The organism is Flavobacterium sp. ARAG 55.4 (assembly GCF_051846875.1).
GTDB classification, from domain to species: domain Bacteria; phylum Bacteroidota; class Bacteroidia; order Flavobacteriales; family Flavobacteriaceae; genus Flavobacterium; species Flavobacterium plantiphilum.
Genome location: NZ_JBPYCT010000004.1, coordinates 115,344 through 173,014 on the forward strand (window position 1 = coordinate 115,344; position 57,671 = coordinate 173,014).

Here is a 57,671-nt window from a genome sequence, read left to right on the forward strand (position 1 = left end):
TTATCTTCAATAACTTTCAATTCTTTGCCCGATTTGACTTCATTCAAAGTATAAGTGGTAGGCTGATTCACGCTGGAAAAAGTACGGATATAATAATCAAAATTTGGGCTGAATGTAGCTTCATTAGTCCCGTTTTCATCAGATAATGCTATTTTACTTTTCCCATTCAAAGCAATCTTATAAACACCCCGGTTTATCGAACCGTTTTCGGTTGACTGATAAAACGCCGTATTGTTTTTCTCATCAATCCCGTAAAAGCTTGTAATTTCCCAATTCCCTTTAGTCACCTGATTTTTCAGTTTTCCTGTTTTATCATAATAATAAATATGATTAAAACCGTCTTTTTCGCTGGTCCAGATAAAACTATTGTCTTTTAGAAAAGTAAGATTATCGGTAACATCAATATAAGCTTTGTCTTTTTCGTTTAAAACCACTTTTTTAGCAGCTGAATTTCCATCAATAAAAAACAGGTCTAAATTATCCTGATGTCTGTTTAAAACCTGAGCAGATAAAACATTTGCATCATTAGTCCATTGAAGTCTGGCAATATAAAAATCGGAGTAATCACTCAGATTGACTTTTTGCGTTTGCTGGGAATTAATATCACAAATATGAAGAGAAACTTCGGAGTTTTTTTCTCCTGCCTTTGGATACTTAAAAGTCATCATCTGTGGATACAAACTTTCTCCATAAACCGGCATAGAAACTTCCGGAACCTGAGATTCATCAAATCGGATGTAAGCAATTTTCCTGCTGTCTTTGGACCAGTCAAAAGCTCTCACAAATGAAAACTCCTCCTCATAAACCCAGTCACAAATTCCGTTAATAATTGCATTTTTTTTACCGTCGGCTGTAATTTGTGTTGTCGTTGTTGCTGCTATATCATAAACATATAAATTATTTTCTCTGGCAAAAGCAATTTTCTTTCCATCAGGAGAAAAAGTGGGTTCCTGAATTTGGAAATCAAATAATCGTGTTATTTCTTTTTTCGAAATATCATATAAATAATAATCTGCAGTAAATGAATGGCGGTAAACAGCTGTAGAATTACAGGCCAACAATAGTTTTTTCTCTTCCGAATCAAAAGTGTAGGCATCAATAGCCGGTATTTTTTCTGATTTAGAATCTACAATTGTTGCCGTTTTTTGTAAACTGGAAAAATCATACAAGTCAATTTGTGTAGACTGTGTTGCCTGATCATAATTCAAAACCGTGTATTGATTGGATTTTTTTAACGAATGTAATTCGTCCATATCCTGAGTGCGATACGTTCCTCGATAAATAGATTCGACAGTTATTTTTTGTTGTCCAAAAACAACCATACTCAACAAAAACAAAACGAAGGAAAGCAGCTTGTGATTCATATTTTAAATTATCTGTATAGAAAACCCCAATTTTAGTAAAAAAAAGATACATATCAGCTATTTTATTGATTAAAATTCAGCCAATAAAAAACAATAATCTTATTTATTGATGCTAATTTAATGAAAAATAAAAAGGCTAAAACGTATCTTTGCCGCTCATTATATTTTAATTAACTGAAAATGAATAAAACCGTAGCAGGATTCTCAAAACTATCAAAAGAAGAAAAAATAAACTGGATTGCCTCCGCTTACTTTTCAAATCCGGAAAATGCCGTTTTATTATTAAAAAAATACTGGAATTCTGATGAAAAACTTCAAAAACTGCATGATGAATTTATAGAAAACACCATTAGTAATTTCTATATTCCGCTGGGTGTGGCTCCTAATTTTTTAATTAATGATAAATATTTTACTATCCCAATGGCAATTGAAGAAAGCTCTGTAGTTGCTGCAGCTTCTAAATCGGCTAAATTCTGGGCTAGCCGCGGTGGTTTTAAAACTACAATTCTCAATACGGAAAAAATAGGTCAGGTTCATTTTTTATACCGAGGAGATATTTCTAAACTGGAACTGTTTTTTGCCCGGACAAAAGCTAAATTTTTCTCAGAAACAGAAAGTCTTACTAAAAACATGCAACAGCGTGGTGGTGGAATTCTGGACATCCGACTGGAAGACAAAACCCAGTTATTAGACGATTATTTTCAGCTTCATGCTACTTTTGAAACCATCGACAGCATGGGGGCTAATTTTATCAACTCCTGTTTGGAACAATTTGCTAAGATTTTAAAAACCGAAGCACAGGCTTACGAACTTTTTACTGAAGAAGAAAAAAACATCGAAGTGGTGATGAGCATTCTTTCTAATTATGTGCCAAATTGCATAGTTAGAGCCGAAGTTTCCTGCCCAGTAGAACAATTAGCAGAGAAACACATTCCGAATCCTGAAATTTTTGCACAGCGTTTTGTTCAGGCCGTGCAAATTGCCGAAGTAGAACCTTTTAGAGCCGTAACGCACAATAAAGGAATTATGAACGGAATTGACGCCGTAATCCTGGCTACAGGTAATGATTTCAGAGCTGTAGAAGCAGGTATTCATGCTTATGCTGCCAGACAAGGTCGATACAGCAGTTTATCTCATGCTAAAGTTGAAAACGGAATATTTAGTTTCTCGCTGGAAGTGCCATTAGCCTTAGGAACTGTAGGCGGATTAACGAGTTTACACCCCTTAGTAAAGCTTTCGCTGGAAATGCTCGAAAACCCATCTGCAAAAGAATTAATGGAAATTGTTGCTGTGGCCGGACTAGCTCAAAACTTTGCCGCTTTACGCTCCTTAACCACAACAGGAATTCAGGACGGACATATGAAAATGCATCTGAATAACATTCTGAACCAACTTGAAGCTACTAAAAACGAACGTGATGCTGTACAAAAACATTTTAAAGACCATGTGGTTTCGCATAGCGGAGTCGTTAATTTTATTGACAGTTTAAGAACAAAACAATAGCAGCTATTTTAATTTAATTTGGAAATGGATACAAAAAAAACATTTTACAGCAACGGAAAATTATTAATCACTGCTGAATATCTGGTATTGGACGGAGCTAAAGCATTGGCATTGCCTACCAAATTTGGTCAAAACTTAATTATTGAAGAAAGTAAAAATGCGGAGATTAACTGGAAAAGTTTTGATGCTGATGGTTCCACTTGGTTTGAAGACAGCATTACTTTCTCAGAAATAAAAAATCCTGTTTCAGCAAAAGAAGAATCAGTAAAAACCACTTTAATAAAAATTCTGCACGAAGCTTATCTTTTAAATCCAGATTTTCTGAATCAGGAAAAAGGATTTCAAATCACCACCGAATTAACATTTCCAAAAAAATGGGGCTTAGGAACTTCTTCCACACTTATCAACAACATAGCACAATGGTTAAATATTGATGCTTTTGAGTTGCTGAATAAGAGCTTTGGAGGTAGTGGTTATGATATTGCCTGTGCGCAAAACAATACCCCGGTACTTTATCAATTAAAGCACGGAAAAGCGAAAGTAGAGCCGGTTCAATTTTATCCGAACTTTACAGAGAATATTTATTTTGTGTATTTAAATAAAAAACAAAGCAGCAAAACAGCGATAGCCAATTATCAGAAAAATAAAACTACTGATATTGAAAAATACATTTCTAAAACAGATAAAATAACTCATGAAATCCTCCATGCAAAAAACTGCACGATAATGGCCGCTGCAATTGCCAGACATGAAACGATTATGAGTACCATCTTAGAAACAGCTGCTGTAAAAGAAAATTTATTTTCAGATTTTATAGGTGAAATTAAAAGTTTAGGTGCCTGGGGAGGTGACTTTATTATGGTTATTTCTGATGTAAATCCTGTCACTTATTTTAAGTCTAAAGGTTACAAAACAATAATTTCTTATCAGGATATGATATTAAAATAAACAAAAAAGACATAAAAAAAACGTCTCGTTTTAGCGAGACGTTTTTTTATGAAATTAATTATACTAAAATCTAGTAATTAAATTGTTTTCTGTTGTCTTTAATATCAGCGATATCTTTAAGAGCCGGTAACACTCTGCCAACATCTCCTGCTGATTGAGCTTTTACTTTTTCAACATAAGGAGCAACATCTTTCAAAGCCGGAGCTTTAACAATACTTGTCGTTTTCACAACATACACTCCTGTATTTCCTTCGATAGGAGCAGACATTTTATTAGCTGCTAAAGCAAATGCATTTCCTACAACTCTTGGTTCCTGACCTACTCCTCCGTTTAAAACCGGGTTATCCAGAGTTACATCAACAGCCTGCTCCACTTTACTTCCTGTAGCTTTAGCGATTGCTTCAAGAGAACCGGCAGTCATTTTTGCTTTTAGCATTTCTGCTTTTTTAGTTTTCTTCAGTTTTGTTTCGATAAAAGGTCTTACCTGATCAATTGGAGCAAATCCGGAATCATCAATATTTTTAACCGTAGCAATTACGTGACCTAAATTAGCTACTTCAAAACGTTTAACAGATCCTACTTTAGTATTCTCACCAAATGCCCATCTCACGATCGCTCTTTGATTTCCTAAAGGACCAAAACTTTCGTCCATAGCTTTTACAGAAATTGCAGGTGTTACTGTTAATTTCATTTGTTTAGCCACTTTGATAAAATCACCATCAGCAGCAGCCATTTCAAACTGAGTTGCTTCTGTAAAAATCTTATCAGAAGTAGCTTCAGAAGCTTCTAATTTTTGTGCTACAGTAGCCAAACGAATACCATCCTGCTTATCTGTTATTTTGATAATGTGGAATCCAAAAGGAGTTTCAACTAAACCAATTTTTCCAATACCGTTATTGAAAACAAAATCATTGAAATCTTTCACCATCTGACCAGGTCCAAAATACCCCAAATCACCACCTTGCTGAGCTGATGAATCATCAGAATACTGGAAAGCAAGCATCATAAAACTATCCGGATTAGCATTCACCTGCGCTAATACTTCTTCTGCTTTTGCTTTTGCTTCTTCTTTTGTTCTTTTTTCTCTTTGGTTTGGAACCTGAGCACCTTCATAACTAATTAAGATATGACTTGCTTTAGCATTTACCCCTGATTTTTTTCCTAAAGATTTAGAAATACAATAGTAATTTCCAAAAACATAAGGTCCGTAAACTTCTCCGGGAGCCAAATTAAATAATTGATCTGCATCTACAGCCGGTAAATCTTTCTTAGCTACATACGTAGAATCATAAGGAATATCCGAATTTGAGTTTACAAACTCAATAACATTATTAGTAGTTCTGAATCCTGCTACAGTATCGTTTTTACCAGTCGCCTGATTGTACACTACACTTCCTGACAACAAACTGCTGATTCTTGATTTCACTTCAGCCTCATCTGCTGCAGAAGCTTTATCTTCAATCAATACATATTCTATTCCTCTTGATTCCTCAGCTTTATATTGTTTTTTATTTTCTTTCATATAGGCTAAAATCTCAGCGTCAGTCACTTTTACATCACTATCTTTAATAGAAGAATATAAAGCGCCCACATATGAAAAATTAGCTTTATTAGCTTCCATTTCATATTTCAATTTACCTTCAGCCTGAGTAGTGTAAAAAGCTGCCTTTATTAAAGTGCTGTAGATTTGGTATTTTGCATTTAACTCAGCATCTTTTTCTCTTTGTTTCAAATATTCTGCCTGTGCAGGATTAGATTTAAAATACTCTTTAAATTTAGTCAGATCAAACATCCCCGCAGCATTTAAAAACATTGGATTTTGTCCAATATTCTGATCTGCTTTTAAGATTTCAATGATATGTTTTTCACCAACTCTTAATCCTAATTTATCAAATTCGTCAGTTAATAAAGCAACCGAAACTTCCTGTTCCCAAACTCTGTTAGCAGCAGCTGTAGAAGTGATTCCCTGACCACTTTTTTCAACATTGCTTACTTTAAGTCTAAAATCCTCAAATGAAATATCTTTTCCATTGATGCTTCCTACATCTTTTGAGGTACTGCTAAAACTTCCGCTTTTGAATAAATCACCAATGATAAATGCAAATAAAGCCAATGCAATAACTGCAATCATTAAAGCGGAACGCTGTCTAATTTTTGATAAAACTGCCATTTTTATTGTTGTTAATTTTATATTCAGTTTGCGAAAATACAATTATCTAGTTAATAATAATACAAGTAACGTTTTATTTTAAAAGATTTTTTGTTTTTCTAAAAAAATCACTCTTTTACGGTCATTTTTACTAATTCAATTTTTTTATTTGTGGCTTCTTCTATCACAAAATGGTAATTACCAATAGTGATTACATCGCCCATTTGAGGAATTTCTTTAGTAAAATCTACAATAAAACCGCCTAAAGTTCCATAAGAATCACTTTCGGGAATTTGTAATTTATAGGTCTGATTTAGGTATTCCACATCAAAACGCGCCGAAAAAAGATAGGTATCCTCTTCCAGTTCTTTTTCTATTAATTCCTCATCAGAATCATGCTCGTCTTCAATTTCACCAAATAATTCTTCGACAATATCTTCTACAGTAATGATTCCCGAAGTCCCTCCATACTCATCTAAAATTACTGCTACACTTTTTCGTTTTTTAATCAGCAAATCCATAACATCTTTGATGTAAATGGTTTCCGGAACAAATTCGACCGGAATAACTACTGATTTAATATTTTTAGGTTTTTTAAACAAATCAAACGAATGTACATAACCCACAATCTCATCTAATGAATTTTCATAGACTACAATTTTAGAATACCCCGTTTCTACAAACAAATCTTTTAACTCATCAACAGAATCGTATAAATCGACTGCTACAATTTCAGTACGTGGCGTCATAATATCTCTGGCTTTTACTCCTGAAAATTCCAGAGCATTCTGAAAAATCTGAATTTCAGAATCCACTTCTTCATCATCTTCTATTGTACTCATTTGTTCAGTGATATAATTCCCGAGTTCTACTTTAGAAAAATACAACTGAATCTGATCTCCTTCTGTTCTGAAAAAACGTTTTAAAATAAAATCGGAAACCCAAATTAAAAATGTGGAAATAAAATAAAACAGCAAATAGAACATGTAAGCCGGAACAGCAAAAAACTTAATTAACACATTTGAATAAATCTGAAAAAAGACTTTTGGAAAAAATTCAGCTGTTATCAGAACCACTATTGTAGACAATACGGTCTGGATTAATAAATTCAACAAATCAGAAAAATGATAACTCAGCGAATGAATCCAGCTCATCAGTAAGTCACCCATAAAAAAACCATAAACCACTAATGCTATATTGTTACCAATAAGCATAGCGGCTATAAATTTAGAAGGTTTCTCTGTAAGTCTTGTTAGTATTTTAGAGATAAAGCTATCTTGTTTTTTTTCTATTTCAAGATAAATTTTATTAGACGAGACAAATGCAATTTCCATCCCTGAAAAAAAAGCAGACAGTATTAAACATAGTATAATAATACTAATTTCCATAAATTATGATTTACGGTTGCGATCTTCCATTTTTTTCGCAAATCTTCTTCTAAAGAAGAACATAAAAACACCCAAAGCAGCTATTAAAAGACTTAAAAGAGGCGTTTTAGACGGGTCATTCCATTTTATGATGGCATCATAAACAAAAAATAAAGCAAAAAGAATATAAATGTAAGGGGTATATTTTAAATAACGCATAGTATGTGTAAATTATATTATTCGGCGGTTAGTACTTCACCGGTTATTCTTTGAGAATTAACAACTTTAAAATCTTTACTAAAATCAATTCCCTGACCGTTAGAAACACCTTTTAAATCTGTAAATTTAAACTTTTTCTCCGTAAAAAACCATTCGTTTTTCTGATCATAATACAATTGCTCCGTTTCCAGCATTTGTCCGTTTTGTGAAACAATCTTTACTTTTCCCTGCAAATCAATGATTCCTGTTTGTTTATACGAAATAGCATAATTAGAAGTAACATGGGTTTCTTTAGCCTTGTTATCATATAATGTCAAATCAATTCCTTTAGGAAATTCAGTAAAAGGAAAATCAACTGTAGCATAATCCAGCATCTTAGAACTGACCAATACTGCTTTTATAAAACCGGAATCAGTATATTTTAAATTCACTTTATCGGCATCACCACTGGGAGCAAATTCAGTAAAATTATTTTGCTGTACTTTCTTAAAATTACTTTCGCACCCAAAAAACAGAGTCACAGCTATTGCCATGACTACCGGAAATATATTATATGTTTTAAATACACGCATAATGCAATTTAGAAAAAGTACTGTTTAAAATTCTTAAGCAGTTATTAATCAAACTTTCTCTTCACAAACCATCGGTCGTTCAACGAAAGTCCTACGCTGAACTTAGCATAATTTTCCTGAATTAAACCTGCCGAAGTTGTTCCTCGTTTTCCATATTCAAATCCAAAATTAATATTAGAAAAAGTCCCTGAAACCGGTAATCCCAATCCAAGACTAAAACCGGCATCTTTTATTGACTCAGCGTTCACAACCAATCCCGTTTCTTCATATTTAACACCAGCTCTAAAAACAATTCGTTTAAAATAACTGGTAAAAGAATTATAGTTAGGAATAAAATAACCTCCCAGACTATATTTCATTGCTTTTTCATAGGAGACATTAGGCATCGTATTGTAAGTATTAGCCAAATCACCTTTACTGGCTGAAGTAAACTGAGCACCTACAAGCCATTTTCTGGATTCGCCAATTCCAACACCTATTTTTAATTCGCTAGGTAACGTTAAATCTCTTGAAAAAGTCTCCTCATCAGAAGATTCTACTTCAGAATACTCAAAATCAGAATTATAATTTACAGAAGAAATAACTCTGGAATTAGAAGACCCCAGATTCCCTTCCAGTTTATAACTCAAACTGCTGAAAAAATTTAATTTTTCATTTAGTTTTGCCTGATACATGGCTCCGAAATTAAAATTAACCCCGGACAAATCAGCTTCATTTAATTCCAGACTCCCTAAAGCTACTCCATTAACATACTGCATATCAGTAGTTTCAATATGTCCGAAATTATATTCTACATTAGCTCCCAAACTAAAATTGGGTGCAACTTTATAAGAAAGCGCAAAAAAAGCTTTGTTTAATCCTCCGCTACCAAAATCACGACTGTTTGCACCATTTACTTCGTTAGAAATAACCGCTATCTTGTAACCTACAGAAGAATAAGGAAGTAAACCAAAACCAACCCCTAATTTACCCATAGGCAATCCTACCGCCAGGTAATCAAAAGTAGTTCTTTTTGCTTTTTCAGAACTGGACTCATTTTTTAAAGTCGTCAAATTATAAGTACCTCCAACAGTAAAAGTGGTCAATTTCAGGTTAGAAAAACCCGCCGGATTATCTAAATTAATATGGATACTATCCTGTTCCACCTGAACACCTGCCATGGAACGACTTTCTACAGTCCCCTTAAACCGTACATCTCCGATTCCGTAAAAAGAATAGGGAGATGAAGTTCCTTCTTGTGCAAAAGATGCCAGGGATAAAAGCAAGCAAAGGCTTGATATAATTTTTCTAATCATTTTTGATTTTATATTGAAATGTTTGATTCAAACTCTCCAAAAGGAAATTTGAATTGGCAAATATGGTATTTTTTAATCGTTTAGCCAAAAATTCTGCATCACCACCCGTTAAAATTATGATAATTTTTGAACAGCCCGTTTTATATTCCTCTATAAAACCATCAATTTCATAGACCAATCCGTTTACCACACCCGAGTGTATGGATTCTGAAGTTGATTTCCCCACATAAGATTCCGGACTTTGCAATTTTAATAACGGAAGTTTTGCTGTAAACGCATGCAGAGATTCATATCTTAACCGCAATCCCGGCGCAATAGCACCACCCTGATACACATTATTTTCATCTACAAAATCATAGGTCACACAGGTCCCTGCATCAATTACCAGTCGGTTTTGGTTTGGATATAACAAAGCAGCACCAGCAGCCAGCACCATCCTATCAATTCCTAAAGTTTTTGGGGTTCCGTAATTATTGATAAACGGAAAAGCATCTTCATGTGAAACAAAATGAACCTGAACCCACTTTTCAAATACTAAAAAGGCCTGTTTTTCAACATCTGCTACCGAAGAAACTACTAAACTATTTATCGTCTGAAATTCTTTTAAAATTTTTTTAATCTCATTTTCCAGCACTGTTTTATCAAAAACAAAGTTTTTCAAATTAGTATTTCCCTCAAAAACAGCTGCTTTAATTCGGGTATTCCCCACATCAACAGTTACTATCATATTTTGGTTTTTGCTTGGGCGAAGGTACGAATAGATTTTTTCATAAAAATGTTTTGGATATATTAAAAATGGTTCTATATTTGCACCCGCAACAAGCACGGTACCTTAGCTCAGTTGGTAGAGCAATGGACTGAAAATCCATGTGTCCCTGGTTCGAACCCTGGAGGTACCACAAAACCCGAATAGCAATATTCGGGTTTTTTGTTTTTTATAAACTTTTAAAAATGCATTACTTATATATTCTTTTTTAGTTCAGCAGATAAACTGGTTTTTAAATTCCTGTCAGCGTTATATGTATTGAAAATAAATATAACAAAAAAACCTCCCGTTTTTCAGGAGGCTTCTTCACTACAAATTAAAATACTATTCTAAATTATTTCATCAAACGCACTTCATAAATACCGGCAATAGACGAATTCGGTTTCGCCTGAAATTTCACTTCCAGTAATTTTGCATTCGATTTTAAAACCTCAGCCAGAATTTCGATTGTTTTATCCACAAACTGATTGCCTTCTGTCCCATCCAATGTAATCGAGGCAATTAAAACCGAGTTCATATAAATATCAAAGTTTTTATTTTTATCAGAACCAAAATAAGTGAATCTTAATTTACGGGCTTCGAGTTTGGGGTTTTTCAATTCATAACTAAAGAATCCCGTTCCGTTTCTATAATGTCGTTCTTTATAAATTCCGGTATCGGTTTTTTCTCCTTTAAAATTGTGATCATTTTCCGGCTGTTGCTCACCCGCTGTAATCATATCAACGGTTTGTGCTTCTAATTTCATTTTAGCATCTTCCCTTTCTTTCATAGCAGCCTGCAATTCCGGTAATTTTTCTTTTGTGGTATAAGGCCAGTACAACATATATCTTGCGTCGTGAATTTGGAAAAAAGGCACCAATTGCAAATCCTTAAATTGATCCTGATAGGTAATATCTGAAATCGAATATGTAAAAGGTTTGTTTTTTACTGCTATTATTGATTGTGCTAAATCAGTCGAATTTGAAACCAGCATTGGCGCTTCTTCAATAGGATAAATGGGTCCACTGGCAATATGTCCCATTCGGCTTCCATCGGCTGTTAATCCTGTCAAATCAGAAGTATCGGTAACAGCCGCTAAAACTACTGGTCCACGTAAAAATGAAACCCAGGCTGATTGATCCGGAAGTTGTTCGGCAGTATTGTGCATGGGTAAAACAACTGCAATTACATCTCCAGATTTCCATTTTCGATTAATGGTTACATACGAATTCGCATCTTTTTCAATTGCTACTTCTTTTCCATTCACCTTAATTTTCATTTCTCCATTAGTAATCCACGAAGGATATCTGAACTTGACAGCAAACTTTTGTGCTCTTTTCAAATCCAATGTAAAAGTGGATTGTTCTTCGAAAGGAAACTTGGTATTTTGCGTAAGTTTTAATCCTTTTTCTTTCCAATCTAAAGTAGACGGAATAAAAAGATTTACGTACAAATCATTCGCATTATGAGCATAAATCATTTCGCCATATTTTCCATGATTTTCTAAACCAGAACCCACACAACACCAAAAAGATTCCTGCGGTTCTGAATACACACGATAATGACGCGGACGAATAGGTGTAAAATACACAAATCCCCCATCAGGATGCTGCGATGACAAAATATGATTGTAAGTAGTACGCTCGTAATAATCCATGTATTTCGATTCCGGATGTGCCAGGAATAAATGCTTACTCAATTTAAGCATGTTGTAGCTGTTGCAGGTTTCTGGACCTTCTCTGGATTCTAGCATCGACGAAAAATCATCCGTAGGATTAAAATGCTCTCTGACACTGTTTCCTCCTATAGAAATGGTTCTGTTATCAACAACAGTATTCCAAAAAAAGTTAGCTGCATCTGCCCATTTAGCATCTCCGCCCACCTCAGCAACACGCATAAAACCAATCACTTTAGGAATTTGTGTATTGGCATGCAATCCATTTAATTTGTCATGATTTTCCAACAATGGATTCAAAATTGTTTTATGCGAAAATTTTTCAGCCAATGCTAAATATTTTTTATCTCCGGTAATAGCGGCTACATCGGCAAAAACTTCGTTCATACCGCCGTGTTCGCTTTTTAACATCAGTTGGATTTGCTCATCAGAAAGATTGTCCACTAATTTCAAACACCAATCCGATAAACGAACCAGCATTTTTTTAGCTTTTTCATTATACGTTAAGGTATAAGCATCAACCAAACCGGCATAAACCTTATGAATATTATACCAAGGCACCCATTTCCCATTCAGTGAAAAACCTCCCGCATCAATCTTCCCTTTAGCAATATCAGCCCACAGTTGTTTACTTCCCGGAACTCCGCCTATATAACCATCTCCATTTTTTAACTGGCACTTTTCCAGATTATCCAGCATATAATCCAATCGTTCTTTTATTTGCAGATTCCCTGTAGCAGCATACATCTCTGATAAGGCCGAAAAGTAATGTCCTCCAATATGACCATCGAGTCCTGTGTTTTCCCAATTGCCATAATTGTCTTTTAAAGGCATTAGTCCGGCTTCTTTTAGATAAGGCGCCAGCAATCTATCGGCATCAAGTTCTAAAATGTATTTCATATCAGTTTGCTGTGCTTTTTGAAAAGGACTTTCTAACAAGCGAACAGATGATAAAGAAAAAGATTGCAATTGTTCCGATTGTCCGTAAACTGAGGTACCAAGAGCAAACAATGCAATTGCACAAAACTTGTTTGTAAAATGTTTTACTACCATAATTTTAATTGAATTTTTTATTCTGAAAACACATGCTCCCTCACCTATTTTCAGAATAGATTTTGTTTTTATTTTGTTTTTATTCGAATAAGCGTAAATGAATAAGCCGGCATTTCAGTTGAAAAATTTTCATCAATAGCAATGGCATCCGTTTTCGGCAAAGCTGTTTTACTATCCGGTGTTCCCGTTAACAAGATACGAGTGGCTTGTGAAGCCGCAATTCCCAGATTTTTTAAATCCAATTGGGTATTTACTGCAACAGGAAGCATATTGACTAATTTTAAAATTAAATCATTGCTTTTGCTATCACGAACTACTGAAACTCCAATGCGTTTTTGAACAGCTTCATTCCCATCAGAAAGCGTAATGCTATTGGGCAAATAAACATCTCCGGCATTATTCCCGTACATTTTCTGAACCTGATAACCTACTGTTGGTTTCACTTCCGAATTATTAAAATAGATAATATCCGGATTCCATTGGGTGTGTCCTTCTTTGGCAAGCATTGGCGCAATAGATGCCATACTTACCACATCGCCGTTGCGCTCAATTGAAGTTAAATATAAGGCTTCCGCCAAAGCCGTTTCGATATTATTAGGACGTCCCGGTAAAAAAGCGGCATATTCTCCTAAATAAACTTTAGCCTTAGAACGATCGTATTTATCATAAAAATTCTGATTATTGATAAACCAACCCACCGATTCGTAATAATGTTCATCTACCATTGGAATATTTAATTTATCGGCAAGTGCCCAGCCTTCATTATAATCTGTTCCTTCATAAAATGGACCAACGGTTCCAATCACGGTAATTTCAGGATGTTTTGCTTTTACAGCATTAAAAATCATGGTAAAACGTTCTTCAAAAATATCTGTAATTAAATCTTCATTTCCTATTCCTACATATTTAAGATTAAAAGGCTTTGGATGTCCCGCTTCGGCTCTTTTCCTTCCCCATTTGGTATTCACATCCCCATTAGCATATTCGATCAAATCCAAAACATCCTGAACATATTCGTCCATTTCATCCATAGGAATTCCGCCTTGTTGTCCCGCTCCGCCAGTTCCTGAATTCTGACAAGGAACACCCGCTGCAACTACCGGCAAAGGCGCTGCTCCCATATCTTCGCAAAACTGAAAATATTCAAAATAACCCAATCCCATCGATTGATGATAGCCCCAAAGATTGCGTTGTGGTTTTCTGGATTCTAATGGACCGATGGTATTTTTCCAATGGTAAATATTATCAACTCCGTCACCATGAGCGACACATCCGCCGGGAAAGCGCATGAATTTTGGCTGAATATCAGTAATGGTCTGAGCCAAATCGGCACGCAGACCATTTTTACGCCCTTTAAAAGTTTTTTGAGGAAACAGCGAAATCATATCCAGAGCAATACTTCCCTGATTTTGAGGCAGAATTTCTAATTTAGCATCAGTCGCTGTTTTATTCGAAACCAAAACAGCGTTGTATTTTTTCCAATTTACACTGTTCGAATTAATCGAAGTTTCGGCATATTTTTCTCCATTTTTCCCTGTCAAACGAACAATTATTTTTGTTTTGGCTGCAGCCAAATTTCGACAAAACAATGAAAAATCATACTTATTTCCTGCTTTTAAAGCAATCCCGTCAAAACCTTCATTAGATAATCCTTTACCAATTTCTGTTGTTTTCAAAACAGCATAATGCTTATTGTTTTCATGAATTGGCGCAAGCGAATCTATTGTAAATGTATTTTGATTTCCTTCGATAGTCCAGGATTTAGAACTATTCCATGATTTATCACGCCCTTCCTTGTCACTCAAAGCATATTCAAAATCACGATTCTGAATCAGCTCTGCATATAATCCGCCATCGGCAGCGTAATTAATATCTTCAAAAAATACACCTGTAAGCATATTGCTTATTTTTTTACTTCCCGAACCGTCAACTGTAATAGTAGCATTTACCGGTTTCAGTGATGCAAAACGAACAGGATCAGTTTTTGAAGATTCCTCTTTTAACTGATTATTATAAGTCGTTAATTGTTCATTTTTTATCAGATTATTTACTAAATCCCAGGAGACTTTATGTACTGTCCCGTTTTGAAGAATTCCGGAAATTGTGATCGATTCTCTTAAATCGGAACGTTTGGAATCCTGAATTGTTTTTGTTTCAGAATAATTTACGAAATTGCTAGTAGTTACAGCAAACAATCCATTTGTCCCATTTGCCGAACTCTTCCATGATATGGTAAAAACTCCATTATTTTGAGAAACTATAGGTTTCAGACAATTGTTATTTTGCATGACTTCTGGATACGATTGACGTCCCCAGTTAATCAAATCCTTAGAAGCAGCGTGTGCAAACGAACCGTCTTTATCATTCAGACTCCATACACAATGGTATACTCCGCCTGCATCCTGAAAAAGATAAGGTGACTTCATTTTTTTCTGAGATCCCCATCTTCCGTAATCTGAAAGTAAAAAATTATGATTCTGCCCTACTGAATGCCAATTTTCCTTATCAACACTCCATGCAAATTGCAGCCCCGTTCTACCGGATAAATTCTCAGGTGTATAAGCAAATAAATAGACTGAGCCAGGATGTACTGCTTTATTGTTATTTGCAAAAATGGGCATCACCATTAGAAGAGATAATGCTAGAGCAATGCATTTGCATTTAATAATATTTTTCATTGGTTTAATTCATTATAATTTTGGCTGGAATTAACAAATGTAAATAAAACATTTATTAATTCTGTTATAATTTTATGAAATCAAACTCACTTAATTAAAAAAAGAAAGTTGGAATCATTTAAAACCAAAAAAAAAATCTCACAGCGAATTTATATCGCTCTGAGATTTTTTTATAATAATCCGAATTTGTAATTATTAATTTAAATAACCCGGATGCTGCGTTAAATTGGGATTATCAATAAGTGGATGACCCGCAGATTTATTGGCAAAAGGAAGCAATTCTGAACGGTTTTGCTGAAATCCGTAATACAATCCGTCACTTCCGTCGGGAGCCTGAATCCAGTTTGGATACTGACCGCCGTTTTCGGCCGAACCTGTTGGTTTAGTATAAATAATATTTCCTATTTGAAGTGTATTAAAACCTCCTGTAAACCCAACTGTTTTTCGGGAATTTCCATTATAAGCGCTGGTATATGCCTGAAACATATTCACCGGATACCATTTATCTTCACTTGTAACTGTAAAGCCATGAGCCTGTGCAATACCTGAAGTCGTAGCAAGGAAATTAGCATACTGAGCAGTATTAGTAGGTATGGTTTGGATTAGTGCAATCTCAGCAGGATCCGTTAAATCAATGTACTCAACTCCCAAAAACGGATCACCATATGTTTGTGCATCCAGATGAAATTTATATAAACGATAAACAGGAGTATTAGCGTATGCATTTTTCCTATCTGAAAGGTCTTTCATATCTTGTTTAGTCGCTGCTAATTCAGTTGCCAGACGATTCATTCGAATTAAATCAGTACGAAGGTTAAATTCACCTGCAAATTCCCATTTGCGCTCCTGAACAATAGCGTCTTCAAATCCCTGTTTGTCAGACGGTATAGGAAGAGATCCAATACCTGCACGGTTTCTTACTTCCTGCAAAGCATTTTTAGCTGCTATTGTTGGATTATTGTTCAGATAATTTTGAGTTTCTGCATACATTAATAATACATCTGCATAACGCAAGACAGGAATATTAACATTTCTTTCTGCTGCACCCTGTGGCTCAACACACCATGAGATTCGGAATTTCCCCGGCATAATACAAGATAATGTTGTTCCTACATCAACCCACTTATCAGTTGTAGCATTACCGTTGTTTAGAAAATAAATACTATAAGCAGTACAGGAAACATCACGTCGGGTATCATTTGGATTAAATGACAAATAATAAGTTGGCAACATAAATTGTAACGCTTTTCGTGAGCCGAATACACCTCCTCGGGTTCCAGGATGAGCATATACCCCAAAATTAGAGTTTGTATTCTGTCCTAAATTAGCCACTTCCCAAAGCATCTCACTTCTGGTAGCAGAAAAGTTTCTTTGACAGAAATTATACCACAAATATTCAAAACCACTTTTATTACCTTGCGCCTGAACCAAGCTGTTTTCATTTCTGGAAATAACGGCTTCACAGGCATCATTAGCAATCTGATAAAGCTCCTGAGCACGGCCTACATCAGCACGTCTGGACATCATTAAAGTTCCGGGATCGTTTGTTTCCAGATTCCAGCGTAATGAATACCCTCCCGCATGTAAAGCAACACGCGCTAATAAAGCATAAGCACCTTGCTTTGTAATACGCTCATAAGTCGCATAACCACTTTGCGAAAACCAGGGAATATCCTGTACAGCCGATTGCAAATCAGTCACAATGCGGTCATAAATTTCATCACGAGGAGCACGTTTTGGATAAAATGTATTTTCATCGTCCGGATTTAATTCTTCAAGTGGCTGCCAAACAGCAGGGACATCACCATAAACACGAATTAAATTATAGTAACAAAAAGCCCTGATTGCTTTTGCTTCGCCTAATAATGCTTTAGTTTTAGCTGTTTCAGGCATTTTACTCATTCGGCTGATAGCGATATTTGTAGCTTCAATTATACGATACTGTTCTTTAAAAATAGTTGTAACAGTATATGGTGTTGTGGCATCATAAAAATAGTTACAAATATTATATTTCGAGTTATTAGTTGTTCCATCCTCTGAAGAGTGAGTAACTGTCTCTCCCGCTCCCAACTGATAAAACAATTCAGAATGAATGATACCACGATAACAGCCCTGAACAAACATATCAGCTGTTAATTCGTCAGAAAATACCGTTTCAGTATCAACAGCATTGTAAGACGGCATATCCAGATAGTCCTGGCAAGAAGTCATATTTAAAGAAACAACAAGAAGCGAAATTATTAATGCCTTTTTTTTCTCAAACAATTTTATAGATATTTTTTTCATGATGTATATTTTGCATTAAAATGTTAAGTTTAACCCTAGAACGAAGCTTCTGGAACGAGGATAAGCAGAACTGTCATATCCCGGAGTTACTGCTACTAAATCATTATCTCCGGCTGAAACTTCGGGATCAAAACCTGAGTAACCCGTAATAGTTAAAATATTATTAGCTGTAAAATAAAAACGAGCGTTAGTAATTCCAGCTTTTTCTGACCATGCTTTTGGCAGGGTATAACCCAGTGTTATTTGTGCAAGACGCAGATAAGAACCATCTTCAATATAAGATGAAGAAGGATAAGTGATATAGCTTGAGTTCAAAAGATTCAAAGCGGAGGTACGGGAAGCTTCATCAGGATTTAATTCCTGTAAACGCGTAAGCGAAGTTGCTTTTTGTCCTGTCAAAGGATCGATTAAACGGTAGTAACTATTACCAAACTCTGTAGGTACATTTTGAAAAAGAGCATAAGGACTTGTACTGTGTTTAGTGGCATTATAAATATCATTACCAATACTGAATTTCATAAATGTATTCAGATCAAAACCTTTATAGCGAAATGTATTAGTGATACCTCCAATACAATCAGGAGTACCGTTCCCTATTTTAACTAACTGACGTGTAAATTGATCCCCTGCTTCATTATCGGCAGCAAATTTAACATCACCCGGACTTGCTGTACCGTTAGAGGGTTTTACAACACCAGGATTTAAAACATAAGTTCCATCAGGATTTTGTGTAAAATCATCTGTTGTGTAAAGCCCTTCATATACATATCCATACATATCCCCCAGCTGATCGCCCACAGTAGCATAATATGTTACTGAACCAGACCTGTTACCTCCTACATTAAATGTTTTTTGTGTTTGATCTTTCTCTAAAGAAAGCACTTTAGACTTATTAAACGCTAAATTTAAATTTGTCGTCCAGCTAAAATTATCAGTTCTTACATTTGTTGTACCTACTGTAAATTCCCAACCACGATTGCGCATTGTTCCTACATTCTGGTATTGATTTGCGTATCCTGTTGAAGAAGGAATAATACTCTTTAATAACATATCACTAATCTGGTTGTTATACCATTCTGCTGTGATATCAATTCTTCTGTTAAATAAAGAAATATCCAACCCAAAATTGGTAGCATGTAATGTTTCCCACTGTAAACCTTGATTCCCTAATGTTGAACTAGGTACATAAGCCGGATTCCCCGGAGTATTATTAACCGGATAATCTGTTTGACTTACCGTAGTAAGATATAAGTTGTTACCAATTCCGTTATTACCGGTGATACCATAACCTGCACGTAATTTAAAATTATTAATAACATCTCCAATTTTATTATTTCTCCAGAAGTTTTCTTCTGAAATTCTCCATGCCCCGGAAACAGATGGAAATACACCCCATTTATTCCCTTCGGCAAATTTTGAGGAACCATCATAACGCAATGTCCCGGCTAAAAGATAACGGTTATCATAAGTATAATTTACACGACCAAAGAATGAAGCTAAACCATTACGGGAATGTTTTGTCTCCTTATCTGAAACAGTTGCATTTGAAATATCGTCTAATCCAAAATTTGGTCTTGGAAATTGACGAAGAGTTATACTATTACTTTCAGATTCGCTATAAGTAACCTCTTGTCCTAACAACACAGAAACATCATGTCTGTCAGCAAAAGTTTTCTTAAAATTTAAAGTATTTGTGATTTGATAACTAAAAGATTCTCCATTATCAATTTTCCCGTTTATACCTGTATTAACAGGATCTGTCAGTGCTGCTCTTGAATTTTCATCTGAAAAATTAGTTCCCTTACTGCTCGACCAGGAATACTGACCGGAAGTACGCCAAGTGAAATTTTTAAGAAAATCAAACTCTACACCAGTATTAACAAGAAATACACGAGAACGTTTATTAGATTGGGATGCCTGGTTTTCTACTAAAGGGTTTTCAGTGTCATAAGCCGAATCCAATCCTGATAAGTCTCCAAAAGTCTGTGTATTAAGCAACTGATCCTGATTAAATAATGTTCCCCCATTAATTGGCTGCAAAAGAACATCTTTCAAACCACTATAAGCACCACCTCCATCAGTTGAAGTATTACTAAACATGGTATTAAGATCTAAACGCAAACCTTTATACAATTCTGAATTAATCTTTGCACGGAAGGTATTTCTCGTATCATTATGATTTGCTATAATTCCTTCCTGATTATTATAATTATAACTTAAAAACGCCTGTGTTTTCTCATTACCTGTTGATACAGTAACATTTTGGTTTTGGGTAAACCCAGTTCCTCCAAACATCTTTTTCTGCCAGTCAGTAGCATAATCAGATGCATAACGGTTATTAATACGCTCAAAAGCTCCTGTATAAAAATTAGGAGTATCTGTTGCTAAACTATTATCAAAAACATTACTCCATTGTGCCGGTTTCCCTTGTAATACAGCCATTTCGTATTGGTATTTTACAAAATCTTCTGCATTAGACATCATATCCATTTTTTTAGAAAGTTCATCAACGGAAATAAAAGAGTTATAAGAAACTGTTGTTTGCCCTTTTTTACCTGATTTTGTCGTAATTACAATAATACCATTTGACCCTCTCGCTCCATAAATAGCAGTTGAGGAAGCATCTTTTAAGATTTCAATACTTTTAATATCATTAGGATTGATAACATTTAGTGCATCATCCATTTGAAAACCATCCACAATATAAAGTGGTTTAGTGCTTTGAGTAATGGAAGTTCCACCACGAATCGTAATATTAGTTCCTGCTCCGGGTGCTCCACTAGTGGTAACAATATTTAAACCAGCAGCTCTTCCCTGTAAAGCCTGGGCTGCGGTCATTGCAGGAACTGTTGCTAATTCTTCTCCGGAAACAGATGATATAGCACCTGTTAAATCGCTTTTTCTTTGCGTTCCATAACCTACAACTACAACTTCCTCTAAACTTTGGGACGATTCTTTAAGCGTAATTCTAAAATCCGTCTTGCCTTCTATCGGCATTTCTACCGTATCAAAACCTATATAGGAAATCACCAGTATTTTTGCTGCATCATCTACTCTGATGGTAAACTTTCCGTCGATATCAGTAGAGACACTATTCTTTGTTCCTTTTACTAAAACACTTGCTCCCGGAAGCGAAAGTCCTCCAGCATCTACAACTACTCCACTAAGTATTTTTTGCTGTTGTGCTAGCGATCTCATAACACTTTCGTTTTCTTTAGCACTTTTATTAGTATCTTTTTGTAAAATAATTTGATTGCTAACTACCGTATATTTAATATTCAGTGGCTGTAATATTCTGGAAAGTACCGCTGACAAAACCTCATTAGTCGCTTTAACAGTAACTTTTTGATCAAAAGCTACCATTCTTGAATTATATGAAAACTTTACATCGGCTGTTTTTCCCAGTTCTGTTAAAGCATTATTTAAATTCATATCAGTTATCGATATGGTCACTTTTGTGTCTAACTTTCCCTGCCCATTGAGGCTATTTGCCATGGTAACAGTCGAAAAGACAACCGCTAATACAAATTGATACAATGTCATCTTCATGAGTCGGATTAGTAATCGTTGTTTTACTTGGTTTTTTTTCATAATTTTGGTTTGTTTTGATTAATACTATTTGAGCGTATTTAAGAAACATTTTCAAACTCACTTTGCAGAGTGAGAATGAGTACAGGCGTCGTGATGTTGCAGCATTTCGACGCTTTTTTTATGCAGGTTTTATTTAATTACATCCTTTAGATAAAATGGTGATCTGATTTCCGTTCATCGTATAACTGGAATTATTCCCAATACTTTTACAGATAATCTTTAATTTTTCCGGTAAAGGCTGATCATTCAGAGAAGTAGTCAAATGGCATTTTTCCAATTCTTCTTTCGGATAATCTATTTCTACCGAGTAAGCCTGTTCTATTGTTTTAAAAATCTGACTAACAGGAATATCTGTAAAATCAAAACTTAACTGTTCAATACTCCTCACAGAATTATGAATAGACTGATCTGAGGTAATATCAGTTATTTTTTTAAAAGTCTGATTCCTGCGTTCAAAACGAAGTGCCTGATTAGGCAATAACACAATTTCTTTCTGATTTGATGTATTATTATCATTTTTTTCAGAATTCACTTTTACTTTTCCTGTTCGTACTAAAACCTCTACATCAGAATCATTATTATAAGCTTTAATTCGGAAACTGGTACCTACTACCTTTGTTACAATTTCATTAGCATGAACAAAAAAAGGTTTTCCCGGATTTTTACTGATTTCAAAAAAAGCTTCTCCTGACAGATATACTTTTCGCTCATTACCCATAAAAACTTTAGGATAACTCAGTTTACTTTTAGGCTGTAACAATACTGAGCTCCCATCAGATAAATTTATTATTTGTGGTTTGTTAGAATTATTTATTTGTTCCAATAAGCCTTCTTCATCGGTATGTGCAAGAATTTGTTCATTATAAAAATCAGTGCTTGCAGCAGTAAAATAATTGGTATACACGTAAAATGACAGCAAACTAAAAATTAGTATAGCAGCAATATTTCTAAACCAGCCTGTGTTCCATAATTGAACTAATTTATGTTCCATTTTACGGTTCTGTTCTTTGTGTTCAATTTTGAGCCAGGTGTTTTGTAGCGCATTATCCAGTTGCTCCTGAGACAAATTATTTTCCGGAACTTTCATAGCAAGCAACCACAAACGGGCTTCTTCGACTAATTTAGCCCGATTAGGATGGTCTAATGTCCAGTCTTCCCAGCCTGCTACATCATTTTTTGACTTCATCCACAACCGGAATGATTCATCAGCCAAAAAATCTTCTATTTCTTTATATTTATTTCTTTTTTTCATTTTCAAAGTCTTTCTTCAATCATAAAGGACAAACACTCTTTTACATACTCACTATTCGTTATTTTTCTTACTACTTCTAACCCCAGCACATCATCAAAGTTATCAGTAACAATACATTTACCTTCCATTCCTTACGAATATTTACCAGCGCCCTGTGCAATAAATTACTTGCCGATTGATAATTAACATTCAAAATAGCTGCTATTTCATCTATATTTAAGCCATGATGGTATTTTAAAAATAAAGCTTCTTTTTGACGGGAAGGCAACAGATTGAGCACCTTATTAAGATGCACCACTTTGCCGGCAGTCAGCTCATCGGAAATTAATTGTTGTTCTACCGAAAAATCGAATAAAAAAGTTATAGCATCCATAGAAGTTGCCTTATTAAAAACCTTATCCCGTTGTTGCAAACGTACAATACGTTTACGCACACAGGATAACAAATAAGCTTTAACAACCACAGTGTCGCTAAGACTATTGCGATAAATCCATATATCAGTAAAAACATCCTGAACACAATCCTGAATTTTCTCTGTATATGGAGAAAAGGAATTTCCATACTGGATTAAATAACCATAATATCTTTTAAAAAGTGTTGAAAATGCTTTTTCATCACCTTCTCTAAGACGCATCCACAGCATATTATCATCAACAATTCCGGTATGTAAAATTTGATTTTTCAAACTCAAAATTTATTTATTTTTTAATTATCACCTTCTTTGGGTATTGTTAATTTTAGAAAGAAGAGTTGCTATCTAAATAACAACTCTCTTATCACCACTAACTAATTATGACTAACCAAAATCACATATACAAAAAGAATCTTTTATACATAAAGAACACTTTTTTTATTATATACTCATTAAATTAAAACTTTTTTTTTATTTACTATAAAAATAACAGCAAATCATTATCGCAACAACCAAAACGTAAGCATATCCTTTCTTTAAATTCTACAAACAAAACCTTAAAAAGCTTTCTCATATAAAAATAATTGCTAATTTAGTATATTTATGCAAAATTCATATACATGGAAATAATCAGTTGTCCCAAATGCCAAAATACCAAAATCGTTAAAAGCGGTATTATTAATGAAAAACAAAGGTATTTATGTAAAAATTGCAACTATTTTTTTACCGTAAATAAGGTTGGAAAAAAAATTGATGATTACTATGTAACTAAAGCATTACAACTCTACCTGGAAGGTTTGAGCTATAGAGAAATTGAGAGAATCATAGGCGTATCCCATGTAAGTATTAGCAACTGGATAAAATCCTTTAATATTAAAAAACCCATCAATTCTAATTACCACCCCACTTACAAAATATTAAATCACTCAGAACTAATTGAATACATAAAAAACAAAGAAACACTCTCAGGAGCAGGAATGATTATTACTGAATTAGGAGACAAATTCATGCTTATAAAATGGGAGCGTTTTAAAAAATAACTATAGAATTAACACATATATATATCTTATTTTTTTTTACAATTAAAAAAACTGAATTTGGTATCCTATTTTAACCTTAATTAACCTTAATTTTTTTAAACCACAATGGAACAAATTTTTAAAGACACCACAGCTAATCCGGCACCATTAGGCCTTTTTGGCTTTGGAATGACAACAATGTTATTGAATATCCACAATGCAGGATTCTTTGAACTTAATTCGATGATTATGGGAATGGGAATCTTTTTTGGAGGAATGCAACAAGTTATTGCAGGAATTATGGAATGGAAAAAAGGAAACGGCTTTGCTATGGCAGCTTTTACTTCTTATGGATTCTTCTGGATATCACTTGTTGCGTTGTGGCTGCTTCCTTTAATAGGAGTAACAAAACCTGATGGGGCTTCAATGGGATGTTATTTAGGAATATGGGGCGTTTTTACACTTGCTTTTTTCATTGGAACACTGAACGGAAACACTATAGGAAAACTTATTTTTGGCACACTGGTTATTTTGTTCGCACTATTAGCTGCAGCCAGTTTTACCGGAAACCAGAATATTCATACCATTGCAGGCTATGAAGGAATATTATGTGGCTTTTTTGCTTTTTATGAAGCAGCCGCAATTGTAATAAATGAAAAACTAGGCAGACAGGTACTGCCTTTATAAAAAAAGATTATACAAAAAACAGAACACAATAGTCTTTTTAAAAGTAAGACTATTGTGTGTTTCATTTCTATGAAAAAAAGACATGAACAAAAACTAATTATTCTTTCAATGCTGATGATTTTAGCATTGAACATTCCGCTTATCCTTTTATTTGACAGTTCTAAACCCGTATTTGGTTTTCCTGTTATTTACATCTATCTCTTTTCGGCCTGGTTATTTTCTATTGGCACAACCTACTTAATCATTAAAAAATATTATGAGTAGTCTTGGGCTTTTGACCATATTAGCCGTCTATGTGGTAATACTTTTTTATATTGCACACTGGTCTGAAAAAAGAAGCCATTCTAAATGGACCAATAATCCTTATATCTATTCTTTCTCTTTAGCCGTTTACTGTACAGCGTGGACTTATTATGGAAGTATCGGTTTAGCAGCAAAATCAGGATTAGATTATTTACCTATTTATCTGGGACCCATAATTATCATTCCTACCTGGATTATTATTCTGAAAAGAATTATCCGGATTTCCAGAATCAACAAAATAACAAGCATCGCCGATTTTATTTCGTTGCGATATGGTAACAGTCGTTCGCTGGGAGCTGCTGTAACATTAATATCTATTTTTGGAATTGTACCTTATATCGCTTTACAACTCAAAGCTATTTCAGATACTTTTCATATTGTAACTAAAACGCAGACAAGTTCTAATATTTTTAGTGACAACACCACTTATATTTGTGTGGCTCTGGCATTATTTGCCTCATATTACGGCAATAAATATGTAGATGCTTCTGAAAAAAGACGCGGAATTGTAACCGCTATTGCCATTGAATCCATATTAAAATTAGTTTTCTTTTTAATCATTGGTGTGTATGTAACCTATTTTGTTTTTGATGGTTTTGATGATATTTATACAAAAGCTTCTGTCTTAGAAAATTTCGATAAAAAAAACACTATCGGACCATTGAGTAATGGTATTAATTGGTTTTTCCTGTGTCTTATTTCAATGTTTGCTATTTTTATTCTTCCCAGACAGTTTCATACTGCTATTGTAGAAAACAATCAGGAAAAACACATCCGGACAGCTATTTGGCTGCTTCCGCTCTATTTACTGCTGTTTAACATTTTTGTATTTCCTATAGCCTGGGGAGGAAATATTCTTTTTGGAACGCAAAGTCTTAATTCAGACACCTATTCTTTATTAATACCACAATATTACAATAATAATTTTCTAACAACTTTAGTTTTTCTGGGAGGATTTTCGGCTGCTATTTCAATGATTATCGTTTCTTCAATAGCACTGGCCACCATGCTGAGTAACAATCTTTTAATCCCTTATGGATTTATTGGATCATTAGAAAATACTTCTCAGGAAAAGAATACAAAACGAATTGTGCTTAGCCGTAAAATAGGTATTTTTTCGCTTATTATTTTAGCTTATATCATTTATCGTGTCTTTGTATTAGACTATACTTTAGTTTCTATCGGATTGGTCTCTTTTGTAATAATAGCGCAGCTTGCACCTGCTTTTTTTGGTGCTTTATTTTGGAAACGAGGCTCTAAAAAAGGGGCTTTAACCGGTATTATTCTGGGATTTTTAATTTGTTTTTACACCTTATTAATTCCGTATGCCATTGGCACAACAAAGTCAGCAAGTACATTTGTACAGGAAGGTCCGTGGGGAATTGCATTATTAAAACCTTTTCAGCTTTTCGGATTAGATTACTTAGATCCCATTCCGCAAGCTGTTTTCTGGAGTTTACTAGTCAATTTTTTAAGCTACATAGCTGTTTCTGTAAGCTTTAGCGGAAACTACAGAGAACGTAATTATGCTGAAATGTTTGTCGATATCGACCGCTATATAACGAATCACGAAAATGCTTATGTCTGGAAAGGAACAGCTAACATTTCGGATATTGAAAAAATACTGGAACGTTTTCTGGGCATCGAAAGAACCAAACGCGCACTGACCATTTTTAATCTAAAATATAATATTGACAAAGACAATAAAATTGCCGACGCCCGATTTATAAAATTTGCCGAAAATCTGTTAACCGGCCACATTGGTACAGCTTCCGCCAAAATAGTGATTTCCAGTGTTGCAAAAGAGGACAAAATAAGCCTGCCCGAAGTTTTACGTATTCTGGAAGAATCTAAGGAAAACATCATTATCAACAAGAAGCTCACTGAAAGTTCCAATGAATTAAAAAAAATTTCCGAACAACTTCAGATTGCAAATCAGGAACTCATTAACAAAGACATTCAAAAAGATGAATTCCTTGATACGGTAACTCATGAATTAAGAACTCCCATAACCGCCATCAGGGCAGCAACTGAAATCCTTCATGATGATGAAAATATCCCAACAGAAGTGCGTCAAAAATTTCTGCAAAATATTATTTCCGAATCAGACCGGCTTAACCGTTTAATTGACAAATTACTGGATTTAGAAAAATTTGAAACCGGAAAACAAAAAATATATCTTTCTAAAAACGATATTAATAAAACCATTCAAAGCACACTGGAATCATTGCAACAATTGATTACAAACAAAAGCATACACCTAAAATTTGACACTAAAAAGCAACCAATAAAAGCATTTTATGATGAAGAACGCATTATTCAGGTGCTGCATAATTTACTTTCAAATGCTATAAAATTTTGTGCGGATACCGAAGGAGAAATCAGTATCCAGGTTGCTGATGACTCAGATTTTATCACTATCAGTATACATAACAATGGTAAAGAAATAAAACAGGAAGATTTAGAAGCTGTTTTTGATAAATTTTATCAATCCAGAAATCAAAACATAAAAAAGCCAATAGGAAGCGGCTTAGGATTAGCTATTTGCAAAAAAATAATCGAACACCATAAAGGAAAAATATGGGCAAAAAGTTCTATTGATAACGGAACAACTATTATTTTTACATTACCCAATTACAACACTACTGAAAAATGAAGAAAATATTAATCGTTGACGATGAACCTAATATAGTGATGTCACTGGAATACACTTTTAAGAAAAACAACTTTGAAGTATTTATTGCCCGAGACGGACAGGAGGCATTGGATATTTTAAAAAAACAACTCCCTGACATCATCATTCTGGATGTGATGATGCCTATGGTTGACGGCTACACTACATTAGAACAAATAAAACAGGAACCGCGATTAGAAAATTGTAAAGTGATTTTTCTTTCGGCAAAAAATAAAGAAACAGACATAAAAAAAGGACTTTCGCTCGGTGCTAATTTATATATCACCAAACCGTTTTCTCTCAAAAAACTTGTTGAACAGACACAGGAATTATTAAACTAACAAAAACTAAATATAAACAAAATTATGAGTCGTTACAAAATAAGCAACTTCGAAGAATATTTTAAAGAATACAAAAAATCGATAAAAGACCCCAAAAAATTCTGGGATAAAATCGCTTCTGAAAATTTCACCTGGTATCAGGAATGGGACAAAGTTGTCGATTTTAATATGGCTGAGGCCGAAATAAAATGGTTTGCAGATGCAAAGGTAAACATTACTAAAAACTGTATTGATCGTCATCTTGCAAAAAAGGGAGATAAAACAGCTATTATTTTTGAACCTAACAATCCTGATGAGGATTCCCAATCTATTACCTACAATGAATTACACCAACAGGTAAGTAAAATGGCTAATGTTTTATTGAGTCAGGGCATTAAAAAAGGAGATCGAGTATGCATTTATTTACCAATGATTCCTGAATTAGCCATTACTACTCTTGCCTGTGCCCGTATCGGAGCTATTCACTCGGTAGTTTTTGCCGGTTTTTCGGCATCAGCAGTAGCCAGCAGAATTAATGATAGTGAATGTAAAATGGTAATTACCTCAGACGGTGGATACCGCGGAAATAAAACTATTGATTTAAAAGGAATTATTGATGAGGCTTTAACTAATTGTCCTTCGGTAGAAAATGTGTTAGTAGTAAACCGTATCAACTCTTCCGTACAAATGAAAAAAGGACGCGATCACTGGTTAGCACCACTATTAGAAAAAGCTTCAGACAACAACACTGCTGAAATTATGGATGCCGAAGATCCTTTGTTTATTCTTTACACTTCGGGTTCTACAGGAAAACCGAAAGGAATGGTGCATACTACAGCAGGTTATATGGTCTATACTGCTTATACCTTTCAAAATGTTTTTAATTACGAAGAAAACGATATTTTCTGGTGTACTGCTGATATTGGCTGGATTACCGGACACTCTTATATTTTATACGGACCACTATTGAATGGAGCTACAACCGTTATTTTTGAAGGCGTTCCATCGTATCCTGATTTTAGCCGTTTTTGGGAAGTGATTGAAAAACATAAAGTAAATCAATTTTATACCGCACCTACTGCTATCAGAGCTTTGGCTAAAGAAAGTTTAGATTATATTCAAAAATATCCTTTAAGCACACTGAAAGTTATTGGCTCAGTGGGAGAACCTATCAACGAAGAAGCCTGGCACTGGTACAATGACCATGTGGGCGGAAAACGCTGTCCGATAGTAGATACCTGGTGGCAAACAGAAACAGGAGGAATTCTTATCTCTCCGCTTCCGTTTATTACACCTACAAAACCCACTTATGCCACTTTACCACTTCCGGGAATTCAGGCGGTTTTAATGGATGAAAAACGCAATGAAATTGAAGACAATCAGGTAGTGGGAAGTTTGTGTATCAAATATCCATGGCCGGGGATTGCCAGAACCATCTGGGGCGATCATCAACGTTATAAAGACACTTATTTCTCTGCCTTTCCAGGCAAATATTTTAGTGGTGACGGAGCTTTACGTGATGAAGTAGGTTATTACAGAATCACCGGACGTGTAGATGATGTGGTAATTGTTTCCGGACACAATCTGGGAACTGCCCCTATTGAAGATGCCATCAACGAGCATCTGGCTGTAGCTGAAAGTGCCATTGTAGGATTCCCTCACGACATTAAAGGAAATGCTCTTTATGGTTTTGTAATCCTAAAAGAAACTGGTGAAAAACGTGATAAAGAAAACTTAGCAAAAGAAATCAACCAGCATATTTCAGCTCACATAGGTCCAATCGCTAAATTAGATAAAATCCAGTTTGTATCCGGATTACCAAAAACACGTTCCGGTAAAATCATGCGTAGAATTCTCCGCAAGATTGCTGAAGGGGATTATTCTAATTTTGGAGATACAACTACTTTATTAAATCCAGAAATTGTAGAAGAAATTAAAAATGGTAAAATCTAAATTTTATTAAATAACTGAAAAACCTGAAGCTGCTCATCAACCGGGCAGCTTTCGTTTTTTATAAGAATTATTTAAACTCCATCCATTCCTGAATAGTTTTATTTTTAGTACATTCGTTTAAAATCAGTTGTTCGTCAGCTTCTATTTCATGAATAGCCAATTAAATTCCAAAATCTAAGCTTTGTTTATGCTACTGCTCTAATTTTCTATTTTATGAATACTGAATTACGTCCATTAATACAAAGAATAGAGCCTCCTTTTTGGTTTTCAGGAATGCACAATCCCGAAATTCAGATTCTTTTTTACGGAAATAATATTGCACAATGCCAAATTACAATTCCTAACAGCAATGCTATTACCAATGTAAAACGTACCGAAAACTCTAATTTTATTTTTGTAACCATCGATACCCGAAAGATAACCGAAAATGAAATTGATTTTATATTTAAACAAAAAGACAAAACCACTTTTATTCAAAAATATGAGTTAAGAGCAAGAAGAAAAAACGCATCTCTTCGTAAAAGCTTTGATTCCTCGGATACTATTTATCTTTTAATGCCTGACCGTTTTGCTAACGGAAATAAAAATAATGACAACGATAAATATACGATTGAAAAATACAACCGGGATTTACCCGGAGGAAGACATGGTGGCGATATCGAAGGAATCATTCAACATCTGGATTACATTCAATCATTAGGTATAACAACCATTTGGAGTACTCCACTATGTGAAGACAACGATCCTGAATATTCTTATCACGGCTACGGACAATCGGATGTTTATAAAATTGACCCGCGTTTCGGAACGAATGAAGATTACATTCGTTTAGCAAATGAAATTCATCAACGGGATATGAAATTAGTCATGGATTATGTCACCAACCACTGGGGACTACAACACTGGATGGTACAAGATTTACCTACCGCTGACTGGATTCATCAATTTGAAAATTATACTCAAACCAACCATAAAAGAAGTACCATAAGCGACCCTAACGCATCTGAAATTGACCGCAATACCTGTATCAACGGGTGGTTTGTCCCTTCGATGCCAGATTTAAATATCGTAAATCCGCTGGTTTTTAATTATTTGATTCAAAATGCGATTTGGTGGATTGAATATGCCAATTTAGACGGGCTCCGAATCGATACTTATAACTATTCAGAACCTGAATATATTGCTAAATGGACCAAAGCCATTACAAATGAATACCCTGAATTTAATCTTGTGGGCGAAATAACCATGCGTAATCAGGGTCTTTTGTCCTATTGGCAAAAAGACAGCCCGATAGGAAAGATTCAGAATTTCAATTCTAATTTACCCAGTGTGATGGATTTTGCACTTTTAGATGCTTTCCAGATTATTTTTGACGAAGACGATGGCAGCTGGGACAGAGGAATTACCAGAGTATATGATATTATTGCCCGGGATTTTTTGTTTCCAAATGCGAATAATCTGTTGATTTTTGCCGAAAATCATGACAGCAAACGCTTCAATCAGATTTATAATAATGATATTCGAAAATACAAAATGGCAATGTGTATGCTCGCTACTTTACGCGGAATTCCACAATTATATTACGGCTCCGAAATTGGTATGTCCGGAGATCAAAATTTAGGTGATGCCGATATTAGAAGAGATTTTCCCGGTGGCTGGGATAGTGACGAAAACAATGCCTTCAATCCCGAAACTCGCTCCGAATGCCAGAATGCTTATTTTGATTTTACTTCCAAATTATTTCATTGGCGAAAGACCAATGACGCTGTTCATTTTGGAAAAACAACGCATTATATCCCGGAACACAACGTATATGTTTATTTTAGATACAATCTGTTAAAAAGTGTCATGGTAATCATCAATAACAATCCGGAGAATCAGGAAATCAACACACTGCGATTTAAAGAAAATATTGGAGAATATAAAACTGCAAAAGACGTTTTAACAGATGAAACATACCAGTTGGAAAACACTATTTTTATCGAAGGTAAATCGGCTTTAATTTTAGAATTAGAATGATACTCAGACTGCATTAACTATCTTTGCAAAAATTACCATTTATGCTTAAAATAGGTCATCGGGGAGCCAAAGGATACGAACCTGAAAATACTTTAAAAAGTTTTCAGAAAGCAATCGATTTACATGTTGACCGCATTGAACTCGATGTTCATTTAAGTTCAGATAATGAAATAATAGTCATTCATGATGAAACAGTGGACCGGGTTACTGATCATACAGGCTTTGTAAAAAATTTTTCATTACCTCAATTAAAACGTTTTTTAATTGATAAAAAATACCACATCCCTACTTTATCCCAGGTTTTAAATCTTATTAATCAAAGGTGTGAGGTCAATATTGAAATAAAAAGCTATGATGCCACTGAAAAAGTAGTGGATTTAATTGAAAAATATGTTGAGGAAAAGAAATGGAATTACAATCAGTTTATCATCTCCAGTTTTGACTGGACTGCTTTACAACAGGTTTCTTTTTTAAACTCTAATATCAGGATTGGTGTTTTAACCGAAAATGATCTGGATTTGGCTTTCGCTTTCGCAAAAACCATCCAGGCAAGGTCAGTACATCCTTATTTTCATTTATTAACTGCCGAAAAAACTGTCGAAATGCAAAATGCAGGATTTGAAGTCTATCCGTGGACTGTTAATGAAATTGAAGATATAAAAGAGATGAAATCATTTAACGTAAACGGAATTATTTCCGACTTTCCAGACCGAATATGAACCAGAATTTTGACATTATAATTGTTGGCGGTGGCGCAGCAGGTTTTTTTACAGCGATTAATATTGTAGAGAAAAAACCAACATTAAAAGTAGCTATTTTAGAACGTGCTGCCGAAGTATTGCAAAAAGTACGCATTTCCGGCGGTGGTCGTTGTAATGTAACTCACGCCTGTTTTGAACCTAACGAATTAGTTAAATTTTATCCGCGCGGTGAAAAAGAATTAAGAGGTCCTTTTCATCAATTTTGTTCCGGAGATACCATCGAATGGTTTGAAAAACATGGTGTGGAACTTAAACTCGAAGAAGACGGAAGAATGTTTCCTGTTTCTAATTCCTCGCAAACCATCATTGACTGTTTCCTGAATACCACTAAAAAACTGGGGATTTCAGTATTGACAGGACAGCGGGTGCAATCTATTTTTAATCCTGAAATTTCGGGAGAAAATCTCTGGAAGATAGAAACACAAAACGAAAGCTATCTGACAGAAAAATTAATCATGGCTACAGGAAGTAATCCAAAAATCTGGGATTTACTACAAACTTATGGTCATGCAATTATAAATCCTGTTCCTTCATTATTTACCTTCAATATTAAAGACTCAAGAATCAAAGAATTACCCGGAGTTTCAGCACAGGTTTCTGTAAAAGTAAAAGATACAAAATTGACTTCAACGGGTCCATTGTTGATTACTCATTGGGGATTGAGCGGTCCGGCAATATTGAAATTATCAGCTTGGGGAGCGCGAATTTTACATGATAAAAACTATCAGTTTAGCATTTTTGTCAATTGGCTGAATGATGTTGACACAAAAGAAGCTGAACAGTTATTAAAAGACCTGAAACAGGAGCAGGCTAAAAAATTAGTGGCTAAAAAATCGCCTTTCGAACTAACTAACAGGCTTTGGGAAAGTTTAGTGCTTGCTTCCGGGATTTCCATAGAAACCAAATGGGCGGATTTGTCTAAAGTTCAGATTCAAAACCTGGCCGGACAACTCACGAATGCCAGTTTTCAGGTTAATGGAAAAAGTACTTTTAAAGATGAATTTGTTACTGCAGGCGGAATTGATTTAAAAGAAATCAATTTTAAAACTATGGAAAGTAAATTACACAGAAATCTCTATTTTGCTGGTGAAATAGTCAATATTGACGCCATCACAGGAGGATTTAATTTCCAGAACGCCTGGACCAGCGGATTTATTCTGGCCAATGCGATTTAACAAAAATTTACGCTGAATATCCGAAATACTTTCAATAAAAAAAGTAATTTTACTTACAAATTAATTTACCATGAAAGTAAAGTTACTTCTGATTCTGTTCGCCTTTATTAGTCAAGTCACGTATTCCCAAGTCCACAAGCTCCTTAGAGGAAAAGTGATGTCTGATAATTTCTTACTTCAAAATGTTGATGTAATCAATAAAAACACACAAACGGGCACGAGAACTAATGAAAAAGGAGAGTTTATACTATCAGCAAGTGTAAATGACAGTATTCTTTTTTACGTAAAAGACTATACATTAAAAGGAATAAAACTAGGTGTACAGGATTTAGAAACCAATAATATCATTGTCAGAATTGAGAAAACTCCCGAAGAACTTAAAGAAGTTATTATTCATCGGGTAGATATTGATTGGGGATTAGATAAAAAATGGGAACAACAAAAAAGTGAAGAAACAGGAGTCCGCAAAAGAGCAAATGCTTTAAAAACTCCTGGCGTAAATGATGGCTCTATTGAAAACGGGATGGATTTTGTAAAAATCGGACAAAAACTGGCTCGCTTATTTAAAGGAAAAGATGAAAAAGAAATTCCTGAAAAAGAATTTAAAGAACTGGCCACAAACAGTTTTGATGAAAAATTCTATACTGAAACTTTACAATTAAAAAAGGAAGAAATAGATGCTTTTCTTACTTTCTGCAATTTTGATCCTGAATCTAAAAAGACTTTATCTGAAAATTCAAATGATCTTGTACTAATGGATTTTCTCTATAAAAAAAGTATCGAATTCAGAAAAATACACGCTGAATAAGTTAGATTATTATTTTAAACAATGGAAAAGCCTTTAGTTAATAAGGAATACTTACTTGAAAAATTCCCTGGAAAAGGTGGCTGGACGTATGCTGTTATACCTGAAATAGCACAAGACAAAAGAGCTCCTTTTGGCTGGGTAAGCGTTTGCGGAAGTGTTGATAATTATGAATTAAAGAATTACAAACTAATGCCCATGGGAAATGGGAAACTGTTTCTTCCGTTAAAAGCTGCTGTTAGAAAAAAGATAAAAAAAGAAGCCGGAGATTATGTTAAAGTCATTTTGCACAAAGATAATTCAGCTATTGAAATCCCGGATGAATTAGCACTTTGTTTAAAAGACGAGCCGAGAGCTTATGAAATTTTCACCAACTTAACCCAAGGAACTCAAAAAGCCTATATTGACTGGATTTATGCAGCAAAAAAAGATCAAACAAAAGTAGACCGGATAGCCACCACAATTACACAAATCATCAAAGGAGAAAATTGAAATTTTATTTACAAGAATAAATTAACAAGACTTTACATATTTAGTAAGTTTTCATTAAGAAGAATCTAATAATTTTACTTTCAAGCTATTAGACCAACTTATGAAAATAAAACTACTCAGCACTTTAGTTCTTTTGTCTTCTCAAATTAGTTTCTCACAAACAATAAAAGGAAAAATTGTATTTAATAATTACGCAATTTCAAAAGTAGATATTATCAATGCAAGCACAAAAGACATTAGTATTTCTGATGCTAATGGCTACTTTTCAATTGATGCAAAAATGAATGACACCTTGGTTTTTATAGCCAAAAACTATGATATTAAAAAAATCATTGTCAATCCTTTAATTACAAATGACAAGAATTTAATCATTGAATTAACATTAAAAGCGGAAGAATTAAAAGAAGTAGTCATCACTAAAATACCTTCTATAAAGTTAAATTCGGGTTCAAAGTATGCAGTAGATAAGCTAGATGAATACGGTTTAGAAAAATCAGCATACACACCAAAAGTTATTGGTGTTAATATGGGAACCATTGAAAACGGAATAGATTTCATACGTATTGGCGGAATGATTACAGGATTATTTAAAAAAGAAAAAGAAACCGTAAAAAAAGAGAAACCCATAATTCCTTTTAAAGACTTAGCAAGAACAAGTTGTGATCAAAACTATTTCTTTGAAACCTTGAAATTAAAACCAGATGAAATCGAATTATTTCTTGAATTTTGTGATGTTGATTCTAACTCAAAAAACATCGCAACATCAAATAATATTCTGGTAACGATGGATTTTTTATTCAAAAAAAATTTGGAATTCAAAAAGTTACACACTCCAGAATAAATTATTGCTACTTACTGAATTTGATTTTTGAAATTGTACATTTTATCGATTCAACCACCAGATACTTATATTCAAAACCGCAGCAAAACTTACCCACGCCAAATAAGGAATAAATAAATAGCCTGCAATTTTATTGATTTTAGAAAATTGCAAATAGGTTTCATAAATAAACAGCCAAAGCACAATTATTTCTAAACCGGCCAACATAGGGTTGTGTAAACCAAAAAACAAATACGACCACAGTGCATTTAAAGCTAATTGAATTGCAAAAAGAATCAGGGCTTTTTTAACCAGTTCTTTTTCAAAATCGATTCGGTTCCAAACCAGTCCCGCTGCCACTCCCATCATAATGTACAACATACTCCACACCGGTGCAAAAACCCAATTTGGCGGGTTAAAAACTGGTTTTTCTAAAGTTGGATACCAATCTGTAATAGCAGAACGGGTCACCATGCCGGAAAAATAACCTATAGCCAGACAAGTAACGACGACAATGAGTATTTTGGTAATCTTATTCATTTCTTTCTTTTTTTCAAAAATAATCAAAAACTTTATACTGATTGAACAAATAAAGAAATGTATGAATAAATCAAAAAAAGTATCTTTGCGAAAATTTTATCGTTCATGTTTACAGCAAAGGATTTTATTCCAACTTCATATTCTCAAACTTTAGAAAGCGGTCAGTTTCAATGGAGCGCTCCCAGCAACATTGCCTTAGTGAAATACTGGGGAAAAAAAGCAGATCAAATTCCGGCTAATCCATCAGTGAGTTTTACTTTAAACAACTGCAAAACGATTACCAAATTGGCATTCGAGAAAAAAAACAACACTGATAAGTTCTCTTTCGATTTGTTGTTTGAAGGAAAACCCAAAGAAGATTTCAAACCCAAAATTCAAAAATTTTTCGAAAGAATCGAAATCTATTTGCCTTTTTTGAAAGATTATCATTTTACAATTGATACTCAAAATACATTTCCGCATAGTTCAGGAATTGCTTCTTCAGCATCCGGAATGGCAGCTTTAGCAATGAACATGATGAGTCTCGAAAGAGCTTTAAATCCGGAAATGACCGAAGATTATTTTTATCAAAAAGCTTCACTTTTAGCGCGATTGGGTTCAGGAAGTGCTTGTCGAAGTGTAAAAGGGCAAGTTGTAGTATGGGGGAACCAGGCTAATATTGAAGGGAGTTCGGATTTATTTGGAGTTGAGTTCCCTTATACGATTCATGAAAATTTCAAAAATTATCAAGATACTATATTGCTTGTTGACAAAGGTGAAAAACAAGTTTCGAGTACTGTAGGACACGACTTGATGCACAATCATCCTTTTGCCGAAAGGCGATTTGAACAGGCACATGAAAACCTGAATAAACTAATTGGAATTTTTGAAAATGGAAATCTGGAAGAGTTCATTAAAATAGTAGAAAGCGAAGCACTGACTCTGCATGCTATGATGATGACTTCTATGCCTTATTTTATCCTGATGAAACCAAATACACTGGAAATTATTAACAAAATTTGGAAATTCAGAGCCGAATCTCTAATTCCGGTTTGTTTTACACTGGATGCCGGTGCCAATGTGCATGTTTTATACCCAAACACACACAAAGAGACTGTATTGCAATTTATTAAGGACGAATTAGTTGTCTTTTGTCAAAATGGACAGTACCTTTGTGACGAAATTGGAAATGGAAGTCAATTGATAATTAATAATGGATAATTCTATGGAAAAGAAAAACATAATTAAAGAAAAGTCTTTTTCTTTTGCAATAGAAATTATTATACTTTATAAGCTTTTATTCGATAAAAAAGAATTTATTTTATCAAAACAAATGCTACGTGCCGGGACTTCTACAGGAGCTAATATTAGAGAAGCGGAATATGCACAAAGTAAAGCTGATTTATTCACAAATTATCCATATCTTTAAAAGAAGTAAATGAAACAGAATATTGGTTAGATTTATTATATGAAACCAATTATTTAACCGAAACAGAATTTCAAAATATTAAATATAAAATTGTCGAAATATTAAAATTACTCATCAGTATAATTAATACTTCTAAAAATAAATAATTATCAATTACTAATTGTCAATTATCAACTCGTATGAAAGGACCTCTATTTTACTCAAAAATATTACTCTTTGGAGAATATGGAATTATTCGTGATTCTAAAGGATTGTCCATTCCTTATAATTTCTATAACGGAGCCTTAAAAAAAGAAGATAATCCTTCAGCAGAAGCCATTGCTTCTAATACCAGTTTAAAACGTTTTGCTGATTATTTAGAAAAACTAGAAAATGAACAGGCAAACTTAGTTTCTTTTGATTTAAAGTCTTTAAAAAACGATATTGATACCGGAATGTATTTTGACTCCAGTATTCCGCAAGGTTACGGTGTAGGGAGCAGCGGGGCACTGGTAGCGGCAATTTATGATAAATATGCTCAAAACAAAATCACAGTTCTTGAAAATCTTACCCGTGACAAATTATTACAACTAAAAAATATTTTTTCCCAAATGGAGAGTTTTTTCCACGGGAAAAGTTCCGGATTAGACCCTCTAAACAGCTATTTGAGTATTCCTATTTTAATTAATTCAAAAGACAATATTGAAGCAACCGGAATTCCTACTCAAAGTTTTGATGGCAAAGCTGCTGTTTTTTTATTAGACTCCGGAATTATTGGAGAAACAGCTCCTATGATTAATATTTTCATGGAAAACCTTAAAGACAAAGGTTTCCGTACCATGTTGAAAAATCAATTTGTAAAATACACAGATGCCTGTGTAGAGAATTTCCTTGGCGGTGACATGAAATCCTTATTTACCAATACTAAAAAATTGTCCAGAGTAGTTTTAAGTCATTTTAAGCCAATGATTCCGGAACAATTTCATGAAATCTGGCAAAAAGGAATTGAGACAAATGATTATTATTTAAAACTATGCGGCTCCGGTGGCGGCGGTTATATTTTGGGTTTTACAGAAGATTTAGAACGGGCAAAAGCTTCTTTGAAAGACTATAAACTTGAAGTAGTTTATCAATTTTAATTCCTGTTTAATAGTTCACATTTATAAAAAGTAACCAGAATAATTGTTTATTCTGGTTTTTTTATGCAAAAAAAGCAATTACTTTTTAATAAAGCACTGAAAACAAAACTATAAATCATTTTTATTCTACTAGAAAATTAAACAAAATCTTACTTTTATAACGTAAAAATACTGTATCTTTAGTTTATGTTTTTTTTATTAATAATTTAAAAAAACAATATGCTTAAAACTACTTTTTTTAAAAAAATTAAGCTCCGTAATTCTCTTACTCCTCTGCTCATAGTAGCTATATCATGTACTTTGTTAATTGTCACCAATTTTTTTACCATAAAAATATTATCATCATCGAGAGCTTATATAAATGGAGAATCTCTTTATTCGAAAGGACAAAAAGATGCTACACGTCATTTACTCACCTACCTTTTTACTAAGGAGAATAGTGAATGGCAATTATTCAATAAGGAATTAGCTGTCCCAAAAGGAGACAAAATGGCCCGGATAGGACTCCTTAACGATATTCCAATTGAAAATATCGAACAAAGTCTTAGGGCGGGAAGAAATAGCCCGGAGGATTTTGATGATCTAATATGGCTTTTTAAAAACTTTAGAAAGGTTTCTTTTTTTGCAAAAGCCATAAAAGAATGGGAAGAAGCAGATAAACTAGTCGAAGAATTAGAACAAATTGGCAATACTGTCAACCAAAAAATTATCAGCAGTAATTTAAGTAATCAGGACAAGGAAGTCATCTTAATAAAAATAAAGGGAATTAGTTCCAAACTCACTTTAAAAGAACGTCTTTTTTCGGAAACATTAAGTTCCGGAAGTCGTATTATTAAAAATATCTTATTGCTAATTAACTTTTTTCTTATCTTAATTATAATAGGAAGTGCCAGTATTTATTATATGTTAATGATTAATAAACTAAGACGTTCTAAACAGGAAATTGAAGAAATTAATAAAAACTTAACCATTGCCAACAAAGAGTTAGATAAATTTGTGTACAGTGCATCACACGATTTAAGATCTCCTCTTTTATCTTTAAAAGGATTAATAGAAATCATGAATGCTGAAAATGACATGACTCAAATAAGATACTATTTAGAACTCATGCAAGAAAGCCTTGACAAACAGGATCAGTTTATAAAAGACATTATTGATTACTCCAGAAATAAAAAAACAACAATGACGTTCACTAAAGTGAATCTGAGTCAGATTATTGAAGAAGCAATTGTTCAAAATCAATACCGTCAGGAATTCAAACGCATACATATTAGCAAAGAATTAAATATTGACAGCATTATTAGTGATGAATTAAAACTAAAAATCATCATCAACAACATCTTGACAAATGCTATCAAATATTCAGATATACAAAAAGAATCTCCATTTATAGCCATAAAAACCTATCAGGATAAAGATAATATCTATATTTCAATTGAGGATAATGGAATTGGGGTAAAACAAGAATATCAAAACAAAATATTTGATATGTTTTTTGTTACTACCAACGATAATAAGGGGTCGGGTTTAGGTTTGTATTTAGTAAAAGATACTATTGAAAATTTAAACGGAACCATTGAAATCACCTCTGAAATTAATTTAGGCACCCGGTTTACTGTAAAAATACCAAAAAAGCACGAAGCTGTTGCCTGATTCTTCTAATCTAAAAAATAAAATACTAAACCACTTCTTTTTTAGTTCTTTTTAAATAAATCAAGCTCGTTTTAAAAACAAACCATTAAATTTGATAAAAAATAATCACGGTTTTAGAACGAATACTATTAAGAGAAGTAAAAACATGTTAAGTAGAAAAAACAAACTTTTAGCGTTAAAAATTATTAGTTTGTTCTCTGTTGTCAGGGGCTATAACATTCCAATTATCATTTTAGCACAATACCTGTCAGCCATATTTATCCTTGCCCCGGAAATTCGGGCTTTAGATATCCTTCTGGATTTTAATTTATTTTTAATTGTATTTGCTTCTTCTGTTACTATCGCCTCAGGTTATATTATCAATAATTTTTACGACAGCCGGAAAGATTTAATCAATCGTCCCAACAAGTCCATGTTAGACCGGCTGATAAGTCAAAGCACAAAATTAAAGGTTTATTTTGCTTTAAACTTTATTGTGGCTTTAATAGCCTTATTTATTTCATGGCGTGCTTTTTTATTCTTTTCAGTTTATATTTTCCTCATTTGGTTTTACTCTCATAAAATAAAAAAACAGCCCTGGATAGGCAATCTTATGGCAGCACTTTTAGCAGTTCTTCCTTTCTTTGCTATCTTGTTATATTATTACACCCGATTGCCTCTATATGAAATAGAGACCTATAAAAGACAGTTTGCTGTAATTTCTGCACATGCCGCTTTTTTGTTTCTGTTATTACTTATTCGGGAAATGATTAAGGACTTAGAAAATATAAAAGGCGATTTAACTGATAATTACAAAACCATTCCTATTATTTACGGAGAACGATTTTCTAAAAAAGTGATTAGTTTATTGAGTCTTCTTACACTCTTCCCTATTTATCTTTTAATCGAAATCTATGATGTAGGTTATATGGATATTTATTTTTATTTCTGTCTGATTATCCTAATCTTTTTCATCAAATTTTTATGGAAATCTAATTCGAAAGCTCATTTTTTACTGCTTCATAATGTACTTAAATTTCTTATCGTGGCCGGAGTATTTTGTATAATGCTCATCAACCCAAGTATTTTATGGCACGGAAAAAAATTGTTTATGTCTATTTAATCTATTAATATAAATTTAAAAAAACTTCAACATTTATTTTAAAGCACATTTAGTTAAGCAGTTATCGCTTTTCTGATCATCGAAAATCGTTTCTCAACGATATAAGTAGTATCTTTGCGCGAATTCGTGCTAAATAGTCCGAACAGACGAAGTAAATTATTTGATTATTATGAACAACAAGGAAGGCAACAATAAAAGAGGTGGTTCCAGACCTAATAGCTCCAGACCAAGCTCTAACAAGCCAAAACCTGCGATGCCTAAAAGAGCACAAGGGCCTAAAAAAGTAAAACCAACTGCGAAAGCTGCTGAAGAAGCCGCTAAAAAAATAGAGAAAAAGCCAAATCAGGCTCCTAAAAGAGCGAAGGCAAAAGATGAAATTCGTTTAAATAAATACATTTCTAACTCGGGAGTTTGCTCTCGCAGAGATGCTGATATCTATATTCAATCAGGAAATGTAAAAGTAAACGGGGTTCCTGTAACTGAAATGGGGTATCTGGTAAAACCGGGAGACGAAGTAAATTTTGACGGTGTAAAACTCACTCCAGAGAAAAAAGTATATATTCTTTTAAACAAACCTAAAAACTTTACTACAGCTCTTGACGAGGGTCAGGAATTCAGAAACGTATTAGAACTGGTTAAAGGTTCTACTACTGCAAAAATTGCTGCTGTAGGAAGAATGGATAAAAACACCACAGGCCTTTTATTATTTACCAATGATACGGATATGATTAGAAAATTCTCACTGCCTAATCAAAAATCATCTAAAATCTACCAGGTTTCGTTAGACAAAAACTTAAAATTTGAAGATCTGGAAAAAATAAGCAAAGGATTAGTGCTGGACGGACACCGCGTATATGTTGAAGAAGTAAGCTATATTGAAGGAGAAGCTAAAAGTGAAATTGGACTGAAACTAAAAACTTCTAATGTCAAAGTAGTCCGTAATATCTTTGAGCATTTCGATTATGATGTTTTAAGAATCGATCGTGTTGCTTTTGCCGGTCTAACTAAAAAGAATTTACCAAGGGGAAACTGGAGATTACTTACAGAACAGGAAATCATCAATTTGAAGAATACTTAAAATTCTCTACCTTTTAAACAATAAATCCGCTTCAGATTAAATCTGAAACGGATTTGTTTTTATTAATAATACTCAAATATAACCTACTTAACTATGCATGCATTTTTACATACATAGGAATATCATTAGGCATTGTAAACCACTCATAAAGTGCAGTATGCTCTTCATTAGTGAAATTATAATCTGGTATAGCATGTTCTATCATCCACTCATCATCTTCATTAATTATTGGCTCTAAAGAATAATTCCCAACAGAAGAGCTAGCAATTATTTCAACAAAAGCTCCAACAGGCACATCATTAAGTACCCCACTACTATTCGTTTTAGGACTAGAAAATTCAGGTTGAAGAACTCCATCTACACGGATTTGCAGTGTTGCATATCCACTTACCTCCCATCTAATAGTTTGTTGGGCAGACAATTCAAAAAATGATACACAAAATATGAGCATCAAGAAAACGGTTAACTTTTTCATAATCTAATAAATTTGGGTTAAATAATTAATTCTGAGTTACATGTTAACTCACTCAAATATAACACTTTATTTTAAATTAACCCTATTTTTCTTGTTTTATAAAACAAGAAAAAGAGTTTGCACCATATGTTGCAAACTCTTTCACTACTATTTCTTTATTTAATTACCAGTTAAATGGTAGATACCAGTTATTAGGATTCATTAATTTTGCTCTTACATTAGCAGCTTCTGCATTTCCTTCGCTGTTTAATTTATCGAAAATTTTATCAGCTAAGAAAGCTGGATCGTTTCTGCGTCTGGCAACACGAACTAAGTCTTCCCAACGATTACCTTCGTAAGCCAACTCTAAAGCGGCTTCCGCAATAATATTATTCTCAGTAGTAATCATATCATCACCAACTGCTCCTACTGCTTCTAATCTCGCACGCCCTCTAACCCCCGTATTTCTATGCCAGGGTGCTCTATAGTTAGGAGCATCTCCCTGACGAGCATCAAAATTATAAGGAAACGGCTGCATTGTTTGTTGTATGTTACTTACATCAGTTGGAGGTGCATGTTTAGGTATTGGAGTATATTCGTACTTAATTCCCCGATTTAGTAGCGCATAAGCAATTCTTTGCTGATTATCTCTGTTTGCAGCTTCAGCATAACGTAAATGTAATTTAGCTGCACGGTATAAAAACCAATCTCCATTTCTTTTAAACTGATCATTTGCGGCTTCAAACTTATAGATGTACTTCATGATTACAGGATCTCCGGCTACCATTTTATAAGTAAACTTTGAACCCCGTGCATCGTAAGGATAACCAAATATAACATTACCATTACTATCATAAAAAACCTGATTATTTGAATTCCATAGATTAATAGCTCGCTGCGATGGTTTGGCTAAATAATCTCCTCCAGTTTTAGAAAAGAAAGCAATAAATGGATTGGCGGGTGCAAAATTACTCTCATATGGTAAAGACCAAATCCATTCTGTATTCCACAACACATCTCTGGTTCTCCCAAAAATAGACCGCCAGCCTTTAGTATTACTATCTACTAAAGTAGTCGCATCTGTCTCATAATCCCTTAAATAACCAACAGCTAAATCTTCATTCGTAATAACCTCTGCAAACTTCACACGGTAATTATCTAAAGTATTTGCCCCACCAGCGGGAGTTTCTTCCATTACATTCTTATAATGTGCCGCTGCTAACTGATAATTTCCTTTCCAAAGTTGTAAATCTCCCAATAAACACTCTTTATTGATAAAAAACTTTCTGGTATCATAGCCGTCCACACTAACTAATAAACTGCTTTCTACATCATAAATCTTTTTATAGGTTAGACTTTCTGTAAAAGTGACTAACTTATCTACAAGCTGATCTAAAGGAATCCTTGGGTATTTGTTGATGTTTTTAACATCCTCTAAGGTTTCAATTGGCTCAGTAATATAAGGCACACTTCCAAACTGAATTCCTAACTGCAGGTAAATCCACGAACGGATACAAGCGATATCAGCATAACGCTGGTCATATTGTGACTGAGTAAACTTCTTATCAGCTAACATGACATCAAAATTCTTCAAGGCATCATTACAATTCTGAATTACTTCATAGAATTGCTTTGGACTAATATATGGGTTATCTGCCGATACATTGTGATTAGACAGTTGTTCTAAATAAGGATTTGAATTTCTTGTGGTAGTCATCAAATCAGCACGCATCTCATTAAGAATCACGTGTTTTTCAGCAAGATTCATAAACTTACCATAAATTCCAACTACAGCTGCATCAGCATCATAGACATCACGATATAATTGATCCCCAACAAGCTTATCTTCAGGTTGTACATCCAGATAGTCCTGACATGAGCCAAGGCTAAATAATAGTGTCATAGCCGATAGAACCGATACGATACTTTTTGTTGTTTTTGTTTTTATTGTTGTTATCATCTGTATGTTCTTTTCTATAAGAGTAAATAATTAAAGTCCTAAACGTAGTCCCAGTTGAACTGATGTGAACTGAGGAGCTAAACCAATATCAGTTCCCTGACCAAATATCGATGAAGTAGCACTAAACTCAGGATCATAGCCAAGATATTTAGTAAAAGTTACCAAATTATTAGCAGTTGCATAAAGTTTGATGTACTTAACATAATTTGCATCATTTACTTTAAAATCATAGCCTAACACCAAAGTTTTTAACCTTAGATAAGAACCATCTTCAATCCATCTACTGGAAAATTCTGAATTCCCCAGTGGATCTCCCCAGGTTGCTTTTGGCATATCCGTTTGCTGACCTTCAGCTCTCCAGCGGTTGGCTACAGCAGCACTTTGGTTTTCATAACCGCTCATTTTTTCTAAATTGTAACGTAATCCATTGTAAATATCATTTCCTATAGAGAAATTGAATAAGGCCTGAAGACTAAAACGCTTGTAAGTGAAATTAGTTGAAAAACTACCCAATACATCCGGATTAGGATTTCCAATTACCATACGGTCATTGTTATCAATAACATTATCTCCATTAGTATCTACAAAACGTACATCACCGGCAGTAAAAGGAAGCAACTCACCATTTGTTAAACGTCTGTTTAATCCCGCTGCATTAGCTTCGGCAGTAGTACTGTAAACTCCTGCAGTTTTTAAACCATAAAATAAATTAGCATCCTTACCTACTGATGTTAAATAAGTAGCTCCTGCAAATTGAGTAAGAATATCGCCGTTTGGCAGTGATTGTATTTCATTTTTATAACGGCTTACATTTACTGCTAAATCAAATGTAAAATCAGTTGACTTAATAATACGGGCTTTCAATGATAAATCAGCTCCCAAAGTACGCATCGCACCGTTATTAGATACTGCATAATCAAAACCACTTATATCACTAACTGTTTCATAAACAATCATATTATCGGTTTTATTTAAAAATAAATCTATAGAAGCATTCAATCTTTCGTTAAATAAACCTAAATCAGCTCCGGCATTGAATTTCTTAACTGTTTCCCATTGTAAATTAGGATTACCAATATTACCTCTTACTAAACCTTGCATTCCTAATAAATTTTGAGAAACATAGTATTTCTGAGCTGTAAAGTTTCCTATATCATCATTTCCGCTATGACCATAAGTAGCTCTCAATTTTAAGTAATCGATAGCTTTTGCTCCTTTCATAAAGCCTTCTGAAGAAACTAACCAGGCTCCAGTAATAGAAGACATCAAAGCATACTTATCATTCCCATTTGAAACTTTGTCTCCAAATCTACTCGAACCATCAACAGCATAACTCGTTGTTAAAAAATATTTATTGCGATAATTGTAATCAGCATTAGCATACACATTCAACCAATTCCATTCTCCTAATACACCACCTACCTGACGTAATAAATTAGATCCTGCTCCTACAGAAGTAAAATCATCTGTAGAAGAATTGTAACCTAAACCTAAATCACTTTCGGATTTATTATTTTGGGTTCTGATTCCAAAATGAACTTCCAGATTGTGGTCATTATTAAAATTTTTAAAATAATTGGCATAAGTATCTGTGTAAAGGCTATTATAGCTCTGAATTTCACTTCCTGAACGATTGGTTCCAATAGCTGTAGGAAGAATAACATCCGCTACACCCTGATCCGGAATAAAGAAGCTTTCTCTTTCTTTATTAAGGGTTAAACCTATAATTGTATTAATATCCCATGCTTTATTTAAAACATATTTAAATTTAAAATTTCCAAAGAAACGGTAGTTATTATTTCTGCCAAAACCATTCGTTAAAATTGCATTTGGATTACTGACACCAAAATCATCCACATCTGCTAAATTAGGAGATACTTCCCCTGAATCAGAAATATCATTAACTCTTAAAAATGGAGATTTAGTGAGTGCGAGATACAAAGGACTTGTTTTATATGCAAAACCCTGATCCCATTGTTCCTGAGTACTATTTACAAAAGATAAATTAGCATCAACAAATAATCTGTCTGTTAATTTTAAAGCAGCATTTAAACGGGTACTGTATCTTTTAGTATTTGTTTGATCAATTATACCTTTACTATCCAAATAACCTACAGACAAACCAAACTTAGCGATTTCGTCACCTCCACGAACTTTCAGAAAATAATTCTGACTCACACTTGGTTTAAAAACCTGATCTTGCCAGTTCGTATTATTATGATATTTATAATATCCTGGTGAACCTACTTGGTCATTCATATATGGCAAATTAAAAATCTCAGGGGCTGTTAATCCACGTGTTGTTTCTAATTGTGACAAATGAGTACGGTAACCATTTGCTCCTAATAAAGGTAAATCATCTGGTGTCTGGTTAGCACTTCCATACATTGTAAAATCAATTTTAGTAGACAATTCTGTTGCACGGGTAGTAGTTATTTTAATTACCCCATTAGCTCCCTTAGTCCCATAAAGTGAAGAACCGTCTTTGATAACCGTTACATCCTCTATATCCTTAACATCAATATTAGTCAATGGAGACGAAATATTATTTTGTAAAATTCCTGATCCATAATCTTCATCATCGTAAATCATCCCGTCAACAATGATTAAAGGTTTGTTAGTTGCATACAATGATGTAAATCCTCGCAACGACAAATAACTTCCTGCAGCCGGAGTTCCTGAACTTCTAACAGCATTTAATCCTGCTACTTTTCCCTGAAGAAAACCACCAACAGATTCATTTACAGGAGCAGCCCATTGCTCATTTTTGAAATTGACAACACTTGCAGCAGTGGTGTTATTGTACTGCATTTTTTCACTAGCAGCCAGATTTGCCATTTCATAAGTGGGCGCATAATTAGCCTCGCTTAAATAGATTTCAAAACCTGATTTTTGCTTTCTTAAAGCATATACCTTTGTTTGAAAATTTTCACCACTTACTTTCAGAATTGCCTCTAGATTAGGGACTCTAATTTCAAAACTACCATCATCATTAGTAATAACGGCCGAAAATCCATCGACTGTTACATTGATTCCTGATAAAGTGGCTTTGTTTTTAGCATTTTTCACAACACCTTTTACTAAAATGCCTTGTATTTTTTTATTTGGAGTTGTCGTTGCAGTAGCTGTAGAATCCTGAGCTTCCTGAGCATACAATGGTGTATAGAATTCAGCAGCAAAAAACACGCTAACAAGACAGCTTAGTTTTATAATTTTTAGCATAACTAATTTTTTATAGAATATTTTATTTAAGAACAGGAACAAATTTCAAATAATCAAGAGTAAGACCACTCGTTGCAGTGGTAGGGCCTCCAATCAGAGAAATCAGGTCGATATTACCAGCAGTGTCTTTCGTGAATTCTCCTATCAAAACTTCATCATAATTATTAAATGGCACGGTAATAAGTGGAAATAACTTATCGAAATTAGCTACATTATCTGTAGTTCCTACAGTTTCAATAACCCCACCAATACCCAATTGTTGTTGGAAAAGAGAAGATGTTGTTCTGTCATTAACTGCTCTCCAATACACTTTATAAGTAGTACTGTACATGTCTTTTGCATTATATGTAAATGTAAATTTGTCCCTATTAGGGGCTTGTACCATGAGATCATTGAATAAAACCCCGGATGGATCCCTTCTGTCTCGATAAAGCATCCTAGTACGTGATCCTATATACCCTCTATTGGCTTCTCCTTCAATTCTAGTCGTTAATAAACGTTTGCCTAATTCAACATCAACTCTTTTCATAATATAAACAATACCATTACTCAAATTAATTTGTTGAACAATTTGTGTTTTATCTACAGGAACTACGACTCCAAATCTTGAAGTTAATGTTGCAGGCAATTGATTTAATTCGTATTTCCCATGAAAAGCCATATCTCTTACGGTAAAATACTTAGAATAGATGGCTGTAGAATCTATAGCCGGGTCATTTGAAGTTTTAATTAAATAAGGTTTCATTTTATTTACTTCGGCAGTATAACCCGCATCTTCCATTAAAAACAACGTATATAAATTGTCTTCGTTATTCAAATTGTAAACATTCTTTAAATAAGAATTAGTCAAAGAATCGGCAAGATATCCTGCTCCATTAGTTTCTGAAACGGCTTTACCTATACTATCTGACTGGTAAATATTAAACTCTTTTAAACTACGTAAATAAGTAGTCATTTCAGTAGTTGCTGCTGCTGAATTTACATACTGCCAAATATTTAATTTTGGGGTTAATGCTTTATCAATAATATGAAAAACACCATTAGCGGCATAATGATCTGCACTAACAATAGTAGCATCATCAATCATTGTACTCCCTTTAAAAATCAGATTTTTATTGGTAAACATCTTAATTCGCTCTTCCTGATTTGTTCTTACAGAGGAATAAGTAGTTAAGGTGATATGATTAGCAACAAATTGTTTAAGAGCTTCAGGGTTGTTCAATATCTCACTCCCAACAGCTGCCAGAGCTGTATTATTAGGTACAAAAACAGTATACGTCTTGGATGCAGCTAAAACTTCTGCATAACCGGTTTGATCTAATAATTTTGCAAATTCAGAAGTTTCGGAAGTATTGGTAATAGCTTCGTCAAGTGTAACTCCCAGATTAGCATCGCCATTATCTACACGATCATCCCAAGGATTGGAACAAGAGATTATTGCCAGTGTTAACACACTAGCAAATAATCTTCTATATTTATTTTTTAATAGAATCATTTCTAATTGATTAAGTTATTTTGAAATTATTAGGAATTAATTATTAATACTGTAAAGTACTTTTTCCTGCTACAAATTTTGGTACTAATTGGTTCATTTCTACAGGACGGAATTCTGCTATATCAAACCATGACTGATTCGTAAAACTTCCTTGACTTTGTAAAGTCAAGGTATGTCTGCCCGTTGTAGGTACATCTACTACACCCACTAATCTGCAATTTACCCTGCTGGACCATGGAGTAGCGTAACGCTTATAACCTTGAGATTCCAATACGGTTTCTGGTGTATTTGCTGTATCTGTATTACCACCCTCTGATAAGTTTACTTGTCTAGGAAGTTCTATTCCGTTAAAAAACACTTTTACATTACCTACTTTAGTACCATTAGCTCTGTAAGAAATCCAGATCTTATATCGTCCCTTAATAATTACCGGAGTTTTAAAAGCAACATTTTGAGCATTAGCATCTCTAAAACGGTAAATCTCACAAACATCCGCGCCCCAACAGCCTCCAACTGTACTTGTTATACTACTACCATCTGCTTGTTTTCGATAAGCTAGGTATGCATTTCCATCACTTGCTTTTCCATCCCAGGTAACATCAATGCCAGCATTATCAATTGTTAGTTTTTCATATGCTTCTGCAGGTTTTTTCCAAAAAGCAGTTAATCTTCTAAATTCTGTAATATCTGTAAACTCAAAATATACCGGAGCTGGTAAACGTTTCTTGATTGCAATATTACCCCCCACAAAATGTAATACTCCATTAGATGCTGTTACATCACTTATAGGTCTATCTATAGCAACCCCTCTTTCTAATACCCCATTAAAAACATCTTCATTTAATAAGATTGTATCTTTACTTAATTTGGCACTAATCACCTCTAATGGAGCCTTAGTAACTAAAGAAGGTGTTATTGCAATATCAGCTAGATACTGAAGTCTTGGTAAAATACGGTAACTCACAAACAAATTTAAACTGTCTTTTAAATCTAAAGGATTATTTAAATGGCTATATCTATTTTTTAATTGCTCTAAAGTAGTAAATCCTGCTTCGGCAAATACTTCGTTAGTCTGAGCTAAAACAGTCAGGTAACTATCAATATCAGTTGTATTAGTTAATGGTTTATTTAACACATCATACCATCCTGTGGTCTTTAAAACCTCGGTAAATAAGGAAAGACTTGGATCCGCTTCTATAGTTTGAGCCAAAGTTTTATCTGCTACACGCAAAACTTTATCTATAATATGCATCACTCCGTTGCCTAATTCTATGTTAGAAGCAACAATACTGGCTTCTTTATTAACAGTTACACTGGAAACTCCATTTTTATTAGCAGCCCCGGTTACTAAATATTGACCATATAAACTAGGTGTTCCTATTTTCCCATCCGTAAAAGAGGTGGTGTTAATTCTCTGATCCAGAATATGCAGTTTAGCTATGTTTTGTAAATCTGCTAATGGAACCTGGCTCAATGAAGTAGCACCTATACTATTTAAATACTCCTGTACAGCATCATTTGTGGGAATAAAAACAGTATATGTACCATAAGTATTCATAAAGGAAGCATAATTAGTTAAATCCAGAAGTTCTAAAAACATTGAATAATCCGGATTGGCTCTGAGATATTCAGTAATATTCATAGTCTCATCTGTAGTTTCTTTTATTTTTTGTTCTGAACAATTTTGAAACACTAAAGCTATCAAAAAAACTAAAGTAAGTCTCAACAGGCTAGGCAATCTTAATACTCTTTTCATGACTTAAAATTTTTTTATTTGTAAAATGGATTTTGTACCAGAGCTTTGTTAGTAAAAAGTTCGTACGTGTTTATAGGTAAATAATGACTGTTTTGATCTCTTAATTTTGCAAGTACAGATTGTTGTTGCTCAGGAAGAGCCCCTGCAATACCGGCATTTATTAAGATATCTAATCTGGCATAATTATTTCTTCTGGCATTACGAAGGATATCAAACCATCGTTTTCCTTCGTAAGCGAATTCACGGGAACGCTCAGCCAACAAATAATTAATTATTTCAATTTTATTTTCTGAACCCGGCTCCTGAGAGGTTAATTCGATAGCATCGCGTTTTTCACGTAGATCCTCAATAATATCAATTGCTTCCTGACCTCTGTTCAACTCTGTAAGGGCTTCGGCTTTCATTAACAGCACATCAGCAAATCGATATACAAACCAATGAGTATCCGCATTCTGCAACTCTTTACGTTCATTAAAATTCAAACCTACAAATTTGTAAATTTGAGAAGTTCCAGGAACTAAGGAAGCACGCTCTCCTCGAATATCTCTATTATTAGCATCGGCGAGATCAATACCAAAAACATCTTCCAGAACCGTAGCCCCGCCTAAGAACTCTGGTCTTAAATAAAAGATATTATAAAAAGGACCTAAATTAGATGGCGTATATTGAAATTCAAAAATACTTTCTTTCGAATTACCCTGAGCATATACCGTATTAAACCAAGAACTGGAAGCTTCAATTAAACCAAATCGTGGAGAAGCAATTACCTTATCTGCAGCAATAACTGCTTTTTCATAATTATCTGTCCATAAATAAACGTCAGCCTGCATTGCATTAATAGCATAGGTAGTTATACGTCCTCTGTTAGAAGGTTCATTACCATAATCTTCCACTCCATACTGTTCTGCCAACTCTAAATCTTTAATTACCTGAGCAAAAATTTCGCTTTGAGGAGTAGTTGGTAACTGGAAATTTTCTGCATCACTTAAAGTAGCATTTAGTTTTAAAGGCACATCTCTAAAAGTTCGGGCTAATGTAAAATACAAATACGCTCTGATAGCCAATGCTTCTGATAGAAAATTATTCAGCTGTGTTTCTGTTAAAGTAGGATCTTCTGCTCTAACTGCTGGTGCTAATTCAATTACAGTGTTACAATAATTAATAGTTCTGTAAAAAGCAGACCAATTTGTTAATTCATTTGAGGCAATAATATTAGAGTTCATAATGTCTCTCTGATCATTAGTAACGTTAGGCCCAGGAGCAATCATATCCCCTCTTAATTCACCGTACATGAATAAATACTGAGAGATTGGCAAGTCACTTACTCTGGGAGGCGAATTCAACAAAGAAGAGTAAATACCTATAACTGCTGCCTGAATATCTTCCTTAGTGTTCCAGAATTCATCACGTACAATTCCATCTTGTGGACGTAAATCTAAATAGTCATCGCACGAACTAGCCGAAACAAAGAGTATAAAGATTGCTAATATTGTTTTTATTTTAGTTTGCATAAATCAAATATTTTTTTGTTTAAAAACGGGTTGATAAACCAAATGAGAAACGTTTGGTAGGTGGTGTAGAAGCATTATCGATTGTAATACCAAAAGCTCCTTTACCCATACTTACCTCTGGATCCTGTCCTCTGTATTTTGTAAAAGTGTATAAGTTATCTGCTGTTATATACATTCTTACTTCTTCTAAGTTTAATTTCTTCAATAAGTTTTTACCCCAGTTATAGCTAAGAGTTACAGAACGTAAACGAACAAATGAAGCATCCTCAACATAACGATCCGAACCCAACCAGTTATAACCAGTTTGATGTATAGCTCTTGGCATATTGGTTACATCTCCAGGATTACGCCATCTGGCTAAAACAGCAGTACTCTGATTACTCCATCCATACATATTAGTGGTATTCATATCGGTTCCGTTAACAATATCAAAATCAAAACGATACGTAAAGAAAAGATTTAATTTCCATTGGTTGTTAAAACTAACGTTAGGTCCAAAACCTCCAGCAAATTTTGGATTGCTGTTTCCCAGATACACCACATCACGACTATCAATGTTACCGTCTTTATTGATATCTTCATAAATAGCATCACCAGGCTGAAAGGTATAGTCTGTTACTGGAAAATTAAAACGCATAAATACATCCTGACCATTAGGACCAACAATAACATTACCATTAGCATCTCGTGCTCTTGTAGCATCAAGATCAGTATACACTCCCTTGAATTTATATCCATAAAAAGAACCAAAAGGATTATCTACTTGTAAGAAACGTTTGAATTGTCCATTCCTGTCGGTATTTCCTTCTTCGGTTGCTACAAATTCAGACATTTCTGTAATCATATTTTTATTATTAGAAATATTAAAATTGAAATCTACTTTCCATTTACCGGATTTATAAGGTGTAGAATTAATCCCAATTTCCCATCCTTGATTTTTCAAAGTTCCTACATTTTGATCAGATATACTGGTATATCCGGAAACTCCAGTTACAGCAAGATCTTCATAACGGAGATCTTTAGTAATCGTTTGATATATTTCAGCATCTATACTCAAACGCTTATTAAACATTTGAAGATTGAAACCTAAGTTTTTACCAATTTTTGTTTCCCAACGCAAATTACTTAATTCCATATTCCCGGGAACAATACCATTGAGACCTAGATAATCTGTTTGATAATTGTTATAAACATTATAAAAAACATAATCATCTTTTGGTGCTCCTCCGGAATGACCATAACTTAACCTCATACTTAAGTCATCTATATTTTTAAAATTTTTCATAAAAGGCTCACCTGAAATTCTCCAACGTGTAGATATAGATGGAAAATAACCATATCTGTTTTTTCCTGCAAACTTAGAAGTTCCATCAGCTCTTAAACCTACATTTATCAGGTAACGATCTAACAAACCATATTGAGCAGTAAAAACAGCTCCCACGTTTCTTGACTGAGTATTAGATGTATATAAGGTACCTGTTTCTGTTCTGGAAGGATTTGACGGATCTGTTAATACAGATGAAGCAGTATTTGATGTCATCACCTGATGTGATGCATAACGGAAATCATTCGATTGTAAGGACAATAAAGCCTGAAAAGTTTGTTTTTCTCCTACATTGGGTGTATAAATAAAGTTAGTTTTTGTAATCACACTAGACTGATCAGAATCACCATCATAAGCTCTGTTTACTACAGTTTCTGTAAAAGGACGACCTGTGGCATTTTGAGGTAAAAAAGATTTATTTTTTCTTGATGCATAATCAAATTGTAAATCAAAAGTTGACATAAACACTCCGGGAACAATATCAACACTTAAATTAAAATGGGGTACAATACGATTTTCGGCTATATCATTAATAGCTAATTCAGCCATAGCTAATGGATTATAAGTACTTCCATAGGTTCCCTGTACGTTTCTGGCCGGTGAGAAATAATTAGGAGTAAGATTTCCTGCTTCGTCAAACTCATAAATACTCATATTAGGCATTTTAGTATAAGCAACTCCTCGCAATTTGTCTTCACTATCTTTAGAGTTCACATAATTACGTTCCGTATCAGTATGAGTATAAGAAATATCTGTCTTGAACTTAATACGGTCAGATACAACATAATCCAAATTTAGCCTTGCATTTAATCTTTCTAAACCAGTACCAATAGTGACTCCTTTTGATTTATAGTATCCTACTGAGCTATAATATCTTGCTTTTTGCCCTCCCCCCTGTAAAGAAAGAGTATGCTCACCTGTAATACCAGGCTGAGTGATAGCATCTACCCAATTCGTATTCTGACTGTAGTTTTTAAAATAATACACATCTTGCGGATCATATTGAAATTCTTTTACAGTCAAAGTATTTAAAGGCACTCCATTCGCATTCATAAATTGTTCAGGAATCAATTGTGAATATTGATCACCGCTTAACATTGGAATAGTAGAAGGTAATTTAGAATATGTTCCTCTATAATTATACGTTATTCTTGGAGCACCTACAGATCCACGTTTAGTAGTAATTAATAAAACCCCTGCTGCAGCACGAGATCCCCAAATAGCAGTAGCTGCCGCATCTTTTAAAATGGTAATCGTCTCAATATCAGATGGTGCGATATTGATTAAGGCTGCGTAACTCTGATCATCAGCCGATCCAAAATTAAAATCCTCAGGTACCGAGGTTTCATAAGGCATACCGTCGACTACAATCAATGGATCTGAAGAACCTGTAATAGAAGAGGTTCCACGTATACGAATCTGCATCCCCGCACCAGGATCTCCACTACTGGCCACAATATCCACACCTGATAAACGCCCCTGTAAAGCCTCATCGATAGAGGCCGCCTGAGTATTTTCTAAATCTGCAGCATTAATAGATACCGAACTTGTAGTACGATCACGATCAGCGATACGCATTAATCCATTATCTGATGTCTTAGCTGAAGTAACAACAATTTCTTTTAAGGATTCAACACTTGAAACCAGGAAAACCTTAATGGATACTTTTCCATTAATAGCCACTGTTTTAGATTTATAACCAATTGTTGAAACTGATAATTTGTTATTTGGATTCTTAACACGGATAGCAAAATTCCCGTCAAAATCAGTAACCACACCTCCTACAGTACGATTTTCAGCATCCTGCTCTACTACAGTCGCTCCGGGAATAGTCTGATTATCCGCTGCATCAATAACCTGACCGCGAATCAGTACAGCAGTACTGGATTGTGCCAGAGCTGGTAAAGATGCCAGAATAATTAAGGCAAATGTAAAACTGTAAAATATTTTTGTAATTTGTTGTCTCATTTTATTCTGAAAATTTAATATAGTTATCTACTAAATGAATCAAAGATCTGTCTGCTAGATTATTACTTGAAGCTTTAATATAATTTGCAGATGAATCACTGTCAGTTATACTTTTAAACACTAATGTTCCTGGTGAACTCTGAATTTGTATGTATGTCTTTTCTCCCAGACCATCTTTTCTAAGCGTTTCAAACTGCCCTGTAACTAATCCATCATCAGAGGCCGTTGCATTCACTAAAATATGGTAACTGATAAAATCTGCTATTTTATCTATATCAGGTAGAAAAGTCGGTGTATAATTAGGAACCCCAGTAGAAGGCGTTCCAGGTAATACACCATCACGAACTGCTTGGGTAATTGCATCATTATTTGGCACAATAAACGTATATGAAGTTCCTAAACTAACTCCCCGAATAGCTCCTGTAGTAGTATTATAAACGGTCGAATTTTTAAGATAATTAAAAAATGATGAAAACTGAGATCCCGGAGCTTCTGCTAATTCTTTAATTTCTAAACCTTGAGGTCTATCAGTAAATTCAAATATATTATCAATATAATAAGTTACACCATTTTGCTGAACATCTGCAGCCCCTACAATATTAATAACATTACCCATTGCTTCAGTTCCTGCAGTAGATATTTTACCATTATTCCATTTAAGATATTCTCCCGGGAAATCTAAATCTCCGGAACGAATAATTCCTGAAGTAGTACGAATATTATCTAACTCCCCATTTGGAGTGGCTACTATACTGTTGTAAAGAATCCGATACAAGCGGGAACTTGCTGCTCCACCACTTACACTTAATCCTGTAGCTGGATTAGTATAAACCCATTGAGAACTATTAATATCATAATTATAACCTAAAGAACGAAGTAACGTATCTGAAGGCAAAAACAACACATATTTGTTCCTGATATTACTAATCATTTGTTTTATCTCTG

The 57,671-nt window shown here is 34.1% G+C and carries 41 protein-coding genes, 1 tRNA gene and 1 pseudogene (2 of these 43 cut by a window edge); 21 read left to right on the plus strand and 22 right to left on the minus strand.

Annotated elements, in window-relative coordinates:
* Positions 1–1,364 carry the 5' portion of a S9 family peptidase gene (locus ACSV4D_RS06270; RefSeq protein WP_439227538.1) on the minus strand. It extends 802 nt beyond the left edge of the window, so only the first 1,364 of its 2,166 coding nucleotides appear in the window; its start codon is at positions 1,362–1,364; the stop codon falls past the left edge of the window.
* 180 nt (positions 1,365–1,544) lie between these two features.
* Here ACSV4D_RS06270 and ACSV4D_RS06275 point away from each other — a divergent pair, with 180 nt between their 5' ends.
* Both ACSV4D_RS06275 and ACSV4D_RS06280 read left to right on the plus strand, forming a co-directional pair.
* On the plus strand, positions 1,545–2,867 hold the full coding sequence (locus ACSV4D_RS06275; RefSeq protein WP_408081758.1) for a hydroxymethylglutaryl-CoA reductase, degradative: 1,323 nt from the start codon (positions 1,545–1,547) through the stop codon (positions 2,865–2,867).
* A gap of 24 nt (positions 2,868–2,891) precedes the next feature.
* Positions 2,892–3,815, plus strand: a complete 924-nt coding sequence (locus ACSV4D_RS06280; protein WP_439227539.1) for a GYDIA family GHMP kinase — start codon at positions 2,892–2,894, stop codon at positions 3,813–3,815.
* A 70-nt stretch (positions 3,816–3,885) separates the two neighbouring features.
* On the opposite strand, the gene ACSV4D_RS06285 is transcribed toward ACSV4D_RS06280, so the two are convergent.
* The 6 genes from ACSV4D_RS06285 to ACSV4D_RS06310 all read right to left on the minus strand — a co-directional run bounded on the left by ACSV4D_RS06285 (position 3,886) and on the right by ACSV4D_RS06310 (position 10,144).
* On the minus strand, positions 3,886–5,985 hold the full coding sequence (locus ACSV4D_RS06285) for a peptidylprolyl isomerase (RefSeq protein WP_439227540.1): 2,100 nt from the start codon (positions 5,983–5,985) through the stop codon (positions 3,886–3,888).
* Positions 5,986–6,092: 107 nt separating this feature from the next.
* Entirely contained in the window at positions 6,093–7,352 is a 1,260-nt protein-coding gene (locus ACSV4D_RS06290; RefSeq protein ID WP_439227541.1) for a hemolysin family protein, read from the minus strand.
* Between the two features lie 3 nt (positions 7,353–7,355).
* Positions 7,356–7,550: a hypothetical protein gene (locus tag ACSV4D_RS06295; RefSeq protein ID WP_408081754.1), complete on the minus strand. Its 195-nt coding sequence runs from the start codon at positions 7,548–7,550 to the stop codon at positions 7,356–7,358.
* Positions 7,551–7,567: 17 nt separating this feature from the next.
* The gene (lptC, locus tag ACSV4D_RS06300; protein ID WP_408081753.1) at positions 7,568–8,122 is read right to left on the minus strand and encodes an LPS export ABC transporter periplasmic protein LptC; all 555 of its coding nucleotides are present in this window, start codon (positions 8,120–8,122) and stop codon (positions 7,568–7,570) included.
* A 44-nt stretch (positions 8,123–8,166) separates the two neighbouring features.
* A complete protein-coding gene (locus ACSV4D_RS06305; RefSeq protein WP_439227542.1) occupies positions 8,167–9,417 on the minus strand; it encodes a hypothetical protein in 1,251 nt (416 codons plus the stop codon).
* Positions 9,410–10,144 (minus strand): type III pantothenate kinase, encoded by a 735-nt coding sequence (locus tag ACSV4D_RS06310; RefSeq protein WP_439227543.1) that lies wholly within the window; start codon positions 10,142–10,144, stop codon positions 9,410–9,412. Before ACSV4D_RS06310 ends, ACSV4D_RS06305 begins: the two co-directional genes overlap by 8 nt.
* Before the next feature lie 99 nt (positions 10,145–10,243).
* Between ACSV4D_RS06310 and ACSV4D_RS06315 the strand changes: the two genes are divergently transcribed.
* Positions 10,244–10,316, plus strand: a tRNA-Phe gene (locus ACSV4D_RS06315).
* 201 nt (positions 10,317–10,517) lie between these two features.
* On the opposite strand, the gene ACSV4D_RS06320 is transcribed toward ACSV4D_RS06315, so the two are convergent.
* The 6 genes from ACSV4D_RS06320 to ACSV4D_RS06345 form a co-directional block, all read right to left on the minus strand.
* Complete coding sequence (locus ACSV4D_RS06320) at positions 10,518–12,890, minus strand: beta-L-arabinofuranosidase domain-containing protein (RefSeq protein ID WP_439227544.1); 2,373 nt, start codon at positions 12,888–12,890, stop codon at positions 10,518–10,520.
* Positions 12,891–12,958: 68 nt separating this feature from the next.
* On the minus strand, positions 12,959–15,568 hold the full coding sequence (locus tag ACSV4D_RS06325) for an alpha-L-arabinofuranosidase C-terminal domain-containing protein (RefSeq protein ID WP_439227545.1): 2,610 nt from the start codon (positions 15,566–15,568) through the stop codon (positions 12,959–12,961).
* Between the two features lie 195 nt (positions 15,569–15,763).
* The gene (locus ACSV4D_RS06330) at positions 15,764–17,854 is read right to left on the minus strand and encodes a RagB/SusD family nutrient uptake outer membrane protein (RefSeq protein WP_439227546.1); all 2,091 of its coding nucleotides are present in this window, start codon (positions 17,852–17,854) and stop codon (positions 15,764–15,766) included.
* 15 nt (positions 17,855–17,869) lie between these two features.
* Entirely contained in the window at positions 17,870–21,445 is a 3,576-nt protein-coding gene (locus tag ACSV4D_RS06335; RefSeq protein WP_439227547.1) for a TonB-dependent receptor, read from the minus strand.
* A 133-nt stretch (positions 21,446–21,578) separates the two neighbouring features.
* Positions 21,579–22,697 (minus strand): FecR family protein, encoded by a 1,119-nt coding sequence (locus ACSV4D_RS06340; protein WP_408081746.1) that lies wholly within the window; start codon positions 22,695–22,697, stop codon positions 21,579–21,581.
* Between the two features lie 76 nt (positions 22,698–22,773).
* Positions 22,774–23,382 carry an RNA polymerase sigma factor gene (locus ACSV4D_RS06345; protein ID WP_408081745.1) on the minus strand — a complete coding sequence of 203 codons (609 nt, stop codon included), beginning with the start codon at positions 23,380–23,382 and terminating at the stop codon, positions 22,774–22,776.
* Between the two features lie 347 nt (positions 23,383–23,729).
* On the opposite strand from ACSV4D_RS06345, the gene ACSV4D_RS06350 reads away from it, so the two are divergent.
* From ACSV4D_RS06350 to ACSV4D_RS06405, 12 genes are all read left to right on the plus strand, one after another.
* Positions 23,730–24,149, plus strand: a complete 420-nt coding sequence (locus tag ACSV4D_RS06350; protein ID WP_408081744.1) for a transposase-like zinc-binding domain-containing protein — start codon at positions 23,730–23,732, stop codon at positions 24,147–24,149.
* 105 nt (positions 24,150–24,254) lie between these two features.
* Positions 24,255–24,815, plus strand: coding sequence for an acetate uptake transporter (locus ACSV4D_RS06355; RefSeq protein WP_439227548.1), 561 nt, complete (start codon positions 24,255–24,257; stop codon positions 24,813–24,815).
* Positions 24,816–24,884: 69 nt separating this feature from the next.
* Positions 24,885–25,079 (plus strand): hypothetical protein, encoded by a 195-nt coding sequence (locus ACSV4D_RS06360; protein WP_408081742.1) that lies wholly within the window; start codon positions 24,885–24,887, stop codon positions 25,077–25,079.
* The gene (locus ACSV4D_RS06365; RefSeq protein ID WP_439227549.1) at positions 25,072–27,774 is read left to right on the plus strand and encodes an ATP-binding protein; all 2,703 of its coding nucleotides are present in this window, start codon (positions 25,072–25,074) and stop codon (positions 27,772–27,774) included. Before ACSV4D_RS06360 ends, ACSV4D_RS06365 begins: the two co-directional genes overlap by 8 nt.
* On the plus strand, positions 27,771–28,133 hold the full coding sequence (locus ACSV4D_RS06370; protein WP_408081740.1) for a response regulator transcription factor: 363 nt from the start codon (positions 27,771–27,773) through the stop codon (positions 28,131–28,133). The genes ACSV4D_RS06365 and ACSV4D_RS06370 overlap by 4 nt, the downstream gene beginning before the upstream one ends.
* A gap of 24 nt (positions 28,134–28,157) precedes the next feature.
* Positions 28,158–30,065, plus strand: coding sequence for an acetate--CoA ligase (acs, locus tag ACSV4D_RS06375; RefSeq protein ID WP_439227550.1), 1,908 nt, complete (start codon positions 28,158–28,160; stop codon positions 30,063–30,065).
* A gap of 213 nt (positions 30,066–30,278) precedes the next feature.
* Positions 30,279–32,084, plus strand: a complete 1,806-nt coding sequence (locus tag ACSV4D_RS06380; protein WP_439227551.1) for a glycoside hydrolase family 13 protein — start codon at positions 30,279–30,281, stop codon at positions 32,082–32,084.
* 41 nt (positions 32,085–32,125) lie between these two features.
* Positions 32,126–32,803: a glycerophosphodiester phosphodiesterase gene (locus tag ACSV4D_RS06385; RefSeq protein WP_408081737.1), complete on the plus strand. Its 678-nt coding sequence runs from the start codon at positions 32,126–32,128 to the stop codon at positions 32,801–32,803.
* Complete coding sequence (locus tag ACSV4D_RS06390) at positions 32,800–34,020, plus strand: NAD(P)/FAD-dependent oxidoreductase (protein ID WP_439227552.1); 1,221 nt, start codon at positions 32,800–32,802, stop codon at positions 34,018–34,020. Before ACSV4D_RS06385 ends, ACSV4D_RS06390 begins: the two co-directional genes overlap by 4 nt.
* Positions 34,021–34,177: 157 nt before the next feature.
* Complete coding sequence (locus tag ACSV4D_RS06395) at positions 34,178–34,828, plus strand: hypothetical protein (RefSeq protein WP_439227553.1); 651 nt, start codon at positions 34,178–34,180, stop codon at positions 34,826–34,828.
* 21 nt (positions 34,829–34,849) lie between these two features.
* Positions 34,850–35,317: a DUF1905 domain-containing protein gene (locus ACSV4D_RS06400; RefSeq protein ID WP_439227554.1), complete on the plus strand. Its 468-nt coding sequence runs from the start codon at positions 34,850–34,852 to the stop codon at positions 35,315–35,317.
* 100 nt (positions 35,318–35,417) lie between these two features.
* Positions 35,418–36,158, plus strand: a complete 741-nt coding sequence (locus ACSV4D_RS06405) for a hypothetical protein (protein ID WP_439227555.1) — start codon at positions 35,418–35,420, stop codon at positions 36,156–36,158.
* Positions 36,159–36,200: 42 nt separating this feature from the next.
* Here the strand turns inward: ACSV4D_RS06405 and ACSV4D_RS06410 are convergent, their stop codons facing one another.
* Positions 36,201–36,677, minus strand: a complete 477-nt coding sequence (locus ACSV4D_RS06410) for a TspO/MBR family protein (protein WP_408081732.1) — start codon at positions 36,675–36,677, stop codon at positions 36,201–36,203.
* A 105-nt stretch (positions 36,678–36,782) separates the two neighbouring features.
* On the opposite strand from ACSV4D_RS06410, the gene ACSV4D_RS06415 reads away from it, so the two are divergent.
* From ACSV4D_RS06415 to ACSV4D_RS06440, 6 genes and pseudogenes are all read left to right on the plus strand, one after another.
* The gene (locus tag ACSV4D_RS06415; protein ID WP_439227556.1) at positions 36,783–37,877 is read left to right on the plus strand and encodes a diphosphomevalonate/mevalonate 3,5-bisphosphate decarboxylase family protein; all 1,095 of its coding nucleotides are present in this window, start codon (positions 36,783–36,785) and stop codon (positions 37,875–37,877) included.
* 4 nt (positions 37,878–37,881) lie between these two features.
* A pseudogene (locus ACSV4D_RS06420) lies at positions 37,882–38,231 on the plus strand (four helix bundle protein).
* Positions 38,232–38,264: 33 nt separating this feature from the next.
* Positions 38,265–39,203: a mevalonate kinase family protein gene (locus tag ACSV4D_RS06425; protein ID WP_439227557.1), complete on the plus strand. Its 939-nt coding sequence runs from the start codon at positions 38,265–38,267 to the stop codon at positions 39,201–39,203.
* 219 nt (positions 39,204–39,422) lie between these two features.
* Positions 39,423–40,856 (plus strand): sensor histidine kinase, encoded by a 1,434-nt coding sequence (locus ACSV4D_RS06430; RefSeq protein ID WP_439227558.1) that lies wholly within the window; start codon positions 39,423–39,425, stop codon positions 40,854–40,856.
* Positions 40,857–41,001: 145 nt separating this feature from the next.
* Complete coding sequence (locus tag ACSV4D_RS06435; RefSeq protein WP_439227559.1) at positions 41,002–41,958, plus strand: geranylgeranylglycerol-phosphate geranylgeranyltransferase; 957 nt, start codon at positions 41,002–41,004, stop codon at positions 41,956–41,958.
* A gap of 169 nt (positions 41,959–42,127) precedes the next feature.
* Positions 42,128–43,036, plus strand: a complete 909-nt coding sequence (locus ACSV4D_RS06440; RefSeq protein WP_439227560.1) for a pseudouridine synthase — start codon at positions 42,128–42,130, stop codon at positions 43,034–43,036.
* Between the two features lie 91 nt (positions 43,037–43,127).
* Here the strand turns inward: ACSV4D_RS06440 and ACSV4D_RS06445 are convergent, their stop codons facing one another.
* The 8 genes from ACSV4D_RS06445 to ACSV4D_RS06480 form a co-directional block, all read right to left on the minus strand.
* Positions 43,128–43,511: a hypothetical protein gene (locus tag ACSV4D_RS06445; protein WP_439227561.1), complete on the minus strand. Its 384-nt coding sequence runs from the start codon at positions 43,509–43,511 to the stop codon at positions 43,128–43,130.
* A 163-nt stretch (positions 43,512–43,674) separates the two neighbouring features.
* On the minus strand, positions 43,675–45,450 hold the full coding sequence (locus tag ACSV4D_RS06450) for a RagB/SusD family nutrient uptake outer membrane protein (RefSeq protein ID WP_439227562.1): 1,776 nt from the start codon (positions 45,448–45,450) through the stop codon (positions 43,675–43,677).
* Positions 45,451–45,480: 30 nt separating this feature from the next.
* Positions 45,481–48,672, minus strand: a complete 3,192-nt coding sequence (locus ACSV4D_RS06455; RefSeq protein ID WP_439227563.1) for a SusC/RagA family TonB-linked outer membrane protein — start codon at positions 48,670–48,672, stop codon at positions 45,481–45,483.
* Positions 48,673–48,694: 22 nt separating this feature from the next.
* Positions 48,695–50,167: a fasciclin domain-containing protein gene (locus tag ACSV4D_RS06460; protein WP_439227564.1), complete on the minus strand. Its 1,473-nt coding sequence runs from the start codon at positions 50,165–50,167 to the stop codon at positions 48,695–48,697.
* 43 nt (positions 50,168–50,210) lie between these two features.
* Positions 50,211–51,923, minus strand: coding sequence for a fasciclin domain-containing protein (locus ACSV4D_RS06465; protein ID WP_439227565.1), 1,713 nt, complete (start codon positions 51,921–51,923; stop codon positions 50,211–50,213).
* Positions 51,924–51,937: 14 nt separating this feature from the next.
* On the minus strand, positions 51,938–53,434 hold the full coding sequence (locus tag ACSV4D_RS06470) for a RagB/SusD family nutrient uptake outer membrane protein (RefSeq protein ID WP_408081718.1): 1,497 nt from the start codon (positions 53,432–53,434) through the stop codon (positions 51,938–51,940).
* Between the two features lie 19 nt (positions 53,435–53,453).
* Positions 53,454–56,726 carry a SusC/RagA family TonB-linked outer membrane protein gene (locus tag ACSV4D_RS06475; protein WP_439227566.1) on the minus strand — a complete coding sequence of 1,091 codons (3,273 nt, stop codon included), beginning with the start codon at positions 56,724–56,726 and terminating at the stop codon, positions 53,454–53,456.
* A 1-nt stretch (position 56,727) separates the two neighbouring features.
* Positions 56,728–57,671, minus strand: the final stretch of a protein-coding gene (locus tag ACSV4D_RS06480) for a fasciclin domain-containing protein (protein ID WP_439227567.1). 1,303 nt of this gene lie beyond the right edge of the window; 944 of the gene's 2,247 nt are visible here — the last part of the coding sequence; the start codon falls outside the window, past its right edge; its stop codon occupies positions 56,728–56,730.

Excerpts from the sequence above, each read along its gene's own strand:
- ACSV4D_RS06325 (WP_439227545.1), bottom strand. The coding sequence starts at position 15,568 with ATGAAAAATATTATTAAATGCAAATGCATTGCTCTAGCATTATCTCTT.
- ACSV4D_RS06370 (WP_408081740.1), top strand. The coding sequence starts at position 27,771 with ATGAAGAAAATATTAATCGTTGACGATGAACCTAATATAGTGATGTCA.
- ACSV4D_RS06380 (WP_439227551.1), top strand. The coding sequence starts at position 30,279 with ATGAATACTGAATTACGTCCATTAATACAAAGAATAGAGCCTCCTTTT.
- ACSV4D_RS06320 (WP_439227544.1), bottom strand. The coding sequence starts at position 12,890 with ATGGTAGTAAAACATTTTACAAACAAGTTTTGTGCAATTGCATTGTTT.
- ACSV4D_RS06410 (WP_408081732.1), bottom strand. The coding sequence starts at position 36,677 with ATGAATAAGATTACCAAAATACTCATTGTCGTCGTTACTTGTCTGGCT.
- ACSV4D_RS06390 (WP_439227552.1), top strand. The coding sequence starts at position 32,800 with ATGAACCAGAATTTTGACATTATAATTGTTGGCGGTGGCGCAGCAGGT.
- ACSV4D_RS06440 (WP_439227560.1), top strand. The coding sequence starts at position 42,128 with ATGAACAACAAGGAAGGCAACAATAAAAGAGGTGGTTCCAGACCTAAT.
- ACSV4D_RS06285 (WP_439227540.1), bottom strand. The coding sequence starts at position 5,985 with ATGGCAGTTTTATCAAAAATTAGACAGCGTTCCGCTTTAATGATTGCA.
- ACSV4D_RS06280 (WP_439227539.1), top strand. The coding sequence starts at position 2,892 with ATGGATACAAAAAAAACATTTTACAGCAACGGAAAATTATTAATCACT.
- ACSV4D_RS06450 (WP_439227562.1), bottom strand. The coding sequence starts at position 45,450 with ATGATAACAACAATAAAAACAAAAACAACAAAAAGTATCGTATCGGTT.
- lptC (WP_408081753.1), bottom strand. The coding sequence starts at position 8,122 with ATGCGTGTATTTAAAACATATAATATATTTCCGGTAGTCATGGCAATA.
- ACSV4D_RS06305 (WP_439227542.1), bottom strand. The coding sequence starts at position 9,417 with ATGATTAGAAAAATTATATCAAGCCTTTGCTTGCTTTTATCCCTGGCA.
- ACSV4D_RS06460 (WP_439227564.1), bottom strand. The coding sequence starts at position 50,167 with ATGATTCTATTAAAAAATAAATATAGAAGATTATTTGCTAGTGTGTTA.
- ACSV4D_RS06415 (WP_439227556.1), top strand. The coding sequence starts at position 36,783 with ATGTTTACAGCAAAGGATTTTATTCCAACTTCATATTCTCAAACTTTA.
- ACSV4D_RS06445 (WP_439227561.1), bottom strand. The coding sequence starts at position 43,511 with ATGAAAAAGTTAACCGTTTTCTTGATGCTCATATTTTGTGTATCATTT.
- ACSV4D_RS06435 (WP_439227559.1), top strand. The coding sequence starts at position 41,002 with ATGTTAAGTAGAAAAAACAAACTTTTAGCGTTAAAAATTATTAGTTTG.
- ACSV4D_RS06430 (WP_439227558.1), top strand. The coding sequence starts at position 39,423 with ATGCTTAAAACTACTTTTTTTAAAAAAATTAAGCTCCGTAATTCTCTT.
- ACSV4D_RS06405 (WP_439227555.1), top strand. The coding sequence starts at position 35,418 with ATGAAAATAAAACTACTCAGCACTTTAGTTCTTTTGTCTTCTCAAATT.
- ACSV4D_RS06385 (WP_408081737.1), top strand. The coding sequence starts at position 32,126 with ATGCTTAAAATAGGTCATCGGGGAGCCAAAGGATACGAACCTGAAAAT.
- ACSV4D_RS06290 (WP_439227541.1), bottom strand. The coding sequence starts at position 7,352 with ATGGAAATTAGTATTATTATACTATGTTTAATACTGTCTGCTTTTTTT.
- ACSV4D_RS06470 (WP_408081718.1), bottom strand. The coding sequence starts at position 53,434 with ATGCAAACTAAAATAAAAACAATATTAGCAATCTTTATACTCTTTGTT.
- ACSV4D_RS06330 (WP_439227546.1), bottom strand. The coding sequence starts at position 17,854 with ATGAAAAAAATATCTATAAAATTGTTTGAGAAAAAAAAGGCATTAATA.
- ACSV4D_RS06340 (WP_408081746.1), bottom strand. The coding sequence starts at position 22,697 with ATGAAAAAAAGAAATAAATATAAAGAAATAGAAGATTTTTTGGCTGAT.
- ACSV4D_RS06275 (WP_408081758.1), top strand. The coding sequence starts at position 1,545 with ATGAATAAAACCGTAGCAGGATTCTCAAAACTATCAAAAGAAGAAAAA.
- ACSV4D_RS06400 (WP_439227554.1), top strand. The coding sequence starts at position 34,850 with ATGGAAAAGCCTTTAGTTAATAAGGAATACTTACTTGAAAAATTCCCT.
- ACSV4D_RS06360 (WP_408081742.1), top strand. The coding sequence starts at position 24,885 with ATGAAAAAAAGACATGAACAAAAACTAATTATTCTTTCAATGCTGATG.
- acs (WP_439227550.1), top strand. The coding sequence starts at position 28,158 with ATGAGTCGTTACAAAATAAGCAACTTCGAAGAATATTTTAAAGAATAC.
- ACSV4D_RS06295 (WP_408081754.1), bottom strand. The coding sequence starts at position 7,550 with ATGCGTTATTTAAAATATACCCCTTACATTTATATTCTTTTTGCTTTA.
- ACSV4D_RS06310 (WP_439227543.1), bottom strand. The coding sequence starts at position 10,144 with ATGATAGTAACTGTTGATGTGGGGAATACCCGAATTAAAGCAGCTGTT.
- ACSV4D_RS06425 (WP_439227557.1), top strand. The coding sequence starts at position 38,265 with ATGAAAGGACCTCTATTTTACTCAAAAATATTACTCTTTGGAGAATAT.
- ACSV4D_RS06455 (WP_439227563.1), bottom strand. The coding sequence starts at position 48,672 with ATGCTAAAAATTATAAAACTAAGCTGTCTTGTTAGCGTGTTTTTTGCT.
- ACSV4D_RS06475 (WP_439227566.1), bottom strand. The coding sequence starts at position 56,726 with ATGAGACAACAAATTACAAAAATATTTTACAGTTTTACATTTGCCTTA.
- ACSV4D_RS06335 (WP_439227547.1), bottom strand. The coding sequence starts at position 21,445 with ATGAAAAAAAACCAAGTAAAACAACGATTACTAATCCGACTCATGAAG.
- ACSV4D_RS06350 (WP_408081744.1), top strand. The coding sequence starts at position 23,730 with ATGGAAATAATCAGTTGTCCCAAATGCCAAAATACCAAAATCGTTAAA.
- ACSV4D_RS06395 (WP_439227553.1), top strand. The coding sequence starts at position 34,178 with ATGTCTGATAATTTCTTACTTCAAAATGTTGATGTAATCAATAAAAAC.
- ACSV4D_RS06365 (WP_439227549.1), top strand. The coding sequence starts at position 25,072 with ATGAGTAGTCTTGGGCTTTTGACCATATTAGCCGTCTATGTGGTAATA.
- ACSV4D_RS06355 (WP_439227548.1), top strand. The coding sequence starts at position 24,255 with ATGGAACAAATTTTTAAAGACACCACAGCTAATCCGGCACCATTAGGC.
- ACSV4D_RS06465 (WP_439227565.1), bottom strand. The coding sequence starts at position 51,923 with ATGAAAAGAGTATTAAGATTGCCTAGCCTGTTGAGACTTACTTTAGTT.